Source organism: Mycobacterium sp. MFM001 (assembly GCF_003402475.1).
Lineage (GTDB): Bacteria > Actinomycetota > Actinomycetes > Mycobacteriales > Mycobacteriaceae > Mycobacterium.
This window is the reverse complement of sequence record NZ_BFAB01000009.1, coordinates 56562-112086: the sequence shown is the minus strand read 5'-3', so window position 1 is coordinate 112086 and position 55525 is coordinate 56562. Positions and strand designations below refer to the sequence as shown.

The following is a 55525-nucleotide window of genomic DNA, read 5'->3' as shown; positions in this document are numbered from 1 at the left end:
GTCTGTCTGTGTTCCAGCCATGGCTACTTACCTGTCTTTCCGACCTTGCGGCGGATCTGCTCGCCTTCGTAACGCACGCCCTTGCCCTTGTAGGGGTCGGGACGGCGCAACCGGCGTATATTCGCCGAGATCTGGCCGACCTTTTGCTTGTCGATCCCGGAGATCGAGAACTTAGTCGGCGTTTCCACCGCGAACGTGATGCCTTCCGGCGCCTCGATCACCACGGGATGGCTGTATCCCAGCGCGAATTCCAGCGTGTTGCCCTTGAGCTGCACGCGGTAACCGACGCCGAAGATTTCCATCTTGGTGGTGTAGCCCTGCGTCACGCCGGTGACGAGGTTGGCCACCAGGGTGCGGGACAGCCCATGCAGCGAACGGTTGCGCCGCTCGTCGTTGGGCCGGGTCACCACGATGGCGCCATCGTCGTTGCGCGCCACCGTGATCGGCTCGGCGACCGACAGCTCCAGCGTGCCCTTGGGTCCCTTCACCGAAACGTTCTGGCCGTCGATCGTCACGTCGACGCCCGACGGAACCGGGATCGGCTGCTTACCAATACGCGACATTGTTACCCCTCACCACACGTACGCGAGGACTTCGCCGCCCACGCCCTGTCTGGCTGCCTGACGATCGGTGAGCAAGCCCGAGGACGTCGAAATGATCGCGACGCCAAGGCCGCCGAGCACCCGCGGCAGGTTGGTGGATTTCGCATACACCCGCAGACCTGGCTTGGACACGCGGCGCAGACCCGCGATGCTGCGTTCCCGGCTGGGTCCGTACTTGAGCTGCACCACAAGCGCTTTGCCGACGCGGGCGTCTTCGACGTGGTAGTCGCTGATGTAGCCCTCGCGCTTGAGGATCTCGGCGATGTTGGCCTTGATCTTCGAGTGCGGCAGCGTCACCTCGTCGTGGTACGCCGAATTGGCATTGCGCAGACGCGTCAAAAAGTCTGCGATCGGGTCCGTCATGGTCATTTAGCGCTGCTCCTCTTCATCGCTGCGCTCTGCATCGTCGCCAACGCGGTCATAAGCGGCCGCTCCTCACCAACTGCTCTTCTGCACGCCCGGCAGCTCACCGGCATGCGCCATCTCGCGCAGGCAGATCCGGCACAGCCCGAACTTGCGGTAAACCGCATGCGGGCGGCCGCATTTGCTGCAGCGGGTGTAGGCGCGCACCTTGAACTTCGGCTTACGCTGCGCCTTGTTGACCAGTGCCTTCTTCGCCATCTGTTCAGTTCTCCTTGAACGGAAAGCCGAGGGCCCGCAACAGCGCTCGTCCTTCGTCGTCGGTCGTCGCCGAGGTGACGACGGTGATGTCCATGCCGCGGGGCCGGTCGATCGAGTCCACGTCGATCTCGTGGAACACCGACTGCTCGGCCAGCCCGAACGTGTAGTTGCCGGCGCCGTCGAACTGCTTGGGCGACAGGCCGCGGAAGTCGCGGATACGCGGCAGCGCAATCGAAGTGAGCCGGTCGAGGAACTCCCACATCCGATCGCCGCGCAGCGTCACCCGCGCGCCGATCGGCATGCCCTCGCGCAATTTGAACTGCGCGATGGACTTGCGGGCGCGGCGAATCTCCGGCCGCTGCCCGGTGATCAGCGCCAGGTCATTGACCGCGCCGTTGATCAGCTTGGCGTCGCGGGCGGCGTCGCCGACGCCCATGTTGACGACGACCTTGACCACGGTCGGGATCTGCATGACGTTGCCGTAGCCGAATTCTTTGTTCAGCGCGTCACGGATCTCTTCGCGGTAGCGCACCTTCAGCCGGGGCTGAACCTTTTCTGCCGTCGTCATCGTTAGATGTCCTTGCCGTTGCGCTTGGAGATACGGACCTTCTTGCCGGTTTCCTCGTCTCGGCGGTAGCCGATGCGGGTGGGCTTACCGTCCGAGTCGACGACCATCACGTTGGAGACGTGAATCGAAGCTTCCTGCGTGACGATGCCGCCGGACCGCGCGCCGCGCTGGTTGGTCGAGACCGCGGTGTGCTTCTTGATTCGGTTGACGCCTTCGACCAGCACCTTGTTGCGGGCGGGGTACGCCTGCAGCACCTTGCCCTTGGCGCCCTTGTCCTTGCCGGAGATGACCAGCACGGTGTCGCCCTTGTGGACCTTCATCTACAACACCTCCGGAGCCAGCGAGACGATCTTCATGAAGCGCTTCTCGCGCAGTTCGCGGCCGACCGGCCCGAAGATGCGGGTGCCGCGCGGGTCGTTGTCGGGCTTGATGATGACCGCCGCGTTCTCGTCGAACTTGATGTAGCTGCCGTCGGGGCGGCGGCGCTCCTTGACGGTGCGCACCACCACGGCCTTGACGACGTCACCGCGCTTGACGTTGCCGCCCGGGATGGCGTCCTTGACCGTCGCGACGATGACGTCACCGATGCCCGCGTAGCGCCGCGACGAGCCACCGAGCACACGGATGCACAAGATCTCCTTGGCGCCGGTGTTGTCGGCCACCTTCAACCGCGATTCCTGCTGAATCACCTAGATCTCCTGACCTGGTTAACGTGTGCACGGCAGAGGGTGCCGTCATGGCCTGACGTGCGTGGTCTTCATCACCGAAGGGCACGCGGGGCCGACAAAGTCGCCGGCCGAGGTCTGCCCACGGCAACCCCTAGAGTCTAGGTGACGGCCTGCTCAGCGCCAAATTGTCGCCCGATCCGCCGGCACCAGCCACACAGCGGGAGACCCAGCCGACAATCGCCGTCATTGGTGACGAGCGCCACGGTCTCCCGACTGCGCAGATTGTTAGATTGTTTATTAGATTTGATCCATGGTCGGGATCCGCTGTGCGACAACCTGGTTGCGCCAACAATGAACATCGAGGACTGCTTCGACGTCGCGGGCAACATCGTATTGCCCGACGGGATCACGTTGCCGTCGTGCCTGGAAGAGACCGTCGCCGAAAACGGGGACGCCCCGGCCTACCGGTACATGGACTACAGCCGCGACCGCAACGGTGTGGCCGCCGAGCTGACCTGGAACCAGCTGGACGCCACACTGCGCGCGGTCGGTGCCCGCCTGCAGCAGGTCACCCGGCCCGGTGACCGGGTGGCCATCCTGGCTCCTCAGGGCCTGGACTATGTCGCCGGCTTCTTCGCCGCCATCCACGCCGGCAACATCGCGGTCCCGCTGTTCGCGCCGGAGCTGCCCGGGCACGCCGAGCGGCTGGATGCGGTGCTCGCCGACTGCAGCCCGTCCGCCGTGCTGACCACCACCGGTGCGGCCGAGGCCGTCGGCGCATTCCTGCGCAAGCTTCCGCGGTCGCGCCGGCCGCGGGTGCTCGCCGTCGACGCGGTGCCGGATTCGGTGGGCTCGACGTTCGTCGCCCCGACGCTGGGCACCGACGACATCGCCTACCTGCAGTACACGTCCGGCTCGACCCGGACACCGGCCGGCGTCGAGATCACCCACCGCGCGGTGTGCACCAACGTCTTGCAGATGATCATCGCCGGCGAGTTGGACATGAACATCCGCAGCGTCAGCTGGTTGCCGCTGTATCACGACATGGGCCTGATGATGATCATGTTCCCGGCGCTGTTCGGCAACTACATCACGTTGATGTCGCCGCTGGCGTTCGTCCGGCGACCGCATCGGTGGATCAAGGAGCTGGCCGCAGAATCGGTGCACGGCCGAATCTTTGCTGCCGCACCGAATTTCGCGTACGAACTCGCTGCCAAGCGCGGGTTACCGGCCGACGGTGAAACCCTGGACCTGCGCAATGTGACCGGCCTGCTGAACGGATCCGAACCGGTCACGATGGCCGCCATCGACCAGTTCGTCGCCGCGTTCGCGCCCTACGGGCTGCCGGCCACGGCCGTCAAACCGTCCTACGGCATGGCCGAGGCGACGTTGTCGGTCGCCAGCATCGCCCAGGCGGCGCGCGCGAGCGCAATCCACGTCGACCGCGCACAACTCGGCACCGGCCGGGTGGTGACGGTGGCGCCCGACGCCCCCAACGCCGTCGCGCTGGTGTCCTGCGGGCAGGTGCTGCGCAACCAGTGGGCCGTCATCGCCTGCCCGGACAACGATGCCGAACTGCCCGACGGCACGGTCGGCGAGATCTGGTTGCACGGCGACAACATCGGCCGCGGCTATTGGGGCCGGGACGACGAGACCGAACGGGTCTTCCACAACAAGCTGCAGACCCGCCTCGAGCACGGCAGCCACGCCGAGGGCTCGCCGATGAACGGGCTGTGGCTGCGCACCGGTGACCTGGGCTTCTACCTCGACGGCGAGCTGTACATCGCCGGCCGGATCAAAGACCTGGTGATCGTCGACGGGCGCAACCACTATCCGCAGGACATCGAGGCCACGGTCTCGCAGGCGTCGGCGGCGGTGCGCGCCGGCTATGTCGCGGCATTTTCGGTTATGGGCGACGCCGGTGAACGGCTGGTGGTCATCGCCGAACGCGCCGCGGGGGCGGGCCGGGCCGATCAGGCGCCGGTCGCCGACGCCATCCGGGCCGCGGTCTCGCGAACCCACGGCGTGGCGGTGGCCGATGTGCGCCTGGTCAACGCCGGCGCCATTCCCCGCACCACCAGCGGCAAGCTGGCCCGCGGCGCCTGCCGCGCCGAATACCTCGCCGGCCAGTACGACCGGTGATCACCGATCCGCCACGCAGCGGAACCCGATGTGGGTGGTGGCGGTGTCCTGGGACTGCGGCGAGCGCGCCGCCGGCCGGTAGCGGTGGCAGTACTCCGGCGCGCACAGGTGCGAGCCGCCCTTGAGGGTTTGCGCCACGGTCGGATCGGCGGGGCCAGTTGGCGTGCAGCACGTCTTGGGCGGCTCGTTGGGGCGGTGATGCGCCGAGAATTCGGTGGTGGTCCATTCCCAGACGTTGCCGATCATGTCGAGCAACCCAAACCCGTTGGGCGGGAACGTGCCCACCGGCGAGGTTCCGGCCCAGCCAAGCGCGCCGTCGTTGCGGTACGGGAATTGGCCCTGCCAGGTGTTGGCCATCAACTGCCCGCCGGGTCTTTCCTCCTCGCCCCAGGCGTAGGTCGAAGTGCTTCCGCCGCGCGCGGCGTACTCCCACTCGGCTTCGGTGGGTAGTCGCCGCCCGGCCCACCGCGCGTAAGCCGCGGCGTCGGGATAGGCCACCTGCACGACGGGATGGTCAGCCTTGCCGGAGATGTCGCTGTCCGGGCCGAACGGATGGCGCCAGCTCGCGCCCGGCACCCAGTGCCACCACTGCCGCCAGTCCCGCAGGTCGACCGGGCCCGGCGTCGGCCGGAACACCAGCCCGCCGGGAACCAGGTCAGCCGGGTCGGCACCGGGGTACAACGCGGGGTCGATCTGTTGCTCGGCGATGGTCAGATAGCCTGTCGCGGCAACGAATTCGGCGAATTGGGCGTTGGTCACCGGATGGCGCTCGATCGCAAACGCACCAACCGTGGCGGTATGGATCGGCGCTTCCTCGGGGTAGAAGCTGGTGGACCCCATCCGGAACGATCCCCCCGGAAGGTCGACAAGCTCGGTTAACTCAGTCACGCGAAAAAGCCAGTGCCAGTTTCTTTTCCAGGTCTTCGTACGGTGTGCCGGAGATGTCGACGGTGACCTGCGCGATGGTGCCGCCGGTGAAGGCGAACGGCGCCTTGTAGCGGCTGGACACCGCCGAACCGCTGTTGCGGCCCACACTGATTGTGGCGCCGGCCAATCCGAAGGTTCCCGGCTGGGTGGTCATTTCCGGCAGCGACGCGACGGCTTGGTCGTCGATGTACAGCACGGCCTCACCGAGCGGGGTGTGGCTGCCCGCCACTGTGCCCGACCGGGTGTAGCGGACACCGAACAGGTGCCGGCCCAACGGAACTGCGCCGGGCGAGGAGATCGCATGTTGCCGCTCGCCGAGGAAGTTGTACACGTAGTGCAGCCGGCCGTCCTGGATGAACAGGACGTGGCCGCCATGTGCTCCGCCCTGCTTGAACAGCGCACCTTCCGCGCCGGTGCTGTCCACGGTGACGTCCGCAACCACCGAGAACGACTGGCCGCGGATCTCGACAGAGGCGCCGATGCCGACCTCGGCCGCATCGGGATAGTACGTGTAGGTGGACCGCTCACCGGACAGATACGGCCGCCACCGGGTCACCGTTTCGAAGATGTTCAAGTCGGCCAATGGCAGCCCGTTGTACTTGGCGGCCTCGGAGAACCACAGCGCCTTCAGTTCCTCCAGCTTCTCGGGTTGTTCGGTAGCCAGGTCGTGGCACTGGCTGCGGTCGGCCGCGATGTGGAACAGCTCCCAGCGGTCGGCGTCGAAATGCGACCAGCCCGCCGGGGTGGCGGCGTGCACGGTGTTGGCGAACCAGCCGTCGTGCCAGATCCCACGGGTGCCCAGCATGGTGTAGAACTGGGTGTGTTTACCGGTATCGGCTGTCGGATCCTGTAGCGCCGCTGTGAAACTCACGCCGTCCAGCGGCCGTTGCGGAATACCCTTGACCGTCTCCGGCGGCGTAATACCCAGCAAGTCGTAGACCGTTGGGGTGATATCGCAGACGCTGACATAGTTGTCGCGGACTTCACCATGGGCCGCAATCCCATTGGGCCAGGAGATCATTGCGGTGTCGGCGATGCCGCCCTCGTGCGAGGCGTAGCGCTTGAACAACTTGTACGGGGTGTTGAACGCCATCGCCCAGCCGATCGGGTAATGGTTGTAGGTTTCGGGCCCGCCGAGACGATCGAGGTATGTCATGCTCTCTTCGACGGTGTCGATGTAGCCGTTGAAGAACTTCGACTCGTTGACCGAGCCGTTCGGCCCGCCCTCGCCGCTGGCGCCGTTGTCGGAGATCACCACGACGATGGTGTTGTCCAGCTGGCCGGATTGCTCGAGATAGTCCAGAACCCGGCCTATTTGGGCATCGGTGTAGCTCAGGAAGCCGGCGAATACTTCGGCCATCCGGGAGAACAGCTTCTTCTCGTCGTCGGCGAGTGAATCCCACGGCCGCACCGTGTCCTGCAACGGCCACGGCTCCCCGCCCGGGCCGGTCACGTCGAGATACGGATTGATGGGCGACAGCTCGGTTTCCGGCGGGACGATACCCATCGACTTTTGCCGTTCGAGCACGATCTCGCGGTAGCGCTCGTATCCCATGTCGAAGCGGCCGGCGTATTTGTCGGCCCAGTCTTTGAAGACGTGGTGCGGGGCGTGTCCGGCGCCGGGGCACACGTAGGCGAACCACGGCTTGTCCGGCGCAATCACCTTGGCGTCGCGGATGAATTCGATTGTCTTGTCGGCGATGTCCTTCGACAGGTGATAGCCGTCCTCGGGTGTGCTGGGCGGCGGCACGGGATGGTTGTCGTACACCAGGTCGGGGTACCACTGGTCGGTCTCGCCGCCCATGAAGCCGTAGAACCGTTCGAACCCGCGGGACAGCGGCCAGTGCCGCTTGGTCGACGCGAGGTTGGACTCCTCGAGCGGAGTCAGGTGCCATTTGCCGATGCAGTAGGTGTTGTAGCCGCGTTCGGCAAGCACTTCGGAGAGCAGCGCCGTGTCGGCGGGAATGCGGCCATTGCAGTTGGGGAATCCGTCGGTGAACTCTTCGATGGTGGCCATGCCCACCGTGGTGGCGTTGCGACCGGTCAGCAAGGACGCCCGGGTCGGCGAGCACAGCGCGGTGGTGTGGAACTGCGAGAGCCGCACGCCGCGGTCGGCAATCCGAGTCATCGCCGGCATCTCGACCAATCCGCCGAAGCAGTCCCAGGTCGCGATGCCGACATCGTCCCACACCAGATAGAGGACGTTCGGCGCATTGTCCGGTGCGACGGGCGCGGCGTACGGACCCCAATCCGGTTCGGAGTCCCGAATGTCCAGTTCGATTTTGCCCTGAAACTCCGTGGCCATCACCGGCTCCGTTCGCCTTGTCGGTGCGGCGACTATACCGGCCGGATAGCGTCATCATTGCCGGAACCACAACGCAGCGGCTACACCTGACATGTGACGCCGGGCGAGCTGACGCTTTTCCTGTGCGGCGACGTGATGACCGGCCGCGGCGTCGACCAGATCCTCCGGCATGCCGGCGATCCCACGCTGCGCGAGCCGGCGGTAACCGACGCGAGGAACTACGTGCGGCTGGCCGAGCGCGCCAACGGCCCGATTCCCGCTCCGGTCGACGATGCCTGGCCGTGGGGCGATGCTTTGGCGGTGCTCGACGACGTCGCTCCCGACGTCCGCATTCTCAACCTGGAGACCGCCGTCACCGCCGACGGCGACTTCGCGCAGGACAAGGCGGTGCACTACCGGATGCATCCGGACAATCTCGGGTGCTTGACCGCCGTCCGGCCGGACGTCTGCGCGCTGGCCAACAACCACGTCCTGGATTTCGGCCCGACCGGGCTCGCCGACACGCTGCGCGCGCTCACCGCCGCCGGAATCGCGCCCGTCGGCGCGGGTCTGAACGCCCACGACGCGAAAGAGCCTGCGGTGCTTGGACTTACGGACAACACCCGGATCGTGATCGCCGCTGCCGCTATGACGTCCAGCGGCGTCCCACGAGACTGGGCCGCCACAGCGAGCCGGCCCGGAGTCGTCGTCGCGGACCTGTCCGAACGGGGTGCCGTCGAGCTGGCCGACGGGGTCGTGGCGCTCAAGCGACCGGGCGACATCGGGGTGGTTTCGCTGCACTGGGGCTCCAACTGGGGATACGGCGTCGAGGCGGACCAGGTTCGCTTCGCGCACCGACTAATCGACGCGGGCGTCGACGTCGTGCACGGGCATTCGTCGCACCATCCGCGACCGGTCGAGGTGTACCGCGGCAAGCTGATCCTCTACGGCTGCGGCGACACCGTCGACGACTACGAGGGCATCGGCGGGTACGAACCGTACCGCGACGAGCTGCGCCTGCTGTATTTCGCGACGATCGACCGCGGCAGCGGTGTCCTTACCGCACTGCGCCTGGTTCCGATGCGGGCCCGCCGAATGCGGCTGGAGCTCGCCTCACCCGACGATGCCGAGTGGCTGCGCCGCACCCTCGAAGACGCCAGCCAGCGCTTCGGAACACGGTTTCACGGCAAAGCCGACGGCACCCTGGCCGCCGGCCCGGCGTGAGCGAAACTACTTGGCCTTCTCCAGGATTTCGACCAGACGCCAGCGCTTGGTCGCCGACAGCGGACGGGTCTCCATCAGCGAAACCCGGTCGCCGATACCGGCGATACTGTTCTCGTCGTGCGCCTTCACCTTCTTGGTGGTGCGGATGATCTTGCCGTAGAGCGGGTGCTTCACCCGGTCCTCCAACTCGACCACGATGGTCTTCTGCATCTTGTCGCTGACCACATAACCGATGCGGGTCTTGCGCCGGCCCCGCGGCTTGGGCGTGCGCGGAGTGTGCTTGGGGCCCTTTTCTTTCGGGGCTTCCGCAGCCGCGGCCTTCTTCGGGGCGGCCTTCTTCGGCGCGGCCTTGGCGCCAGTCTTCGCCTCTGCCATTACGATTCCTCACCCTCGGGCCCGGAAGCCAGGCCCAGTTCACGTTCGCGCAGCACGGTGTAGATGCGTGCGATCTCCTGCCGCACCGTGCGGAGTCGACGGTTGTTGTTGAGCTGCCCGGTCGCCATCTGGAAGCGCAGGTTGAACAGCTCTTCCTTGGATTCGCGCAGTTTGTCGACCAGTTCTTCGCCGGTGAGCTCGCGCAGTTCGCCAGCGGAAACGCCCACTGCCATCAGAACTGCTCCTCTCGGGTAACGATGCGTGCCTTGATCGGCAACTTGTGGATTGCTCGGGTCAGCGCGGCCCGGGCGATCGCCTCGTTGGGGTAGCTGAGCTCGAAGAGCACCCGGCCGGGTTTGACGTTGGCCACCCACCATTCCGGCGAACCCTTACCCGAACCCATCCGGGTTTCCGCCGGCTTCTTGGTCAGCGGACGGTCCGGGAAGATGTTGATCCACACCTTGCCGCCACGCTTGATGTGGCGGTTGATGGCGATACGGGCGGATTCGATCTGCCGGTTGGTGATGTAGGCGTGCTCCAGAGCCTGGATGCCGTAGTCGCCGAAGCTCACCGTGGTTCCGCCGCTGGCGATGCCGCGCTGACGCGGATGATGCTGCTTGCGGTGCTTGACCTTGCGGGGAATCAACATGATTCAGCTCTCCGTGCTCTGCGTTTCGACGGCCTGCTCCTCGGCAGGCGGCGCGGCGGGAGCCGCGGCGGGCTCCTCGCTGCTCGATGCGGCCCGTCCGGCGTCGGTGCTGGTGGCCGTGGTGCCCGCGGCGCCACTGCGGCGTGGACGGGTGCCCGACGGCCGCTCGCGGCGCGGACGCTCGGCGCCCCCTGCCGTCGGAGCCGCCAATTCGCGCTTGCCACCGACGATGTCGCCCTTGTAAATCCACACCTTCACGCCAATCCGGCCGAAGGTGGTCTTGGCTTCGTACAGGCCGTAGTCGATGTCGGCGCGCAACGTGTGCAGCGGGACGCGGCCCTCGCGGTAGAACTCCGAACGGCTCATTTCCGCCCCGCCGAGGCGGCCGGAGCACTGCACCCGGATGCCCTTGACGTTGGGCTGGCGCATCGCCGACTGGATGGCCTTGCGCATCGCGCGGCGGAACGCCACCCGGTTGCTCAGCTGCTCGGCGACGCCTTGGGCCACCAATTGTGCTTGTGACTCAGGGTTTTTCACCTCGAGGATGTTGAGCTGGACCTGCTTGCCGGTCAGCTTCTCCAGATCAGCGCGGATGCGGTCGGCTTCGGTGCCGCGGCGGCCGATGACGATGCCGGGCCGCGCGGTGTGGATGTCCACCCGGACCCGGTCGCGGGTGCGCTCGATCTCCACGTCGGCGATCCCCGCGCGCTCCAGGCCGGTGGACAGCAGCCGCCGAATCGCAACGTCTTCCTTGACGTATTCGGCGTATTGCTTGTCGGCGTACCACCGAGACTTCCAGTCGGTGGTGATACCGAGCCGGAAGCCGTGCGGATTGATCTTCTGGCCCACTACTGCGAGCCTCCCTTCGCTTCAGAAGCCTCATCGGTCTTCTTGGCCGCTTCCGCGGACTTGGCGGCGGATGCCTTCTTCGCTGGGGCCTTCTTGGCCGGTGCTTTCTTGGCCGGGGCCTTCTCGGCGGATGCCTTCTTCGCCGGCGCCTTCTTGGCGGCGGCCTTGCTCGCCTGGGCGCGACGGGACCGAGCCGACTGCGACGAGCGTTCGTCTTTCACCGGACGGCTTTCCACCACCACGGTGATATGGCTGGTGCGCCGACGGATCCGGAACGCGCGGCCCTGGGCGCGAGGACGGATCCGCTTGGCGGTGGGGCCGTCGTCGGCGCAGACGCTGGCCACCACCAGCGTCGCCGGGTCGAGCCCGTTGTTGTTCTGCGCGTTGGCCGCAGCGCTCGCGATCACCTTGGCCACCGGCACGCTGGCCGCCTGCGGCGCCCAGCGCAAAATGTCGAGCGCCTCGGACACCGACTTGCCGCGGACCAGGTTGATCACCCGTCGCGCCTTGGTCGGCGACACCCGCACAAAGCGCGCCTTGGCTGTCGCAGAAGGAAATTCAGTCGTGGTAGTCATCGCCGCTTGGCTTTCCGGTCGTCCTTGATGTGTCCCTTGAAGGTGCGCGTCGGCGCGAACTCACCAAGCTTGTGCCCGACCATCGCCTCGGTGATGAACACCGGCACATGCTTGCGTCCGTCGTGGACGGCGAAGGTGTGGCCGATGAAATCGGGGATGATCGTCGACCGCCGCGACCAGGTCTTGATGACCTGCTTGGTGTTCTTCTCGTTCTGCGCGTCGACCTTCTTCAACAGATGGTCGTCGACGAACGGACCCTTCTTCAGGCTGCGTGGCATCGGCTACTCCTCTTAACGCCCGTGCTTCTTGCCGGTGCGCCGGCGGCGGACGATGAGCTTGTCGCTGGGCTTGTGCGGTTTACGGGTGCGGCCCTCGGGCTTACCCCACGGGCTGACCGGGTGACGCCCACCGGACGTCTTGCCCTCACCACCACCATGCGGGTGATCCACCGGGTTCATCACCACACCGCGGACCGACGGGCGCTTGCCCTTCCAGCGCATCCGGCCGGCTTTACCCCAGTTGATGTTGGCCTGCTCGGCGTTGCCCACCTCGCCGACCGTGGCGCGGCAGCGCACGTCGACGCGACGGATCTCACCGCTGGGCATCCGCAGCGACGCGTAAGTGCCTTCCTTACCGAGCAACTGGATGCTCGAGCCCGCGGAACGGGCCAGCTTGGCACCGCCACCCGGGCGCAGCTCCACGGCGTGGATCAACGTACCGGCCGGGATGTTGCGCAGCGGAAGGTTGTTGCCGGGCTTGATGTCGGCGTTCGGACCCGACTCCACAACGTCGCCCTGTGAGAGCCCCTGCGGCGCAATGATGTAGCGCTTCTCGCCGTCCAGGTAGTGCAGCAGTGCGATCCGCGCGGTGCGGTTCGGGTCGTACTCGATGTGCGCGACTTTCGCGTTGACGCCGTCCTTGTCGTTGCGGCGAAAGTCGATCACCCGGTAGGCGCGCTTGTGCCCACCACCCTTGTGGCGGGTGGTGATCCGGCCGTGCGCGTTGCGTCCGCCGCGGCCATGCAGCGGGCGCACCAACGACTTCTCCGGAGTCGAGCGAGTGATCTCGGCGAAATCGGAGACGCTGGCACCGCGACGACCCGGAGTCGTCGGCTTGTACTTGCGAATTCCCATGGCTTGTCTCTCTATTCTCGGCTACGCCGGTGCGCCGAACAGGTCGATCGGCTTGCTGCCCGGCGCCAGCGTGACGATGGCGCGCTTGGTGTTCTTACGCTTGCCGTAACCGGTCCGGGTGCGCTTGCGCTTGCCCTGCCGGTTAGCGGTGTTCACCGCCGCCACCTTGACGGAAAAGATCTTCTCGATGGCGATCTTGATCTGCGTCTTGTTCGAGTCGGGGTGCACCAGGAACGTGTACACGTTGTCGTCGATCAACCCGTAGGACTTCTCCGAGATGACCGGCGCCAAGATGATGTCGCGTGGGTCAGTGACGGTCGCCATCAGGCCGAAACCTCCTCGGAAGTGTTGGCGGCGATGTAGGCGTTCAGCGCCTCGACGGAGAACACCACGTCGTCGGCACGCAGCACGTCGTAGGTGTTGAGCTGATCGGGTGCCAGCACATGCACGCCGGGCAGGTTGCGCACACTCTTGACGCCGGTCTCGTCGCTGCGCTCGGTGACCACCAGCACCTGCTTGCGGTCGGTCAGCGTGGCCAGGAAAGCCTTGGCGCTCTTGGTCGACGGGGTCTGACCCGACACCAGCTCGGTGATCGCGTGGATGCGACCGTTGCGCGCCCGGTCCGACAATGCGCCCCGCAGTGCGGCGGCGATCATCTTCTTCGGCGTGCGCTGGCTGTAGTCGCGCGGCTTGGGGCCGTGCACGACGCCACCGCCGGTGAACTGCGGCGCCCGCACCGAACCCTGCCGGGCACGGCCAGTGCCCTTCTGCCGGTAGGGCTTCCGTCCGCCACCGCGGACCTCGCCGCGAGTCTTGGTCGAATGCGTGCCCTGCCGCGCCGCCGCCCGCTGCGCGGTGACGACCTGGTGCATCAGAGCGATGTTGGCCGGCGCATCGAACAGCTCGGCCGGCAGCTCCACCGAGCCGCTCTTCTTGCCGTCCGGCGCCTTGACGTCAATCTTGATGCCAGCCATTACTTCTCACCTCGTTTGATCGCGCTACGGACCATGACGAGCCCACCGTTACGGCCGGGGACAGCGCCCTTGATCAGCAGCACGCCGTTGTCAGCGTCGACCTTGTGCACCAACAGGTTCTGCGTGGTCACCCGGTCGTTACCCATCCGGCCGGCCATCCGGGTGCCCTTGAACACCCGCGCCGGAGTGGCGCAGCCACCGATGGAGCCGGGGCGGCGGTGCACCGCCTGCGCGCCGTGGCTGGCGCCCTGGCCGCGGAAACCGTGCCGCTTCATCGTGCCGGCAAAGCCTTTGCCCTTGGAGGTGCCGGTCACGTCGACATAGCTTCCGGCGGAAAAGATTTCGGCCGTCAACTCCTGACCGACCTCGTATTCGGCGGCCGCGTCGGCGTCGTCGAGACGCAACTCGGCCAGGTGCCGGCGCGGGTTCACGCCGGCGGCGGCGTACTGACCGGACAGCGGCTTGTTGACCTTGCGGGGGCTGATCTCGCCGTAGGCCAGCTGCACCGCGCTGTAGCCGTCGCGCTCCGGTGTGCGGATTCGGGTCACCACGTTCGGCCCGGCCTTGACCACGGTCACCGGAACAACCCGGTTGTTCTCGTCGAACACCTGCGTCATGCCCAGCTTGGTGCCCAGGATGCCTTTTCGTGCCATCGGTTCTGGTCTCCTACTGGATGTTGACGTCGACGCTGGCCGGCAGATCGATACGCATCAACGCATCGACGGTCTTCGGTGTCGGATCGAGGATGTCGATCAACCGCTTGTGCGTGCGCATTTCGAAGTGCTCCCGCGAGTCCTTGTACTTGTGCGGAGAGCGAATAACGCAGTAGACGTTCTTCTCTGTCGGCAGAGGCACCGGACCCACCACGCTGGCGCCGGTCCGGACGACCGTCTCGACGATTTTGCGCGCCGAGGCGTCAATGGCCTCGTGGTCGTAGGCCTTGAGCCTGATGCGGATCTTTTGTCCCGCCACGCTTCTCCTACCTCACTCTCCAATGTCCGGACCTAGGTCCCACGGCGCGCCGGTTGGTCTGGCGTCGCGCCGGATGTTGCGCCGCTGTTTACCTGTCTTGGTCCACCGGCCCCCGCGGTCGGGTGTGTCGCCCTCACGCAGCCTGGTTCGCGACCGAAATTCGCCACGCTCCAAGGATGGGACCGGACGCGCCCGTCTGGGCGCCGGTCGTATGCCCGGCCAGGCGCTAACCCGGCGCAAGGCAACCTGAACAGTATGCCCCAGATCGGGTTGGCGGCCAAATCCTCCCCCGGGCCCGAAAGGACGGTTGATTCTGCGTCCAGGGCGGAAAAGTACGAGGAGTTGACGCCCTCAGCGCAGACTCAACGCCGGAGCTATCTTACTTTGAAGTAAGATATGTGGACATGACCGGTTCGACCAGCACTTATGCCGCATGGAAACGCCTCTCTGGGCGCCCGGGCGGATCGCGGCTGTTTTCGGCAGCCGCGATGGCCCGAGTCCCCTACTTCGTCTCGGTGCTGCCGCACGTGGTCAGGATGGAACCGGGACTGGCCGAGGTGCGGGTGCCGAAGTGGTTTTTCGTCTACAACCATCTGCACACGGTGCACGCGATCGCGTCCTGCAACGCCGCCGAAGTCGCGATGGGGATGCTGATGGAGGCCACCGTGCCGCGCAGCCACCGCTGGATCCCCAAGGCGATGAACGTGCAGTACCTCGAAAAGGCGACGACGTCGCTGCGGGCGCTGGCCCGAGTGGACCCGCCGGACTTCGAGAAGATCACCGACGGCGTCGAACTGGTGGTGCCGGTCAGCGTCACCGACCGCAACGGCGTCGAGGTCGTGCACGCCGACATCACCACCTGGGTCACACCGGCCGGCTGACCCTGCTCACGACTTACCCTTGAGCGTCGCCCAGAACGGGCATTGGTGCGCCTCCTCGAAGGTTGTCGTGACCCGGCTGCCGTCGGGACGCAACGACATCCAACGCGAGTGGTCCCCGCCCACCGCCGGCCAGGGCGGCTGGCCCGCGACCTTCGGTGCACCGGTTGTCACGAATTGGCTCCAGTAGGCGATCATTTGGTCCGACAGCGCGTGCTGGTCGGGATTCAGTGGTGGCGCTCCGCCGACGTTGAACAGGTAGCGCAGCTCCAGTGAATGACTGGCGCCGACGGGAAAAGGCGCATGGCGCAACGGATCCGGTGCGGGCGCGTGCGGATCGTCGAATTCATAGCCATAGACTGGTGCGCCGCGGCTCAGCGCGACGGCCATGCGGTCGGTGACACAGGAGAACACGCCGTCGGTGACTGCCGCGGAGTAGGCAAGCGAAACGTCGCCGCCGTAGCGCTCGGGTGGATAGTGCGCCAGCACTCCCCGCCCGTCGGCGCCGAAGATGTCGGTCAGCACGGCGGGATACTCGGCGGGCGTAACGCCGTGGCCGCGCTTGAGATAACGCAGCGCCGCGAACATCGTGAACTCGTCGTGGTTGACGCCGATCAGTACCGGCACCCGCGCGGCCCGCCCCGCCGACATCGCCGCGACGGGCCCCATCGGCAAGGCCGCTGTGCCGGTCACCGGGCCGGTGAGCGCGTCGGAGTCGCCGATGAAGGAGTACCAGGGCGGTCGCGTCAACTTGCTCTCAGGCAGCGCGCGCAGGCACTCGGCGGCGTGGGCCGGATCCGGGCAGCCCGCCGCTGCGGCGTAGTTCACGCTGGTGTGCTGCGCGGCCGGCAGCTCGGCCTGCGCCTGACACGGCGCGCTCTGGATGATCGCCGCGCGGAAAAGGCCCGCCGATCCCGGCGCCACCAGGTGATCGCACACCGACATACCGCCCGCGGACTCGCCGGCGATGGTCACCTTGGCCGGGTCGCCGCCGAACGCGGCGATGTTGTCGCGTACCCAGCGCAGCGCGGCCTGCTGGTCGGCCAGCCCGTAGTTGCCGACGTCGTTGCCGGTGCCGAGTGCCGGGTGTGCCAGAAATCCGAGCGCCCCGAGCCGGTAGTTGATCGTGACGACGATGATGTGGCCCTTGGCCGCAAGCCAGCGCGCGTTGTAGATGTCGCCGCTGCCGTTGACGAACCCGCCGCCGTGGATCCACACCATCACCGGGCGCTTGTCGGCCCGTCCCGCGGTGGGAGTCCACACGTTGAGCGTCAGACAGTTCTCGCCGGTCGGCTTGACCGTGCGGGCGTCGCGCGGGGTTTCCTGGACGCATTGTGGTCCCGGCTTGCTGGCCTCCAACGTTCCCGGCCAGCGTGCCGCCGGCCGCGGCGGCTGCCAGCGCAGCGGGCCAACCGGCGGCGCCGCGTACGGAATGCCTTGAAACAGGCGATAATCCGCGGCGACCAGGCCGCGCATCGGCCCCACCGGCGTACGCACCACGGCGGCGTCCAGCGGTCCGGCATACGCCGGCTGGGACTTCTGCGGTGCCGCGCTGCCGCCGTGGCCGCAGCCCACCACCAGCGTCGCCGCCAGCAGCAGGGCGGCCCACGCTCGTCGGCGGTCAGGCAATCGGGTCGGCACGAAACTCCAATTTACGGATCGACCCAAATCGCTTCCCGGATATTCGCGACCGTGCGAGAATGAAAAAGTTGACAGGTGTCAAGTCTAGGAGCCTCATGAGCACACCGATCATCGACGAGGCCGCCAAGGTGTTCGCCGATCCGACGTCTTACACCGACGAGCCGCGGCTGCATGCGGCGCTGACGCACCTGCGGGCCCATGCGCCGGTGTCGTTGGTGGACTGTCCTCCTTATCGGCCGTTTTGGGCGATCACCAAACACGCCGACATCATGGACATCGAGCGCGACAACAACCTGTGGATCAACGAGCCGCGGCCGCTGCTGGCCACCGCCGAGCAAGACGACTTTGCGCGTGCGCAACTGGACTCCGGAATGGGGTTGCGCACGCTGATCCACATGGACGACCCGCAGCACCGGGTGGTCCGCGCGATCGGCGCGGACTGGTTTCGGCCTAAAGCGATGCGCGCGTTGAAGGTTCGCGTCGACGAGCTGGCGAAGATCTACGTCGACAAGATGATGGCGGCCGGCACCGAATGCGACTTCGTGCAAGAAGTCGCCGTGAATTACCCGCTGTACGTGATCATGTCGCTGCTGGGGATCCCCGAGTCGGACTTTCCCCGCATGCTGCGACTCACCCAGGAGCTCTTCGGCGGCGACGACGAGGAATTCAAGCGCGGCAACACCTCCGAAGAGCAGCTTCAGATTCTGCTCGACTTCTTCGGCTACTTCAACGCAATCACCGCGTCCCGGCGGGAGCATCCGACCGAGGACCTCGCATCGGCGATCGCCAACGCCCGCGTCGACGGCGAGCCACTGTCCGACCTCGACACCGCCTCCTATTACGTGATCATCGCCACCGCGGGCCATGACACCACCAGCGCGACGATCTCCGGCGGGCTGCACGCGCTGATCGAAAACCCCGACCAGCGCGCGCGATTGACCGACAACCTCGACTTGATGCCGTTGGCGGTCGAAGAGATGATCCGTTGGGTCACGCCGGTCAAGGAATTCATGCGCACGGCCACCGCAGACACCACCGTGCGCGGCGTGCCGATCGCCGAAGGCGAATCGGTCTACCTGTCCTACGTTTCGGGCAATCGCGACGAAGAGGTGTTCGACGATCCGTTCCGCTTCGACGTGGGCCGAGATCCTAACAAACACTTGGCGTTTGGCTACGGTGTGCACTTCTGCCTGGGGGCTGCGCTGGCCCGCATGGAAGTGAACAGTTTCTTCACCGAACTGCTGCCGCGGCTGAAATCCATTGAGCTGAACGGAGATCCGCAGCTGATCGCGACCGTGTTCGTCGGCGGTCTCAAGCACCTGCCGATTCGCTACGAGCTTCGCTGATCGGCTTGCCCTGGGTGCGCTGCACGTGCAGGAAGCCGTCGACCGCGGCGCGGGCGCACTCGCGGTAGTCGAAATCCGGCAGCGTGCTCAGCCGGCCCACCACCATCGGGCCGATCAGCAGGGCGATCGCTCGGGTGCGGTCGATCTCGCCCAGCTCGGCCGCCTCCGGGCTGTCGAAAATGGCGTCGAAGGGCGCGGCGTACTGCTGCGCGATGCGCTCGCGCAGCGTGCTGATCGCCGCGCTGTCGACGGGCGTGTGACGGGCTTCGGGTAGCTGTTCCAGGTCGCGGCCCAGCGCCAGCCAGGACATCGCGGTCAGCATGCCCGGGGCCTCGGCGATCAATTGCCCTTGGGCCTCCACCAACTCGATGAGCCGGTCGCGCAACGTGCCGTCCTGCGACGGCATGGGCGCCGGTGGGATCAGGCTGTTGAAAGCCGCTGCGAGCAAATCGTTTCCGCTCGGGAAGTGGCGGTACAGGGTAGCGCGGGCCACGTTGGCACCGCGGGTGACCGCATCGACGGTCACCGCGCTGGGGCCCCCTGAGCGCAGCAGCGCGGTAGCGGCTTCGAGCAAGCGAGCCCGCGACCGCGCCGGCCGGGGATCGGTACTGCCGGCGATGGGTACCACCTCCCGTTTAACGACGAGACTATCCGTCTATCTACGAGACTGTTAGTCTCAAAAATCCCTCGCCGCCGAAAGGAGGCGCTCCCCCTATGGTCGACACCTTCGTCCGGCCTGATCAGCGTACCGATCTGATGACCGGGTTCGGTTCTCACCGCGCCCGAATCTGGACTATCGCCGTGGCCTGCATGGGCGTGTCGCTGGTCATCGCGTCGATGGTCGCGCTGAACACGGCGCTGGGCGATCGGCGTGTGGGCGCCGGGTCGTAATGGGCAGCAACTTCGCCCGGTGCGTTGGCTCACCCGACGAATTCGGCGGCCCGGTGGCCGAGCATGACGATGCTGGCGTGAGGTCCGCGGCTGGTGATATTCGGCAGCGCGGAGCCGTCGATCACCCACAGGCCGTCGACGCCACGCACGCGACAGCGCGAGTCCAGCACAGCGGAGTCGTCGGCGTCGTCGCCCATCGGCACCGTCCCACAAAGATGCTGTGACGTCGACCACGCCGGCGCGCCGACTTTGGTTGTCTGGCCGACTAATTCGCGGACCAATTCGCTGCCGCGCTGCAGCAGTGCGACGTCGTGCGGGTCGCTGTCGTAGCGATGTTCGATGAGCGGAGGAACCCGGTAATCGGCCGAGACCACCGTGATGCGGCCCCGAGCCCGTGGTTGCATCAGCGCCACGCCGATGTGCGGCCAGTCCGGATGGCCGGGAGTGCCGTCGCCGACCATCGCGACGAATCCGCCGGTGTAAGGGCGGATCTCGAGATCGTCGGCGGTGCTCAACACCACCTCGAGCACCGGGCGCTTCGGGGCCACCGTCCAGTCGGTTCGCAACACCCATTCGGGGTGGTCTGCGAATCGCTTGCCCACCGGCAGCGACACCTGCACCGCGATGCCCGCGCGGCGCAGATCTGACGCGTCGCCCACGCCCGACAGCATGAGCAGGTGCGCGGTCTCAATCGCTCCGGCGCACAACACGATACGATCGGCGTCCAAACAGACCGGTCCGCCGGCAGCGATCGCATCGACGCCGACCGCCCGCCCCTTGCTGAATCGCACCCGCAGCACCCGGGTGGCCGCGAGCAACGTGAGGTTCGGCCGCTGCAGAGCAGGTTGCAGAAACGCCGCTCCGGGCCCGGTTCGCACACCGTCGACGATGTTGAGCGGCACTGCACCGATTCCGGGCACACTGTCTACCCCGTTGAGGTCGTCGATCCAGGGAAATCCCGCACGTAACGCACCGTCGACGAAATGTGCTGTAGTGTCGCTTATTTGATGAGAGCGACGAACATGAATGGGACCGTTCTTGCCGTGCAGTGGATCGCGAAAGTCAAGGTCGGTTTCGATTGCCCGGAAATGACCGAGCACGTCGGGCCAGGTCCAGCCCGGCAGACCGATGTTGTCGAAGTCGCGGGGCAGCCCGCGGCAGAAGTAGCCGCCGTTGACCGCGCCGGACCCGCCCACCACGGCCCCTCGCACGATGTGCACCCGTCGGACCCACTGCTCGGTCAGCGTCGTCACATAGCGGTGCGCCAGCGGACTGGCCGCGCCGATCGGCAACTGCAGGCCATTGGCGATCTGGGCCTGCACGGCCGGATCAGCGGCGCCCACACCGGCTTCGACCACCGTGACGGTACAGCTGGGATCCGCGGAAAGCCGCTCGGCCACAACCGATCCAGCGCTTCCCGCACCGATGATCAGCACATCGCTGTGCAGGCCGGCCGCGGTCAACTGGGAATCAGACCCGGATCTGTGGCTTGAGCGGTCCGATATTGCGTTCCCGCACGACTCCGCACCACAGTCCGATTCCATACGCCAAGTCGTCGACGCGTTTGAGCAAGAGATAGGTCAGCAGCCCGATCGGTTTGGCGTCGTCGTCGGTGGCTCCTCTGCGGCGAAGCCAGTCCACCACGCCGTCGACGATGGCGGCGATCACCACGACGCGACGGCAGTGCCGCGACACGATGGCGGCCAGCAGCGCGACGGGCCAGTAGTGGCGGCAGATCGCCGATGCCAGTTGCAGCGCCGCCGACCAGAGGCCCCGCGTGGCCACCGCCAGCACGTCCCACACCTGGGTGTCGGGGCCCTCCATCGCCTTGGCGATTTTGCGACCGGTCACCGCAGCGATGAGCACCGACGCCAGGTACCCCAATCCCGAGCCGACGGTCATCAGGATCCAGGCCGCCAGCGCCCAACCGGAGATCACCAACGGCGCCGCCTTGTCCGGGTGGCGCGCCGACAGCGGCGCCGCAGATCCGCCGTAAAAGGCTTTGCGTGCAATCCAATTGCGCAAATCGGTGCGATGATCGTGTGCCACCAACGCAATTGGCTCGTATCGCAGCCGTGCACCTGCTTCCACCAGCCGCCAGCAGAGGTCGACATCCTCACCGGAATAAAGACTTTCGTCGAACCCGCCCACCTCGCGCAGTGTGTTACGCCGGCAGATGATTGCCGCGCTGGGCACGTAGGCGACATGCGTGTAGGGAATGACCGGCGCTTCGTGCTGCCCCAGATCCAGCGACGAACGCACCGCCTCGTAGCGAGCTACCAGATGGTCGCTCTGGGCCAGGCCTATGATGCGCGGGGCAACCAGCGCCACGGTGGGGTCGCAGAAGTGGCCGAGCAGCGCCTCCAGCCAGCCGCGGCGCGGGACCACGTCGGAGTCGAGGAACGCGACGAAGTCGGTGGTGCAGGCCGCCAGCCCGGTGTTGCGCGCCGCCGCGGGGCCTTTGCTCGCGGGGTGCCGCAGCACCTCGATGTCGCAGTGCGCGTCGGCGAAGTCGTCCCGCTGGATCGGCTGGACCGACCCGTCGTCGACGATGATGACCCGCAGTCCGCGTAGCGATGCCAACAAACGGCGCAGTCCAGATACGTTGTCCCGCACCGGAATTACCACGGTGACGTCGCGATGCGATGGCCCGCCGGCGGGCCGGGGATGCGCCACCGTCGCGTCCAACAGGGTGCGGGCCAACTCGGCGCTTACCGCGTCGTGCACCTTCAACCGGCCGTCGGCCAGCATGTCCTGGGCGGCCGGCGCCAGCCGCAGTAGCCGGGTGGGCGACCCGCCCAGCAGAGCAGCGCCGTGGCCAAGCACCCGCACACGTCTGTCGACCTGCACAGCAAACCCGTCGGGCAGCCGGGTCTGGGTCATGTCAGCATCCCGTCGGCGCGCGGCGCCCAACGCACGACCCGGCGCACGCAGCCATCGACCATCTCGGTGAAGATCCGTTCCCCCTCGGCCGCGGTCGCCGTCGTCGGATCCCCCAACACACCCACCTCGCTGACCGCCGCGACTCCCCCAGTTCGCATCGACGGTAGCAGGTCGGCCAGTGGCGCGCCGTTTCCCGCACACCACCGGTCTGTGAGCACGTCACCGGGCGAAATATGCAGCAATACCGATGTTTCGGTGTGGCCGGCGTGCGCGTCGGCACCGCCGGCGGCGCAGGCGCACCAGGCGGCGTCGCGCCCCTCAGATCGCAGCAGGCGCACCGCGCGGTCCAGAGCCGCGACGTTGCCGCCGTGGCCGTTGACGAAGAGCAGCCGCTGCGCCCAGCAGGTCGCCGACCTGCCGAACTCGACGAGCAGGGTGGCCAGCGCATCGGTGCCGATGGAAATCGTTCCGGGGAAGCTCTGGTGCTCGCCGCTGTCTCCGTAGCCGATGGCCGGTGCGACCACCCACTGCAGCCCGTCGGCTGCGTCGAGGAGTCGGGCGGCGACCGCCCGGGCGACGGCACCGGCGATCCGGGTGTCGGTGTCCAGCGGCAGGTGCGGTCCGTGCTGTTCGGTGGATCCCACCGGGATCATCAGCGCCGCCGACATGCCTTGTAGCTGGTTCGACGTCGAGCTGCCAAGTTCGCCGAGGACGGCCACTCGCCGATGGTAGGACGAATTCACCTGTCGTGCACCGGTTGTTGGGTGACTCGACGAATTTTTTCCGGGGTTGCCGATCGATTCGTCCCGACCGGTCACCACAGCCACGCCTGCCACGCGAGTATCAGACTTCTCGACGGGTTCGTCGCGGTGCTGTCAGGCTCCGCCCGCGGCGGGCATTCCGAGCGCTCGGGCAAACTCCGGCGGGACCACGATGTCGTCCGGCTCGAGGTCGTGAACGGAGCCGTGGCCGAGCCCCATCAGCGCACAGTCGATGCCGGCCCGCAAGATGTCGAGCACGTTCTCGACGCCGGGTTGACCGGCGGCGGCGAGGCCCCACAGATAGGCGCGGCCGATCATCACCGCACGCGCGCCCAGCGCCAACGCCTTGACGACGTCGCTGCCGCGCCGGATGCCACCGTCCAGCAACACCTCGATCTGGTCGCCGACCGCATCGGCGACGGCGGGCAGTGCGCGGATGGCCGCCGGCGTTCCGTCCAGGTTGTTGCCGCCGTGGTTGGACACCGAGATCGCCGAAACACCGGCATCCACAGCCCTTTTCGCGTCGTCGACGCGCATCACGCCCTTGAGCATGAACGGTCCGCCCCACAGTTCGCGCAGCCACGCGATGTCATCCCACGTCGGTGGTGGCGTGCCCATCCATTCGCCGTAGGCGGCGAAGAACGGCGGGCCGGGCTCGCCCTTGCGCGCCTGGTTGGGCACGCGCAGGTTCGGCGGGCGCAGCGTCTTGCCCCACTGCCACAGCCAGCCCGGGCGGGTGACGGCCTGCGGGGACAGCCGCAGAATCGTTGCCAGGTTCATCTGCTCGGGGATCTTGGGGCTGCCCCAGTCCCGCCCGTGCGAGAACGTCCAGTCGGTCGTGACGATCAGCCCGACCGCGCCCGCCGCGCGGGCCCGCTCGACGCGCTCCGCGATAGCCTCACGGCCGCCGAGCCAGTACACCTGGAAGAACAACTTGGGGTTGGCGGCGACAACCTCCTCGATCGGCTTGCTGGCAAACGACGACAATCCCATCGCCGTGCCGCGTGCGGCCGCGGCGCGGGCGACCGCCACCTCGCCGTCCGGATGGACCGCCTGCACGCCGGTGGGCGAGATGATCACCGGCAGCGAGATGTCTTGGCCCATAACGGTAGTCGAGAGTTCACGCTTCTCGGCTGCGCCGACCACATGCGGGGCGAAACCTAGCTCGCTGAACGCCTCGACGTTGTCGGCGACCGTGATGCCTTTTTCGCTGGCGGCGATCAGCGCGGCGTAGACCGACTTCGGCAGCCGCCGCTTGGCGCGCTGCTGGGCGACCGCGACGGTCTCGAACCAGGCTGCCATCGGCTACACCGGGCTTTCGTTGCAGATGCGTCGCGGCGGACGCGTGGACAGGGTCAGCGGCACCGGTCCCCGCGAGTGGTCGACGGCGGGCCGGGGCTTGTCGCGTTCGCGAGCCAGCGCCGGCGCGCCATGGCCCTGCACGCATTCCGGGTCCGGTCCGTCCATCGGCAGGCCAGTGAAGAACTTCGCCGCCATGCAGCCGCCTCGGCAGCTGTCGTAATGCCCGCAGCTTCCGCACGCACCGGCGGACTGTGGCTCACGCAGCTCGCGGAACAGCGGCGCGTTCTTCCAGACATTGTCAAACCCGCTGTCGGACAACACGTTTCCGGCGAGGAAGCGATCGTGAATGGCGAAGGGGCAGGCGTAGACGTCGCCGACCGGGTCGATCAAACAGACCACCCGGCCGGCCCCGCACATGTTGAGGCCGGCCAGTGCGCCGGGCTCGCCGAGCGCCGACAGGTGGAAGAACGAGTCGCCGGTCAGCACCCGCTCGCCCTTGGCGACCAGCCAGTCGTACAGCTGGACCTGTTGGTCGGCGGTCGGGTGCAGGTCGTCCCACACGTCGGCGCCGCGGCCCGACGGGCGCAACCGGGTGATGCGCAGCGTGGCGCCGTAACGGCTTGCCAGTGCGGCGAATTCGTCGAGCTGGTCGACGTTGTGGCGGGTGACGACCACCGAGATCTTGGCGTCGGTGAAGCCGGCGGCGGCCAGGTTCTCCAGCGCGCGGACGGCCATCGCGTACGACCCGGGGCCCCGCACCGCGTCGTTGACCTCCGCGGTCGCGCCGTCGAGCGAGATCTGCACGTCGACGTAGTCACTGGCGGCGAGTCGCGCAGCTACCTCGGGGGTGATCCGCACCCCGTTCGTGGAGAACTTCACGCCGACGTGATGCGCGGTGGCGTAGTCGACCAACTCCCAGAAGTCCGGCCGCACAGTGGGTTCCCCGCCGCCGATGTTGACGTAGAACACTTGCATGCGTTCCAGCTCGTCGATGATGTCCTTGCATTGCCGGGTGGACAGCTCGCGCGGATCGCGCTTGCCCGACGACGACAGGCAGTGCACGCACGCCAGATTGCAGGCGTAGGTCAGCTCCCAGGTCAGGCAGATGGGCGCGTCGAGGCCCTGCTCGAACTGCTCGATCAGCCGCGGGACGACTGTTGTCATTGAATCTCCTTGGGCACCAGCATGTTCGAGTCGGCCAGCACACCCAGCGCATGCATATAGGGGCGCTGCTCGCCGTCGGCGACCCCCGCGGCGCGGCATGCGGCCCGGACATCGGCGTGATCGGCCAGCGACTGCACGACGGCCAGGATGGTGCGGTTTTTCAAAAACGACAGCTTGCGGGTGCCGAAGTGGTAGAGCAGTGCGCCGAACGGTTCCGGGCGCACCGCCACTTGCGGGTGCAACCGCCAGCCGGCGTCGGGATTGAACCCGCCCGGCGGGCTGGGCACGGTCAGTAGACCCCGCACATGCCGTCGATGGACACCTCTTCGACCAGGGTCTCGGTGACCAGCTCGGCGTCGGTGTCGATCTGCTGGTTCGGCTCCATAAACTTGCCTTTCGTCGTCAGGGGTTCGACAATCTCGGACAGAATATGGCATCGAGTGCCGAAATGGAAGGGCGGGTCATGTTGACTCAGTCGCGGGTGGGCCGGCGCCGCTCGACGACGCCGCACCACATCACCGATGTCGCCCTCCGCTTGTTCGCCGCCCGCGGTTTCGCCGAGGTCAGTGTCGACGACGTCGCGCAGGCCGCCGGCATCGCCCGCCGAACCCTGTTCCGCTACTACGCTTCCAAGAACGCGATCCCGTGGGGCGACTTCGACGCCCATTTGGAACACCTACGGGAGCTTTTCGACCACGTCGATCCGGACGTGCCGCTCGGCGAGGCGTTGCGTTCAGCGTTGTTGGCGTTCAACACCTTCGACGAGTCGGAGACGGTCCGACACCGGCAGCGGATGCGTGTGATCCTGCAAACCGCTGAGCTGCAGGCCTATTCGATGACGATGTATGCCGGCTGGCGCGCGGTGATCGCCGAGTTCGTCGCTTGCCGCACCGGCGCCGCGCCCGACGACCTGCTGCCGCAGACCATCGCATGGATGATGCTCGGGGTGGCGTTGAGCGCCTACGAGCATTGGCTCGACGACGAATCCGTCTCGCTGCCGCAGGCGCTCGGTGATGCGTTCGACGTCGTCGGCGCCGGGCTGGACCGACTGGACCGGTGAGCACCCGGTTGCAGCGGTCCCTGCGGCTCCAGTCGCAGGCCTGCGCGGAGCTGGGATCCGCGATGTACGGCGAGCTGCTCGAGCGGGTGGCCGCCGACGTCGACGCCGGGGGCGTGTTCGCGGGAATCCTGGCCGGCCACGAACACGATCCGGTGCGGCACGCGTTGCCGCTGCGACTGCTGGGCGGATTGCACCGGCTGGTGCTCGGCGGGCGCGCCCCGGCGCTGCGCCGCTGGTATCCGAGCACCGGTGGTCGCTGGGACGCCGAGGCCGCGTGGCCGGAGATCACGCGGACCGCGGCCCAGAACGCCGAGGTGCTTCGCGCGGCGCTCGACCAGCCACCGCAGACGAACGAGGTGGGCAGGTCCGCGGCGCTGATCGGCGCGCTGCTGATTTTGACCCACCGATTCGCGTTGCCAACAAGGCTTTTCGAGATAGGATGCAGCGCCGGGCTGAACCTGCGCGCCGACCGTTTTTGCTACCGCTATGGCGGCGGGCAGTGGGGTCCGCCCGATTCGCCGGTGAGCATCGACGACGCCTGGCGGGGCAGCGTGCCGCCGGCGGCCGCCCTGCAGATCGTCGAACGGCGCGGCTACGACATCGCGCCCGTCGACGCCACCAGCCGCGACGGGGAGCTGACGCTGCTGAGCTACGTCTGGCCCGACATGACCGCCCGGCTCGACCGGTTGCGCGGCGCAATCAGCATCGCCCGGCGGGTTCCCGCGCAGCTGCTGCGCCGCCGCGCCGCCGACGCCGTCGCCGAGCTCGGCCTTGTTCCCGGCGCGACGACCGTGCTGTGGCACTCGATCATGTGGCAGTACCTTTCCGGCGACGAAAAGCACGCGACGACAACCGCAATCGAGTCCTTGGCGGACCGGGCAACCGCCGAGTCGCCGTTCGTGCACCTCATGTTGGAGCCGCGACGGCGAACACCCGACTCTCCGGTCGAGTTCCTCGTCTGTGCCCGCAGCTGGCCCGGCGGCGCGGACGAGGTGCTGGCCGCGTGCACACCGCACGGCCCGCCAGTCGCCTGGGAATAGCGCGAACAGACGCAGCTACAGCACGTCGGAAATCGGTGCTCCTGCAGCGATTTTGGCCCGCGTCTTCATCACCTTGGCGGGCATCCCGCCACCGACGACGCCGACCACCACACCGTCGCGCTCGTAGTAGGCGAGGAAGCGGCGGCCATCGTCCTCGACGAGGTGCACGATATCGGTGGCGTGCGGTTCGCCCAGGCACTGAATTTTGACGTCGTACTGGTCGCTCCAAAAGTACGGGACGACAACGTTCGACGGCGTCTCCCGGCCCAGCATCGCGGGCACCACCGCCCGTGCCTGTTCGGCGACATTGCTCCAATGTTCAACCCGCACTTGATGTCCCGCGGGGGTGCGCCAGGAGGCGACGTCGCCGAGCGCCCACACGTTGGGTACGTTGGTGCGCCCTGCTGCGTCGCAGAGCACACCGTTGTCCACCTCGATCCCGCTGCCATCCAGCCAGTCGGTCGCCGGCCGCGACCCGATGCCGACCACCACCAGATCGGCGCTCACTTCCGCGCCGTCGGTCAAGATCACCGTCTCGACATGCTCCTGGCCACGGACCTCTGCCACACCAACGCCGGTGCGCACGTCGACTCCCTCGGCCCGATGCAGCCGCGCCACCAACTCGCCGATCTGGGCGCCGAGCACGGCTGCCAGCGGCGCGGGCTGCGGCTCGACGAGCACCACTTCTACGCCCAGGCCGCGCAGGCTGGCCGCCACCTCGCAGCCGATGAAACCGGCACCGACGACGGCGGCACGCTGTGCGGCGGACGCGTGCCTGCGCAGCGCGAGGCTTTCGTCGAACGAACGCAATACCCGGATGCCCTCCAGGTCGGGGAAGGCCGGAATGCGCCGCGGCACAAGGCCCGTCGCGATGACGAGCTCGTCGTAGCCGAGCACCGTTCCGTCGTCGAGGGTCACCGTCTGGGCCGTGGTGTCCAGCGTGGTGGCGGCCGAACCCAATCGCAGCGTGATGTTGTTCTCGTCGTAGAACTCCCGCGGCTTGAGGGTGACGTCGTCGACCTCGCTGCGCAGCACCTCTTTCGAGAGCGGTGGCCGGTCGTAGGGCAGATGCACCTCGTCGCTGACGATCGTCAGCGGGCCGGCGTAGTCCGCCCGTCGCAGTTGTTCAGCGGTCCGCGCGGCGGCGAGCCCCCCGCCGACGATGACTACGCCTTTGTCGCTATTCCCCACGTGGAGTTCATACACGATCGCGGCGACCAGCGGTGCGCCACCCCGCAACCCGCGCAAAAATGACGGGACTAGTTGAACGCGGGTGTAACGAACCGCCTCAGCATGTCTTCTTCACGAAGGCTGTCGCCGATTGGCCAATACGCCAGCGACACGACCACGCGGACGATCCATTGCGCCGCCTGGGGGTCGTCGTCGGCGATGCCGGTGAGCTCGGCGGCGAGATGGGCCAGCATCGGCGACGAGTGCAAATCCCCCAAGTCGAGGGCGGTACTCGCGTCGCGCATCAACCGGCGCATCGGATCGGACCTGATCTCTTCCAACGCCACCATGATCGCGGTCATCACGCGCTGCGACCCGCTAAGACCCTCGACGGCGCGCCGGACGGTGTCGACAATGCGAGCCGCCATGCGCATCAGAACCACGTCGCGTATTTGGGCTTTTCCACCCGCATAGCGATAGATGGTGGCGCGCGAACAGTGGACGTGGGCGGCCAGAGTTTCGATGTCGAAGGCGTCCAGTCCTTTGCGGACAATTAGTTCCGTGGCGGCCGCATAGATGCGCTCCGCGGCAAGCCGGCGACGATCGCCGCCGACGACCCAATCTTCTCGAACCATCGTTACGAGCCCCTCACACCCGAAGGCTTTCATCTTCTCAAATCTGAGACACGAACGGCACTATGTTTCAGGCTTCCCCCTTATAGACAAGCTTCATTGAGACGACAGCCTCCGTCGGCCTCCACCGGCGATTTCAGCTTCGACCGAACCGCTTGACGCTGCAGGGTGGCGCCGAGCATTTTGAAGAAATGACGGCTTTGGATGGTCGCCTCGGTATCGAGCTATTCCACGATCGGTTCGTCCAGGACCCCTACCCGCTTTACGCGCGCATGCTCGCAGAGGGTCCGGTGCACCAGATCGGCGATTCCGGTTTCTATGCGGTGTGCAGTTGGGATGCCATCAACGATGCCATCGCGCGTCCGGAGGATTTCTCCGCAAACCTGACCGCGACGATGATGTATCAGCCCGACGACACAGTGGCCGCTTTCCCGGTGGGAGAACTCGGCGGAGAAACCCAGGCGCTGGCCACGGCCGACGACCCCGCGCATGCCGTCCATCGAAAGTTGCTGACACCGCAATTGGCGGCCAAACGCATTCGCACCTTCGAGCCTTTCATCGTGGAAACTGCCGATCAGTTGTGGAATGCCAACAGCCGCAACGGATCCATCGAATGGATGAGCGCTGTGGCGAATCGGTTGCCGATGATGATTGTCGGGCGAATCATCGGCGTTCCCGACGAGGACATCGACAGGCTCGTCCGATGGGGTTATGCCACAACCCAAGTCGTCGAAGGGCTCGTCAACTCCGAACAGCTCACCGCCTCAGGCATCGCGGTGATGGAACTCGGCGGCTACATCACCGAACAGTTTCAAAAGGCTGCGGCCAACCCGCAGGACAATCTGCTCGGCGACCTCGCCACAGCATGCGCCTCGGGCGAAGTGGCCGAGGTGACGGCTTTGGCGATAATGATCATGCTGTTCAGTGCCGGCGGCGAATCCACGGCCTCGTTAATCGGTTCCGCAGCTTGGATTTTGGCGACGCGCCCAGATATCCAACAGCGGGTGCGCGACCAACCGGACCTCCTCGGTGCATTTCTCGAGGAAGTGTTGCGCTACGAACCACCGTTCCGGGGGCATTACCGCCACGTCGTCCGCGACACCACATTGTGTGGTGTCGACCTCCCCGCGCATTCGCGACTACTCCTGCTGTGGGGAGCGGCCAACCGCGATCCATCGCATTTCGATAACCCGGACGAATTCCGCCTCGACCGTCCCGCCGGGAAGGGGCACATCACGTTCGGCAAGGGCACGCACTTCTGCCCCGGAGCCGCGCTCGCCAGGTTGGAAGCCCGTGTCGTGCTTCGTCAGCTCCTTGATCACACGTCGAAACTCGAAGCGGCTGAAACCGGCCGGTGGCTGCCGAGCCTTCTGGTGCGACGCCTCGAACGTCTGCAACTGGCTTACGAGTAGCGGCCGTGATTGTCAGTACTTGAGCACGCCCTTGTCGACGGGAATCTGCGCACCCGACAAAGTGCCCGAACCGTCACCGGCCAGCCATACCACGACATCGGACACCTCGTCGACCGTCATAAAGCCGTTGGGCTGCAACGGCATTGGCGCGAAGCTGTGGATGTAATGCGGATGCCTGGCGAAAACCTCGGTCATTGCTTCCGGCTCGATCATCGGGGTGTCCACCGAATACGGGTGAATGGAGTTGACCCGGATACCGAATTCGCCGAGCTCGAGTGCCAGCGTGTTGGCCAGCCCGACGAGCCCGTACTTGGACGCCGCGTAGTGACCGTTGCCCGGCGTGGCCTTCAATCCTGCCGACGAGCTGACCACCACGATCGACCCGCCGTTGCCGGCGGCGATCATGGCGGGAACCACCGCGCGAATGGTGCGCCAGGTGCCCGTCAGGTTGACGCCGATGACGGCATCCCACTGGTCGTCGGTGAGTTCCCAAACCCGTCCCCAGCTCAGCACACCGGCATTCGCCACGAGGATGTCGAGCCGGCCGAACTGCTCGACGCCGTCGGCCACCAACTGGCGCAGCGCGGCGTCGTCGCGGATATCGACTTCGCGCGCCAGCACTTTGCGTCCTTCGGCTTCCACGGCGCGGACGGTCTCGGCAAGGTCCTGCGTGGTGGCCGCCGGGTAGGTGATGCTGTCGGACACCGGCGCGCAGATGTCCAGCGCGATGATGTCGGCGCCTTCGCGCGCCAACCGGACAGCGTGGGAGCGTCCCTGACCGCGGGCGGCCCCGGTGACAAATGCCACCCGGCCGTGCAACGAACCTGACAAACGACGCCCCTTCCACCGACTGCAAATCAGGCTAGCAGCAAAATTGAAACGTGTTCTAGTGGGGCCCGATCCGCTGCCTGCTTCGGATTTCGGCAATGATCTGGGCGCGTTTGCTGGCATGCTCCTCGCCGGTGACCGCACCCGACTGGAGCAGCCGCTCCAACTCCTGCAGACGTAAAAGCCCCCGAAATTCGAGATTTCGGGGGCTTATTACGCCTGGCAGAAACTACTTGACGATCTTGGTCACCCGGCCGGCGCCGACGGTGCGGCCACCCTCGCGGATGGCGAACCGCAGACCCTCGTCCATGGCGACGGGCTGGATCAGCTTCACCGAGATGTCGGTGTTGTCACCGGGCATCACCATCTCGGTGCCCTCCGGCAGCGTCACCACACCGGTCACGTCGGTGGTGCGGAAGTAGAACTGCGGACGGTAGTTGTTGAAGAACGGCGTGTGCCGGCCGCCCTCGTCCTTGCTCAGGATGTAGACCTGACCCTCGAACTCGGTGTGCGGCGTGGTGGTGCCGGGCTTGGTGACCACCTGGCCGCGCTCCACGTCCTCACGCTTGACACCGCGCAGCAGCAGACCGACGTTGTCACCGGCCTGGCCCTGGTCGAGCAGCTTGCGGAACATCTCCACACCGGTGACCGTGGTCTTGGTGGTCTCCGGGCGGATACCGACGATCTCGACTTCCTCGTTGACGTTGATCACGCCGCGCTCGACACGACCGGTGACGACGGTGCCGCGACCGGTGATCGTGAACACGTCCTCGACCGGCATCAGGAACGGCTTGTCGGTGTCGCGGACCGGGTCCGGAATCGACTCGTCGACCGCGGCCATCAGCTCCTCGATGCCCTCGACCCACTTCGGGTCGCCCTCGAGTGCCTTGAGCGCCGATACCTTGACCACGGGGGCGTCCTCGTCGAACTCCTGGGCGGCCAGCAGCTCACGGACCTCCATCTCGACGAGCTCGAGCAGCTCCTCGTCGTCGACCATGTCGGCCTTGTTCAGAGCGACCAGGATGTAGGGCACCCCGACCTGACGGGCCAGCAGCACGTGCTCGCGAGTCTGCGGCATCGGGCCGTCCGTGGCGGCGACCACCAGGATCGCGCCGTCCATCTGGGCGGCGCCGGTGATCATGTTCTTGATGTAGTCGGCGTGGCCCGGGGCGTCGACGTGCGCGTAGTGACGCTTCTCGGTCTGGTACTCCACGTGGGAGATGTTGATGGTGATACCGCGCTGACGCTCCTCGGGCGCGTTGTCGATCTGGTCGAATGCCCGCGACTCGTTCAACTCCGGGTACTTGTCGTGCAGGACCTTGGTAATAGCCGCGGTCAGCGTGGTCTTGCCGTGGTCAACGTGACCGATGGTCCCGATGTTGACGTGCGGCTTCGTCCGCTCGAACTTCGCCTTCGCCACTTCTGTGTCCTCCTGGACTTGTTGGTGCTTAAAAAAGCAGTGTTGATGGTTTCAGTTGTGCCCCGGTAGTGACCGGGCAAGGTTACTCCCCGGGCAAGATCACTCGCCCGTCGCCTTCGCGATGATCTCCTTCGACACGTTCGCCGGCACTTCGGCGTAGGAGTCGAACACCATGGAGTAGTTCGCCCGGCCTTGAGTCTTCGACCGCAGGTCGCCGACGTAGCCGAACATCTCCGACAGCGGCACGTGCGCCTTGACGACACGTGCGCCGCCGCGCTCCTCCATGGCCTGGATTTGACCACGGCGGGAGTTCAGGTCGCCGATCACGTCGCCCATGTAGTCCTCGGGCGTGGTGACCTCGACGGCCATGATCGGTTCCAGGATCACCGGCTGCGCTTGTCCGGCAGCCTTTTTCAGTGCCTGCGAACCGGCGATCTTGAACGCCATCTCCGACGAGTCCACCTCGTGGAACGCGCCGTCTTGCAGCGTGACCTTCAAATTCACCAGCGGGTAGCCGGCCAGCACGCCGTACTGCATGGCGTCCTGGGCGCCGGCGTCCACCGATGGGATGTACTCGCGGGGCACCCGGCCACCGGTGACCTTGTTCTCGAACTCGTAGGTGGCGCCGTCCTCGCCGGTGAACGGCTCGACGGTGATGATGACCTTGGCGAACTGCCCCGAGCCGCCGGTCTGCTTCTTGTGGGTGTACTCGACGTTCTCCACCTTGCGGCGGATGGTCTCCTTGTACGCCACCTGCGGCTTGCCGACGTTGGCCTCGACCTTGAATTCGCGGCGCATCCGGTCGACCAGGATGTCGAGGTGCAGCTCCCCCATGCCGCCGATCACGGTCTGGCCGGTCTCCTGATCCAGGTGCACCTTGAAGGTCGGGTCCTCCTCGGCGAGCTTCTGGATCGACAGGCTCAGCTTCTCCTGGTCACTCTTGGTCTTCGGCTCGATGGCCACCTCGATGACCGGGTCCGGGAACGTCATCGACTCCAGCACGACCTGATGGTTCGGGTCGCTCAAGGTGTCGCCGGTGGTGGTGTCCTTGAGGCCGATCACCGCGTAGATGTGGCCCGCGCTCGCCTTCTCGACCGGGTTCTCCTTGTTGGAGTGCATCTGGAACAGCTTGCCCAGCCGCTCCTTTTTGCCCTTGGTGGCGTTGATGACCTGGCTGCCGGAGTCGACGGTGCCGGAGTAGACGCGGATGTAGGTCAGCTTGCCGAAGAACGGGTGCGTGGCGATCTTGAAGGCCAGCGCGGAGAACGGCTCGTCGGTGCTGGCGTGGCGAACGATCTCCTCGTCCTCGTTGCCGGGCGCGTGCCCGGTCGCCGGCGGAACGTCCAGCGGCGACGGCAGGTAGTCGACGACCGCGTCCAGCATTGGCTGCACGCCTTTGTTCTTGAACGCGCTGCCGCACAGCACGGGGTAGATCTCGCTGGCGATCGTCAGCTTGCGGATCGCCGCCTTGATCTCGTCGACGGTGATCTCCTCGCCGCCGACGTACTTCTCCAGCAGCTCTTCGTCGGTCTCGGCAACGATCTCGAGCAGCTTCGTGCGGTACTCCTCGGCGGTCTCGGCCAGCTCGGCCGGGATGTCGACGGTGTCGTAGGTCTCGCCGAGCTTGGTTTCGCCGCGCCAGACCTTGGCGTTCATCTCGACCAGGTCGACGACGCCCTCGAACTCGCTCTCGGAGCCGATCGGCAGCTGGATCGGCACCGCGTTGGCGCCGAGCCGCTCCTCCATAGTCTTGACCGAGAAGTAGAAGTCGGCGCCGATCTTGTCCATCTTGTTGACGAAGCAGATCCGCGGAACGTCGTATTTGTCGGCTTGCCGCCACACCTGCTCGGACTGCGGCTCGACGCCTTCCTTGCCGTCGAACACGGCCACGGCGCCGTCGAGCACCCGCAGGTTGCGCTCCACCTCGACGGTGAAGTCGACGTGCCCGGGCGTGTCGATGATGTTGAGCTGGTTGTCTTTCCAGAACGTGGTGGTGGCGGCGGAGGTGATCGTGATCCCCCGCTCCTGCTCCTGCTCCATCCAGTCCATCGTGGCGGCGCCGTCGTGGACCTCACCGATCTTGTAGTTGATGCCGGTGTAGTAGAGGATGCGTTCCGTCGTCGTCGTCTTGCCGGCATCGATGTGCGCCATGATGCCGAAGTTGCGGACCTTACTCAGGTCGGTTAGCACGTCCTTCTGTGCCACAGAAGTCTTCCCACTCTCATCGTTGCTTGGTTAGCTGTTCGTTTCGCCTCCGGCCGCATCGCCGGGGCGGTCACCAGCGATAGTGCGCGAAGGCGCGGTTTGCCTCGGCCATCTTGTGGGTGTCCTCACGCCGCTTGACGGAAGCCCCGAGGCCATTGCTGGCATCCAGAATCTCGTTTGCCAGACGCTCGACCATGGTCTTCTCCCGACGTTGCCGGGAGAAGCTGACCAGCCAGCGCAGCGCCAGCGTGGTGGACCGGTCGGGACGCACCTCGACGGGCACCTGGTAGGTGGCACCACCGACGCGGCGGCTGCGGACCTCCAGGGCCGGCTTGACGTTGTCGAGAGCCCGCTTGAGCGTAATCACCGGATCGGTGCCGGTCTTCTCGCGGGCCTGTTCGAGCGCACCGTAAACAATGCGTTCGGCGAGGGATTTCTTCCCTTTCAGGAGAACCTTGTTCACCAGCTGGGTAACCAGCTGCGACCCGTAGACCGGGTCGTTGACCAGCGGACGCTTCGGCGCGGGGCCCTTGCGCGGCATCAGCTCTTCTCCTTCTTGGCGCCGTAGCGGCTACGAGCCTGCTTGCGGTTCTTGACACCCTGGGTGTCGAGCGAGCCGCGGATGATCTTGTAGCGCACGCCGGGCAGGTCCTTCACCCGGCCGCCACGCACCAGCACCATCGAGTGCTCCTGCAGGTTGTGGCCCTCGCCGGGGATGTATGCGGTGACTTCAACCTGGCTGGTCAGCTTGACGCGCGCGACCTTCCGAAGCGCCGAGTTCGGCTTCTTCGGAGTCGTGGTGTACACGCGCGTGCACACGCCACGGCGCTGCGGGCTGCCCTTGAGGGCCGCGGTCTTGACCTTGCCGATCTTGTCGCGGCGCCCCTTGCGGACCAGCTGCTGAATGGTTGGCATCTACCGGCTTTCTGTTGTAAGTCCCTGTACTGCAGTTACGCCCCACCGCGGTACCCCGCGACCGGGCGTGTCGCACGCGCCCGCCCCGGATTCATCCGTTGCGTCATGGACATGCGAATTGGCCCGGCGGCACGCCTTTCGTCACCGAAGGCGCCGTACGAGGCCAGGCGCGAGCATCAACAATACCCGCCGCTGGTCGGGCAGGTCAAAGCGGCGATTAACCGCCTACCCCGCGTTGGCTCCGCTGCGACGTTCCAGGCCGGCCGCCAGCCGCAGCACCATGTCGGAGAACACCGCGTCGGTGTCGATCTCGTCCATCACCCCGGTCATCTCGAGCAACACGAACCCGTGCAGCGCCGACCAGAACTCCAGCGCCGCGTAGAAGGCTTCCTCGCCGTCCAGGCCGTAGGAGGTCAGCACCGAGATGACCGGCGCGGCCGCGGCCCGGGTGGCGGCGGTGTATTCGGGGTCGTCGCCACCGAGCGGCATCCGGGTGAACGCGGAATAGCGGCCCGGGTGGTGATGGGCGTAGCTGCGGTAGGCGCCGGCCATGACCAGCACGGCGTCGTCACGAGCCCGGCCCTCTCCGACCCGGTTGAGCATCGTGATGATGTCGTCGATCACCCGCATGCGCACCGTGCGGCGCAGGTCCTCGAGGCTGTGCACGTGGTTGTAGAGCGACGGCCCCTTGGTCCCCAGCTGCGTCGCCAGCGCGTTGATGGTCAGCGCGTCCCAGCCCTCCCGATCCAGGAAGGTGAGCGCCGCGTTGATGATGATGTCGCGGCTCAGCTTCGCCGGGCGGGCCGTCGACTTGGCCCCGGCGCGCGAGCGACCACCCGGTGTTTCCGGCTCTGCTGCCATGGTGATCGCCCTTCGGTTTGCCTCGACCCGCTTTCGCAATTGGATCAGGGTCAGCGAAGAACTCTAGTTGACAAATGCCGGAAGGCGGCCATCGGACAGGGCGATGCACGTAGGCTCTCCTCGAGCAGAGCACCCGCCACGGCGAGAGGAACGCGCGGTGAAATGGACGACCCTTGGTCGCACGTCGGCGGCCTGTGCGATCGCCGTTGGTTTCACATTCTTCGCCGGGGCCCCAACCGCATCCGCCAAGAACGGTGACACCCACATCACCGGCGAAGGCGTCGAGCAGACGGTGGACTGCAACAACGCCACGCTGATCGTCAACGGCACATACAACTCCGTCAACGCGCTGGGAACCTGCTGGGCGGTGACGGTGATGGGTTCGGGTAACACCGTCGTCGCCGACACCGTCGTCAACGACATCACGGTCTATGGCTCCGACGAGACGGTCTACTTCCGAGGCGGCGACCCGGTCATTTGGGACCGCGGCCGCGAACTGGGCATGGTCAACCGCATCAACCGTGCGGCGTGAGTTTCTACACCAGCGACAATCCAGTTACAACGGAGAATCGAGGAAGAATGCGCGCGTACACGATTCTGGCGCTGTCGACGGCAGTGGTGGTTTCAGGTCTGGCCGGCTGCGGATCGCATGAGAAGAATGCGACGCCGTCGACCAGCACCAGTACCACCAGCGGAAGCACCGGCGCACAGTTCGAGGTCGGCAACACGATCAACTACGGATCATTCGGAACCACAACCGATCTCGATTGCGCCGACGGGAAGTCGCTAAATGTCGGCGGCTCCAACAACACGCTGACCGTCAAGGGCACCTGCGGGACGGTGAGCATCGGCGGCGCCGACAACAAGATCACCTTCGACAAGATCGACAAGCAACTCAGCGTCGTCGGACTCAACAACACGATCACCTACAAGAACGGCGACCCCAAAGTCGACAACCTCGGTTCGGGCAACAACATCAGCAAGGGTTAGTGCGTCTGCTCGCGCCGTTAGGCGCTGGCGCCGTGGCGGCCGGCGCCGGCCGCGAAGCGCCCCGCGCCTTCCATCGCCTCGGCGCTGACGCGGGAGATGCTGGCGAATTCGTAGTCCAGCGCGTCCGATTCGGTTGTGCCCCATTGGTGTAGCGCTGAGAGCCGATCCGACCGCATGCATTGCTGCGGCAACGCGGCCAACTGCGCCGCCAACTCCTCGGCGGCCTGACGGGCCTGCCCCTTGGGCACGACCCGGTTGGCCAAGCCGATCGCGTGGGCTTCGGTGGCGTCGACGCCGCGGCCGGTGAGAATCATGTCCATCGCCCGGCTGTGTCCGATCAGTCGCGGCAGCCGGATGGTGCCGCCGTCGATCAGCGGAACTCCCCAGCGCCGGCAGAACACTCCGAACACCGCGTCCTCCTCGGCGACCCGCAGATCGCACCACAACGCCAATTCCAGGCCACCGGCCACCGCGTACCCGCTGACCGCGGCGATCACCGGCTTGGACAACACCATGCGCGTCGGGCCCATCGGACCGGGGCCGGTGCGGTGCACTTGGTTGGTGTCCGGCGTGCCGAAGGCCTTCAAATCGGCTCCGGCGCAGAAGGTTCCGCCGTCACCCCACAGCACGGCCACCGACGCGGCATCGTCGCGGTCGAACTCCTCGAATGCGGCGAACAACGCGGCCGCCGTCGGGCCGTTGACAGCGTTGCGGGCCTCCGGCCGGTTCAGGATCACCGTGGTCACGGGGCCGTTGCGTTCCACCCGTACCGGCTCGCTCATGTCGCCTCCACTAGTTGGGTTTGGTTGCGCCGCTTGGTCAGTTCGGCGGCGAAGTCGTGGTAAGCGGCGCGCACTTGAGCGCCGGGCCAGTCGGCGGGCAGCAGCTCGGTCGGCAGCATCGGGTCGCTCAGCAGGTGGCGAACCATTGCGGCGGCCACCACGAACCTGCCGGGAATGTCGGGGGCGGCGGCCATCTCGTCGAGCAAGTCGTGGCCGGCCTGCGACCACCCCGGGAGGTCCCACAGCCGACCGGCCAGCTCGTCGGGCGCGTCGTCGCGGGCCTTGAGGATGCGCAGCCGGCCACGGATCTCGGCGTCCAGCTCGAGCGGCAGGTTGTCCGGCCGCATCCACACTCCTTCCCGCAGTTCGCCGAAACGCTTGTCGTGCAACGTGGTTCGCAGCGCCGCGCGAGTGCGCGCGTCGGTGCCTATGCTGGTGACGATCAATGTGGTCCAGTAGCCGCGCCAGGGCTTTACCCGCAGGCTGATCGCCTCGTCCTGACGGCGCTGGCGGGCCAGCAGCCGGTCGGAGAGCCGGTAGCCATCGGCAGACCGGATCAGGTCGCCGTTGCTGACCATGCGCGTCAGCGCCACCCTTAGCGTCGGCTCCTTGATGCCGAAATCGGCGGTGAGCCTGACCAATTCGGCGGCGCTGGCCCACGCCGGGTGAGCACCCAGCAGCACCGACAGCACGACCGAGCGCGCGGTCATCTTGCGCATGCCTACACCCCGGACGCTTGGCGACCGTAGTCGCCGAACGGCTCGTCGCGGTGCTTGACCGCGTCCCGGAAGCCGTGTTCGACCGCGTCGGCGACGAACGCGTGGCCCTCGGGCGTGTGCCGCGCGACGCCGTCGAACACGGTGCTGACCATTCTGCTGGTCGCTACACCCTGCTGCAGCAGCGCCGTGTTCAGCGCGAGCTTGACCATGATCAGCTGGTTGACCGGCACGGCGGCGATACGTTGCACCAGTCGCTCGGTGCGCTCGTCGAGATCCTTCGGGTCCGGCGCCTCGACGGCCAGGCCCCACTCGGCGGCTTGCGCGCCGGTGATGCAATCGCCGGTCAGCAGAAGGCGTTTGGCGCGCTGGTCGCCGAGCCGGTGCGCCCACAGTCCCGCCGCAGGGACTCCCCACACCCTGGTCGGCGGGTAGCCGATCTTGGCGTCCGCGGCGGCGATCACCTGGTCGGCGTGCAGCGCAATGTCGGTACCGCCGGCCACGCAGTAGCCGTGAATCTTGACCACCGTCGGCTTGTCGGCGTGCATCAGCGACGAGAACCCGCGCACGAACCGGCTCATCATCTGGTAGTCGATCATCGGGTCCCACGGCCGGTCCGGCAGGTGGTTGACGGCCTGGGTCTTGCCGTCGAGCACGGTGCCCTGGTACGGCCCGGTGCCGCCGGCCGAGGAGGTCCGGTCGGCGTAGGCGCTCAAATCGAAACCGGCACAAAACCCTTCACCGCGCCCAGAGACCAAGATGACGTGCACATTGGGGTCCAGGTCGGCACGCTCAACGAGCGCCGAGAGCTCCAGCGGGGTGTCCGCGATGATCGCGTTGCCCTTTTCGGGGCGGTTGAAGGTGATTCGCGCAACCCGGTCGGTGACCTCGTAGGTCATCGTCTTCAGGTTGTCGAAGTCGACCGGTCGGATCGCGTGCGTCATCCCTTGACCATTGCACGCTCGAGGATCGGCGCCAGGTCCAGCCCCGTGGGCATGGTGCCGTAGGCGCCGCCCCACTGGCCGCCGAGCCGGGTGGCCAGGAACGCCTCGGCGACGGCGGGGTGGCCATGGCGCACCAGCAGCGATCCCTGCAGCGCCAGGCAGATGTCCTCGGCGACCTTGCGGGCCCGGTACTGGATCGTGTCGAAATCGCCGAGTTGCGGCCGCAGGCGCTCGACGTGTGCGTCCAGCCGCGGGTCCTGGCCCGAGCTCTGGGCCAGGTCGGCGAACAGCACCTCGACGCATTCGGGCCGAGTTGCCATGGCGCGCAAGGTATCCAGCGCGCTGACGTTGCCAGAACCCTCCCAGATGCCCATCAGCGGAGCCTCGCGGTAGAGCCGCGGCATGCCGAAGTCCTCGATGTAGCCGTTTCCGCCCAGGCATTCCATCGCCTCGGCGGCGTGCGGGGTGGCCCGCTTGCACACCCAGTACTTGGCGGCGGCCAGCCCGATCCGGCGCAGCATCGCCTCGGTCTCGTCGCCGCGCACCGCGTTGTCGGTGGCGCCGGCCATCCGCATCGCGACCATGGTGGCCGCCTCGGCCTCAACCGCTAAGTCCGCCAGCACATTACGCATCAGCGGCTGGTCGATCAGGTATGCGCCGAACGCCTTGCGGTGCTGGGCGTGGTGCACGGCGCGGGTCAGCCCGCTGCGCATGCTGGTGGCGCTGCCCAGCGCGCAGTCCAGCCGGGTCAGGTTGACCATCTCGATGATGGTCGGCACACCGCGGCCCTCCTCGCCGACCAGCCAGGCGATGGCCCCGTCGTACTCGACTTCGCTGGAGGCGTTGGCGTGGTTGCCGAGCTTGTCCTTGAGACGCTGCAACAACATTCGGTTGCGGCTGCCGTCGGGCAGTACCCGCGGCAGCATGAAGCACGACAACCCGCCCGGCGCCTGGGCCAGCACTAGAAAGATGTCGCACATCGGCGCCGAGGTGAACCACTTGTGCCCGGTCAGGCTGTAGCTGCCGTCGGCGTTGCGGACGGCCTGGGTGGTGCCGGCGCGGACGTCGGAGCCGCCCTGCTTCTCGGTCATCGACATGCCCGCGGTGATCCCGGCCTTCGCCGTAGGCACCTTGAGTTCCGGGTCGTAGACCCGGCTGGTCAGCAGTGGCTCGTAAACCTTTGCCAGCTCCGGGTTGTGCCGCAACGCGGGCACGACGGCGTAGGTCATCGAGATCGGGCACATGTGGCCGGGTTCGGCGGTCCACACGCTGGTCTTGGCGGCCCGCACCACGTGCGCGCCCGGCTTCGCGTCCGCCCACGGGGCCGCGTGCAGACCGTGCGCAATGGCCGTGCGCATCAGCTCGTGATAGGCGGGGTCGTATTCGACCTCGTCGATGCGGTGGCCGTAACGATCGTGCGTGTGCAGGATCGGCCGGTTGCGGTCGGCCAGCTCACCCCAGCGCTGGGTCTGGGCCGAACCGGAGATTGCGCCGAGCTCGGCGACCTCGTCCAGTCCCCACTGGCCGCCCTCGCGGATCAGCGCCTCGACGAGAACCGGCGACGTGGCGGGGTTGTGGTCTTCCAGCGGCGGGACCTGGTTGGTGACGACATGCGTGTCTGGCATGCCCTCAGTGTTACACTTTTTCGACAACCGCACAAGAGACGTAATACTCAGTCGGCGTGGGCGGCGAAAAACCGCCACAGCGTCGGCGTCGCGAATTGCGGCCACTCATGGCCACCGCCGTCGACTGTCATCAGGACGACGCTGCGGTTGTCGGGACACTCGGCCGTCGAGGTGGTAACCCGGCGCTCGGTGCTGCTCGTCGGCGGCGCGCAGTGGTCGACGTTGCGCCAGAAGGCATTCACCTGCGGCACGGGCGGCCCGTCGATGTGCGCGACGCCGGCGCCGCGTCCGCCGCTGTAGCGAATGTTTTGGTCGCCGGTGCCGTGGATGTGCATCACCGAGGTGCGATGCGGCGACGTGCACGGGTCGAGTTGAGTGGCAGCATCGGGGCCGATCGCCGCGAACATGCCGGTATGGCACGCCAGCGTGTAGGCCATGATGCCGCCGTTGCTGATCCCTGCGGCGTAGATCCGCGACGCGTCGACCCCGATCGCGTGGCTGATCTCGGTGACGGTCGCGGTGATGAAGCCGACGTCGTCGACGCCGTCGCGGCTGGGCTGCCCGCAGCATCCACCGCCGGTGTTCCAGGCCCGCCCGACCCCGTCGGGGTAGGCGACCAGAAATTTCATCGAGTCGGCCAATTGGTTCCAGCCGTAAGCCTTTTCGGCTTGCCGCGCGCTGCCGAACCCGCCGTGCAGCATCACCACCAGCGGCGCCGACTCCGGCAGGCCGGCCGGCTTGTACACCCGATAGGTCCGGTCCAGGCCGCCGATACTGATCCTGTGCACGCTGGTGCCGTCCGGCAATTCCGCAGTCGCGGGCGGGGACGCCGCACACGCCGCGACCGTGACGAGCACACCGAGTAGCGCAGCGAGCCGAGCGACCATGGCTTAGCCGACGCGGTCGCGGAGGAAGGCGATGTCGTCCTTGCGGCCCTCGTCGGCGGTTTCGCAAATCACCGGCGCGCCAGCGGCTTTGACGACCGCGACGAGTAACTCCGGGTCGATCTGCCCGGTGCCGAAGTTGGCGTGGCGGTCGCGGCCTGACCCCGGCCCGTCCTTGGAGTCGTTGCAGTGCACCAAGTCGATCCGGCCGGTGATCGCCTTGATGCGATCGACGGCGTCGACCAGCGCTTCGCCCGCCGCCCAGGCGTGGCAGGTGTCCAGGCAGAACCCGATGCCGGTGTCACCGATGTGATCCCAGAGCCGGCCGATGGTGTCGAAGTGGCGGGCCATCGCGTGGTCGCCGCCGGCGGTGTTCTCCAGATAGACCGGGACCTCGGTCTCGAGCCGGTCGAGCGCCTTGCGCCACCGCTCGAAACCGGCGTCGATGTCGTTGTCCTCCGCGACATGCCCGCCGTGCACGATCACCGCCGCGGCCCCGATGTCGGCCGCCGCATTGCAGGTGTCCTGCAAGATCTTGCGCGACGGGATCCGCACCCGGTTGTTCGCCGACGCGACGTTGATCAGGTATGGCGCATGGACGTAGACCGGGATGCTCGACGCCTTGAGCTGGGCGGCGTCGTCGCGCGGCTTGGGCGCCTTCCAGCTCTGCGGATTGCCGAGGAAGATCTGCACCGCCTCGGCGCCTTCGGCCGCGGCGGCGGCCAGTGGATCCTGCGGGCTTACATGCGAACCGATAAGCACGGCGCTCAGTCTAGGCCCCGAGAGTGCGGCTAGCCGCACTGTCGACGTCGAACGTGCGTCCTGCCGCACGTTCGGCGCAGACGAAAAAGCCCCGGGCGGGAAACCCGGGGCCCTTTCCGCGCAAATTACCGGTAGTCGGAGTAGCCGTAGTCGTCCAGCGGCACCGCAGCACCGGTGGCCTGGCCGAAGTCCGGGCTGTAGTACTGATCCTCGTACGACGGGATCGTGTACGCCGCGGCCCGCGCCTCTTCGGTCGGCTGCACCTGGATGTTGCGGTAGCGGTTGATTCCGGTACCGGCCGGGATCAGCTTTCCGATGATCACGTTCTCCTTCAGACCGTTGAGCTTGTCGCTGCGGCAGTTGATCGCCGCATCGGTCAGCACTCGCGTGGTCTCCTGGAACGACGCCGCACTCAGCCACGAGTCGGTGGCCAGCGACGCCTTCGTGATACCCATCAGCACCGGGCGACCGGCGGCGGGCTCGCCACCTTCGGCCACCACCCGACGGTTCTCGGCCTCGAACTCCGCACGGTCGATCAGCGAGCCTGGCAGGAACTCCGTCGCGCCCGAGTCGATGATCGTCACCCGGCGCAGCATCTGCCGGACGATCACCTCGATGTGCTTGTCGTGGATCGACACACCCTGGGCCCGGTAGACCTCCTGGACCTCCTTGACGAGGTGGATCTGCACCTCGCGGGGGCCCTGAACCCGCAGCACCTCGTGCGGGTCGGCGGAGCCTTCCATCAACTGCTGGCCGACCTCGACGTGGTCGCCGTCGGCGAGCAGCCGCTCGGTGCCGTCCTCGTGCTTGAACACCCGCAGGCGTTGCCGCTTGGAGAGCTTGTCGTAGACCACTTCCTCGCCGCCGTCGTCGGGGACAATCGTGATCTTGTAGAACCGCTCGCCCTCCTCCAGACGCACCCGGCCGGTGACGTCGGCGATCGGCGCCTTACCGCGCGGCACCCGGGCCTCGAACAACTCCTGCACGCGGGGCAGACCACCGGTGATGTCCTCACCGACACCACCCTGGTGGAAGGTGCGCATGGTCAGCTGCGTGCCGGGCTCGCCAATCGATTGCGCCGCAACAATACCCACGGCCTCGCCGATGTCGACCAGCTTGCCGGTCGCCATCGAACGCCCGTAGCAGGTGGCGCACACGCCGGTGCCGGTGGCGCAGGTCAGCACCGAGCGCACCTTCACGTGGGTGATACCGGCCGCCAGCAGGGCGTCGATCTCGGGGTCACCGAGGTCGTGTCCACGTGCGACGACGACGTTGCCCTTCTCGTCCACCGCGTCGGTGCCCAAAGTGCGGGCGTACGCGGAGGTTTCGATGAAGGGGTCGCGGATGAGGGTGCCGTCGGGCGCAGCCTCGGCCAGCTCGACGGTGATGCCGCGCTCGGTGCCGCAGTCGGCCTCGCGGACGATCACGTCCTGCGACACGTCCACCAGACGACGGGTCAAATACCCCGAGTCGGCGGTCCGCAACGCGGTGTCCGCCAAGCCCTTTCGGGCGCCGTGGGTGTTGATGAAGTACTCCAACACCGTCAGGCCCTCACGGAACGACGACTTGATCGGCCGCGGGATGAACTCACCCTTCGGGTTGGTCACCAGACCCTTCATGCCGGCCAGCGTCCGGGTCTGGGTGAAGTTACCCGTGGCACCGGAGTCGACGATCGTGATGATCGGGTTGTCGTCGGGGTAGTGCTCACGCAGCGCCTGGCCGACCTCGTCGGTGGCTTCCTTCCAGATCTCCACCAGCGCCTCGTTGCGCTCGTCGTGGTTCAAAGCACCACGCTGGAACTGCTTTTCGACCTTGTCGGCCCGCTCCTCGTAGGAGTCGAGGATCTCCTGCTTGCGCGGCGGCACCAACACGTCGGCCATCGACACCGTCACACCGGAGCGGGTGGCCCAGTAGAAGCCGGCGTCCTTGAGCTTGTCGACGGTCTGCGCGACGACGATCATCGGGTAGCGCTCGGCGAGATCGTTGATGATCGCAGCCTGCACCTTCTTGTGCATCTGCTTGTTCACGAACGGGTAGCCCGTCGGCAGCAGCTCGTTGAACAGCACCCGGCCCAGCGTGGTCTCGGCCATCCAGGAATCCCCTGGCTGCCAACCATTCACGCCGAACAACTCGGCCTCGAGCTCGGTGGGCGGCCGCAACTGCTGCAGGCGCACCTTGATCTTGGCCCGCACGGACAGCACGCCGCGGTCCATCGCCATGATGGCCTCGGCCGGCGAGGCGTACACCCCGGACTCGGGACGGTCCTTGGCCGCAGCCACGTATTCGCCTTTGTCGCCGGGAACTTCGGTGGTCAGGTAGTACAGCCCGGTCACCATGTCCAGACGCGGCATGGCCAACGGACGGCCCGACGCCGGCGACAGGATGTTGTTCGACGACAGCATCAGGATCCGCGCCTCGGCCTGCGCCTCGGCACTCAAAGGCAGGTGCACCGCCATCTGGTCACCGTCGAAGTCGGCGTTGAACGCCTCACACACCAATGGGTGCAGCTGAATAGCCTTGCCTTCCACCAGCATTGGCTCGAAGGCCTGGATGCCCAGCCGGTGCAGGGTGGGCGCGCGGTTCAGCAGCACCGGGTGCTCGGCGATGACCTCTTCGAGCACATCCCACACCTGCGGACGCTGACGCTCCACCATCCGCTTGGCGCTCTTGATGTTCTGTGCGTGGTTGAGGTCGACCAGACGCTTCATCACGAACGGCTTGAACAGCTCGAGCGCCATCAGCTTGGGCAGACCGCACTGGTGCAGCTTGAGCTGCGGGCCGACCACGATCACCGAACGGCCCGAGTAGTCGACGCGCTTACCGAGCAGGTTCTGACGGAACCGGCCCTGCTTACCCTTCAAAAGGTCCGAAAGGGACTTCAGCGGACGGTTGCCCGGCCCGGTGACCGGACGGCCGCGACGGCCGTTGTCGAACAGCGCGTCCACGGACTCCTGTAGCATCCGCTTCTCGTTGTTGACGATGATCTCGGGCGCGCCGAGGTCGATCAGCCTCTTGAGCCGGTTGTTGCGGTTGATCACCCGGCGGTACAGGTCGTTCAGGTCGCTTGTGGCGAACCGGCCACCGTCGAGCTGCACCATCGGACGCAGCTCCGGCGGGATCACGGGGACGGCGTCGAGCACCATGCCCATCGGCGAGTTGCCGGACTGCTGGAACGCGGCCACCACCTTCAGCCGCTTCAGAGCACGAAGCTTCTTCTGCCCCTTGCCGTTTCGGATGACCTCACGCAGCGCCTCGGCCTCGGCGTCGATGTCGAAGTTCTCGATCAGCTTCTGGATCGACTCCGCGCCCATGGCGCCGGTGAAGTACTCGCCGTAGCGGTCGACGAGCTCGCGGTAGAGGTTCTCGTCGACAATCAGCTGCTTGGGGGCCAGCTTGGTGAAGGTGTTCCAGATGTCCTCGAGCCGGTCCAGCTCACGCTGGGCCCGGTCGCGGATCTGGCGCATCTCCCGCTCGCCGCCGTCGCGAACCTTGCGCCGCGCATCGGCTTTCGCGCCCTCGGCCTCCAGCTCGGCCAGGTCGGCTTCGAGCTTTTGAGCCCGTGCCTCCAGGTCGGCGTCACGCTGGTCCTCGACCGCCTTCTTCTCGACGACCATCTCGGCCTCGAGCGTGGACAGCTCGTTGTGCCGCATCTCCTCGTCGACAGACGTGATCACGTACGCCGCGAAGTAGATGATCTTTTCGAGATCCTTGGGCGCCAGGTCCAGCAGGTAGCCCAGCCGCGACGGCACACCCTTGAAGTACCAGATGTGCGTCACCGGAGCGGCCAGTTCGATGTGGCCCATCCGCTCGCGGCGCACCTTGGCACGGGTCACCTCGACGCCACAGCGCTCGCAGATGATGCCCTTGAAGCGGACCCGCTTGTACTTGCCGCAGTAGCACTCCCAGTCGCGAGTCGGTCCGAAGATCTTCTCGCAGAACAGGCCGTCCTTCTCCGGCTTCAATGTGCGGTAGTTGATGGTCTCCGGCTTCTTGACCTCGCCGTAGGACCACTGACGGATGTCGTCGGCGGTGGCCAGGCCGATGCGGAGCTCATCGAAGAAGTTGACGTCTAACACGTAACTCCCTTTCGGGTTTCGGGACTAGAAAACAATTAGGCCAAATCTTCCACACTGGCAGATTCGTTGCGGGACAAGTTGATTCCCAAGTTCGCCGCGGCGCGCTCCAGGTCCTCGTCGTCGCCGTCGCGCATCTCGATGGCGGCACCGTCGCTCGACAGCACCTCCACGTTGAGGCACAGCGACTGCAGTTCCTTGAGCAGCACCTTGAACGACTCCGGGATGCCCGGCTCGGGGATGTTCTCGCCCTTGACGATCGCCTCGTACACCTTGACCCGGCCGACGGTGTCGTCGGACTTGATGGTCAACAGCTCCTGCAGCGTGTACGCCGCGCCGTAGGCCTGCATGGCCCAGCACTCCATCTCACCGAACCGCTGGCCACCGAACTGCGCCTTACCACCGAGCGGCTGCTGGGTGATCATCGAGTACGGACCGGTGGAGCGGGCGTGGATCTTGTCGTCCACCAGGTGGTGCAGCTTCATGATGTACATGTAGCCGGTGGTCACCGGGTACGGGAACGGCTCACCCGAGCGGCCGTCGTACAGGATCGCCTTGCCGTCGCCGTCGACCAGCACCTCGCCGTCGCGGTTGGGCAGCGTCGAGGACAGCAGGCCCTGCAGCTCCTCCTCGCGGGCGCCGTCGAACACCGGCGTCGAGACGATCTTGTTCGGCTCGGCCTCCAGCAGCTCCTCCGGCAGCTTGGCCGCCCAGTCGGGCTTGCCGTCGACCTTCCAGCCGCTGTGCGCACACCAACCCAGGTGGGTCTCCAGGATCTGGCCGATGTTCATCCGTCGCGGCACCCCGTGGGTGTTCAGGATGATGTCCACCGGCGTGCCGTCCGGCAGGAACGGCATGTCCTCGACGGGCAGGATCTTGCCGATCACACCCTTGTTGCCGTGCCGGCCGGCCAGCTTGTCGCCGTCGGAGATCTTGCGCTTCTGTGCGACGTAGACGCGGACCAGCTCGTTGACCCCGGCCGGCAGCTCGTCGTCGTCCTCACGGGAGAACACCCGGATGCCGATCACCTTGCCGGACTCGCCGTGCGGCACCTTCAGCGACGTGTCGCGGACCTCGCGGGCCTTCTCGCCGAAGATCGCCCGCAGCAGCCGCTCCTCCGGAGTCAGCTCGGTCTCACCCTTCGGGGTCACCTTGCCGACCAGGATGTCGCCGTCGCGGACCTCCGCGCCGATGCGGACGATGCCGCGCTCGTCGAGGTCGGCCAGCACCTCATCGGACACGTTCGGGATGTCGCGGGTGATCTCCTCGGCGCCCAGCTTGGTGTCGCGGGCGTCGATCTCGTGCTCCTCGATGTGAATCGAGGTCAGCACGTCCTCTTCCACCAGGCGGTTGGAGAGGATGATCGCGTCCTCGTAGTTGTGGCCCTCCCACGGCATGATCGCCACCAGCAGGTTCTTGCCCAACGCCATCTCGCCGTCGTCGGTACACGGGCCGTCGGCGATCACCTGGCCGGTCTCGACGCGCTGGCCGGCGTCCACGATCGGACGCTGGTTGGCGCAGGTGCCGTGGTTGGACCGGGCGAACTTGCGCAACCGGTAGCTCTGCCGGGTGCCGTCGTCGGCCATCACCGTGATGTAGTCGGCCGACACCTCCTCGACGACGCCGGCCTTGTCGGCGACGACGACGTCACCGGCGTCGATCGCCGCGCGCAACTCCATGCCGGTGCCGACCAGCGGCCGCTCGCTGCGCACCAGCGGAACCGCCTGGCGCTGCATGTTGGCACCCATCAGGGCACGGTTGGCGTCGTCGTGCTCGAGGAACGGGATCATCGCGGTGGCCACCGACACCATCTGGCGCGGCGAGACGTCCATGAACTCGACCTCGGACGAGGACACGTACTCGACCTCGCCACCCTTCCGGCGGACCAGGACGCGGTCCTCGGTGAACCGGCCGTCGTCGTCGATCGGCGAGTTGGCCTGCGCGACGACGTGGCGGTCCTCCTCGTCAGCGGTCAGGTAGACCACCTCGTCGGTCACCCGGCCGTCCACCACCTTGCGGTAGGGGGTCTCGATGAAGCCGAACGGGTTGACCCGGGCGTACACCGCCAGCGAGCCGATCAGACCGATGTTCGGACCCTCCGGGGTCTCGATCGGGCACATCCGGCCGTAGTGGCTCGGGTGCACGTCGCGCACCTCAAGGCCGGCCCGCTCCCGGGACAGACCGCCGGGGCCCAGCGCGTTCAGCCGGCGCTTGTGGGTCAGCCCGGACAGCGGGTTGTTCTGGTCCATGAACTGCGAGAGCTGGCTGGTGCCGAAGAACTCTTTGATCGCGGCCACCACTGGGCGGATGTTGATCAGGGTCTGCGGCGTGATCGCCTCGACGTCCTGGGTGGTCATCCGCTCGCGGACGACGCGCTCCATCCTCGACATGCCGACCCGGATCTGGTTCTGGATCAGCTCGCCGACGGTACGGATGCGTCGGTTGCCGAAGTGGTCGATGTCGTCGGTCTCCACCGGGACCTCGATGCCGCCGGGGACGGTCATCGTGGCGTGGCCCTCGTGCAGGCGCACCAGGTACTCGATGGTGGCGACGACGTCCTCTTCGGTCAGCGTGGTCGTCGTGATCGGAGACTCGGTGTTCAGGCCGAGCTTCTTGTTGACCTTGTAGCGGCCCACCCGGGCCAGGTCGTAGCGCTTCTCCTTGAAGAACAGGTTCTCCAGCAGGGTCTGCGCCGACTCCTTGGTCGGCGGCTCGCCCGGGCGCAGCTTGCGGTAGATGTCCAGCAGCGCCTCGTCGGTGCCGACGGTGTTGTCCTTCTCCAGCGTCGACATCATGATCTCGGAGAAGCCGAACCGCTCGGTGATCTGCTCGCTGGTCCAGCCCAGCGCCTTGAGCAGCACGGTGACGGGCTGGCGGCGCTTGCGGTCGATGCGCACACCCACGGTGTCGCGCTTGTCGACGTCGAACTCCAGCCACGCGCCGCGGCTCGGGATCACCTTGACCGAATGCAGGGTCTTCTCGGTCGACTTGTCGATGGTCTCGTCGAAGTAGACGCCGGGCGAGCGGACCAGCTGGCTGACCACCACGCGCTCGGTCCCGTTGATGATGAACGTGCCCTTCTCGGTCATCATCGGGAAGTCGCCCATGAACACCGTCTGGCTCTTGATCTCGCCGGTGTTGTTGTTGATGAACTCCGCCGTGACGAACAGCGGGGCCGCGTACGTCATGTCCTTGTCTTTGCACTCGTCGACGGGCGCCTTGACCTCGTCGAAGCGCGGGTCGGAGAAGGACAGCGACATCGAGCCGGAGAAGTCCTCGATCGGCGAGAGCTCGTCGAGCACCTCTTCGAGGCCGCCCTTGGGCGCGACGTCGCCGCGCGCGGTCGCCTTCTCACGCCACTCCGGCGTGCCGATCAGCCACTCGAAGGAGTCGGTCTGCACGTCCAGCAGGCCGGGAACCTCGAGCGGTTCACGCAGCTTCGCAAAAGAAATTCGGTTGGGTGCCCCGGGAACGGAGCTATTGGAGGAAGTTTGACGGTTTGTCTTGCTCTGGCGGGAGACTGCCAAGATGCATCCTTCCAGCACCTCGTGCGACTAACGGGGAGCCGGCGGCCACCGGACCTTTCGCCGCGATAACTGTGTCGGTTCGGCTGGCGGACGAACTGTCCAAATCTCACGCACACGGCTAGATCGCTGAGCCGGAAACGGGCTCAGGCTAGGACCACGGTGTCAAGTGGCGGGTGAGATGGGCAGGAGGCAGCCAGCGCAACGTCCAACAATAGCGCAGGACTGCGCATTCCTCAACTACCGTGCTCGGAACCCTCGGCGATCCGGGCGCTGGCCGCCGTCTCGGGATTTCCCTGCACACATGCTGCCCAACAGACTGACCCCTTCCGGCTCGTCCGTCAAGGGTTGACGCGCCAACTTGTCAGCGAGAACTCCTTCCCGGCACTGCCGCGGCGTGGGTCGACTATTGAGTGCGGATTGTCTCGGTGGGCGCGTCATAGTCGCGATGGCGGCCGCGGTCGTCCTCGCCGCCGAAGTCGCGCTCGTGCGCCGGGTAGTCCTGCGCGGTGCCCTCGAAGGACTCGAGGATGGCTTGCTGCGCGTTCTTGGGCAGCAAGTGCAGGTTCTCGCGGACCCTGGCCTGACGACGGCCGACCGCCTTGCGCTCCGGCATGCCCGGCGTGGCGGTGATCTGCGGGGGCACGCCCTCGATCTCCTCGACACCGCCGCCGTGGTGGCCGGCCTCCAAGTGGGCCTGCTCCTCGGCCATGGTGGCCTCGTCCTTTTCCTCCGACATACCGATCGGACCGATCCGCCGGCCGTTGAGGAACTGCTTGACGACGGGCTCGTCGGAAGTCAGCAAAACCTCGCGCGGGCCGAACATGACCAGCTTGCGGCGGAACAGCATGCCCATGTTGTCCGGCACCGTGCGGGCGATGTTGATGTTGTGCGTCACGATCAAGATCGTGGCGTCGATCTGGGCGTTGATGTCGATCAGCAGCTGGGAAAGATACGCGGTACGCACCGGGTCCAGACCGGAGTCCGGCTCGTCACAGAGGATGATCTGCGGGTCGAGCACCAGCGAACGGGCCAGCCCGGCACGCTTTTTCATACCACCCGAGATCTCACCGGGGAACTTCTTCTCATCGCCGGCCAGACCCACGATCGACAGCTTCTCCATGACGATGTCACGGATTTCGCTTTCCTTCTTCTTTGTGTGCTCGCGCAGCGGGAACGCGGTGTTGTCGTAGATGTTCATCGACCCGAACAGCGCGCCGTCCTGGAACATCACCCCGAACAGGGTGCGGATCTCGTAGAGCTCTTTGGCCGAGCACTCGGTGATGTCGGTGTCGTCGATGATGATCGAGCCGCGCTCGGGGCGCAGCAGACCGATCAGCGACTTCAAGAACACCGACTTACCGGTACCCGACGGGCCCAGCAGCACGCTGACCTCGCCCGGCGGGATATCCATCGTGACGTCTTCCCAGATTCGCTGGGATCCGAAGGACTTGGTAAGTCCTTCCACCCGGATTGCCTTGCCCATGCGAATCCTCCCGCTGACGTTGCTGTCTGGCCTGTGGTTTCAGTCACTTTAGCCTACGCGGGCGGCCAGCAACACGCGTATCGCCGGCTACCCGCCGGTAGGCGTGTCACCCGCCGCTAGACACGCGGCGACCAGTTCCCGTGGAAGCCCATCGGCACCCGCTGCGGCAGGTGCACCGTGGCCACCGACTCGAGGGTTTCGGCGTCGAGCAGCAGCAGCTGGCCCTCGTCGCGGCCGCGGTGATGGCCGTAGCCGATCAGGATCCCGTCGTCCTCGGAGCGGCCCGCCGGGTTCGGCACAAAAGACATCTCCCCGATCAAAAGGGCGGGGTCGAGAGCGGCGACGGCGCTGGAGCCGGTCGCGTAGTCGTGCTTGTAGAGCGCCGTGGACATCTCGGATGGCCCATCGGGGACGTACCCGCCCGCGGTGCCGACGGCGTAGCCGAAGCGATGCCGGGTACCCAGCACGCCCTCGTTGATCCGCGGGAACTCCTGCGGCCGGTCGTCGCGGCGTTCGGTGGACACCGTGCCGGTCGCCAGGTTAATCGTCCAGCGGTCCAGGGCCGGCCGGCTATCGCCCGGGCCGCGCCGGTCGCGGTCGAACATCCGCTCGTAGCGCACCACGTCGAGCACCAGCACCTCGGCGCCGTCGCGGGTTTCCGAGTAGGCGTTGAGCGGGTGGTAGACGTAGCACGGCTCGATGTCGAACCACCGCACGTCTTTGTTGTCGCCCTCGCGGGGCATGACGCCGATGCGCGCCGGGTAGCCCGGGTTCCAGCGGTACGGCATCTGGTTGATCGGTTGGCGATTGCGGTTGACCATCGCGGTGATCGGGCTGGGCATCCGGACTCGGCCGAGCAGCGACTGCACCACCAGCCGGGCGGGCAGGCCGAGCCAGCGCGGCACGTTCGTCGGCAGCACCTGCACGGGGTCGAACGTCACCGGCAGGTCATAGATCACGACGTACTTCTCGGTCAGCGAGAAGTCGTGCATCATCGGCGACCCGCTCACCTCGATGTCGACGGTCCGTCGGGCCCGTCCCTGCGCGTCGATCACCGAGTACTGCACGTGGTGCCCGCGCGCGAAAGAGTATGAGACGGCGTGCAATTCGCCGGTTGCCGGGTCGCGGTGCGGGTGGGCGGTGTAGCCGCCGGAAAGCGTGCCGTCGAAGTCGCAGGTCCCCACGGTGTCGAGGTCGTCGGTCAGCCGGTAGTTGGCGCCGCCGCCTTCGACCAGGGCCAGGGTTTGTCCGGCATGGCTGAGCACGTTGGTGTTGGGACCGACGGACAGCATCCCGGCGCGCGGGTCGAGCACTGCGGGCGTGGGCTCGCCGAGGGCCCTGCACACGGCTGCGGTCCGGACCCAGCGGTTGCGGTACCAGCGGGCCTGCCCGTCGCGCAGTGCGACCCCATGCACCATGGCGTCGCCGCTGAACCAGTGGTAGGTGGCCGGGTCGACGTCGGCGACCGGGTTGGGCCCGTTGCGCAGATAGCGGCCGTCGAGGTGTTCGGGAATGTGACCGGTGACTGGCAGATCGGTCGCCGTCACCTCGGCGGGCACCGGGGCCAGGAAGCCGTCGAGATAGGGATTGGTCGACTGCGTGGTGGTGGCGGTGGTCATCTCTAGCTCCTATAACGTTGATATTATGCTGTTATAGGCACCGTACGCTTGCTGTGACAGGATGGCAACGATGAATTTCCCGCAGATGCAACGCAGCGTGCGCGACGAGTTGGTGCACGCCGCAGTCAGGCTGCTCAACGAGGAGGGGCCCGACGCGCTGCAGACCCGCAAGGTCGCCGGCGGGGCGGGGACGTCGACGATGGCGGTGTACACCCATTTCGGCGGGATGCGGGCATTGATCGCCGGGGTGGCCGAAGAGGGCCTGCGGCAATTCGCCGACGCGCTGACCGTCCCGGAGAGCGCCGACCCGGTTGCCGACCTGGTGGCCACCGGGATCGCCTACCGGCGCTATGCCCTTGAGCATCCACACATGTACCGGCTGATGTTCGGCAGCACCAGCGCACACGGCATCAACGCGCCGGCGCACAACGTCGTCAGCCTGAGCGTGGCCGAGATCAGCGAGCACTACCCGAGCTTCGCGCGCGTGGTGCGTCCGGTGCATCGGTCGATGCTGGCGGGCCGGATCACGGCGGGATCCGCGTCCGACGACGCGTCAGTGGTGGCGATCGCCGCCCAGTTCTGGGCGGCAGTACACGGTTTCGTGATGCTGGAACTGGCGGGCTACTACGGCGACGACGGCGCCGCCGTCGGGCCGGTGCTCGCCGCTATGACGACGAATCTGCTTGTCGCGCTGGGTGATTCGCGTGAGCGCGTCGAGCGGTCGCAGCGTTCGGCGGTACACGAAACCCCCGGGGTGTAGGCCCCCGGGGGTTGTCGTGCGTCGAACTACTTGACGGTGACCGTGGCGCCGGCGGCCTCGAGCTTGGTCTTGGCCTCGTCGGCGGCCTCCTTGGTGACCTTCTCCAGCAGCGGCTTGGGCGCACCGTCGACCAGGTCCTTGGCCTCCTTGAGGCCCAGGCCGGAGACGATCTCGCGGACGACCTTGATCACGCCGATCTTCTTGTCGCCGGCGCCCTCGAGAATGACGTCGAACTCGGACTGCTCCTCGGCAGCCTCGGCTGCGGCGGGGGCGGCGCCCGGAGCGGCGGCCGCGACGGCGACCGGCGCGGCGGCGGTGACCTCGAAGGTCTCCTCGAACTTCTTCACGAACTCCGAGAGCTCCAGGAGAGTCAGCTCCTTGAAAGCGT

Annotated in this window: 58 protein-coding genes (1 of these 58 running past the window's edge); 11 read left to right on the top strand and 47 right to left on the bottom strand. The window is 66.7% G+C overall.

Annotated features, from left to right (window positions below; all coding sequences use genetic code 11):
* Nucleotides 1-23: 23 nt before the first annotated feature.
* From rplF to rplN, 6 genes are all read right to left on the bottom strand, one after another.
* Entirely contained in the window at nt 24-563 is a 540-nt protein-coding gene (gene rplF / locus MFM001_RS16715) for a 50S ribosomal protein L6 (protein ID WP_116376391.1), read from the bottom strand.
* A 9-nt stretch (nt 564-572) separates the two neighbouring features.
* Nucleotides 573-971, bottom strand: coding sequence for a 30S ribosomal protein S8 (gene rpsH, locus MFM001_RS16710; RefSeq protein ID WP_045373380.1), 399 nt, complete (start codon nt 969-971; stop codon nt 573-575).
* A 66-nt stretch (nt 972-1037) separates the two neighbouring features.
* On the bottom strand, nt 1038-1223 hold the full coding sequence (locus tag MFM001_RS16705; RefSeq protein ID WP_003920619.1) for a type Z 30S ribosomal protein S14: 186 nt from the start codon (nt 1221-1223) through the stop codon (nt 1038-1040).
* 4 nt (nt 1224-1227) lie between these two features.
* The gene (rplE, locus tag MFM001_RS16700; protein ID WP_116376390.1) at nt 1228-1791 is read right to left on the bottom strand and encodes a 50S ribosomal protein L5; all 564 of its coding nucleotides are present in this window, start codon (nt 1789-1791) and stop codon (nt 1228-1230) included.
* A 2-nt stretch (nt 1792-1793) separates the two neighbouring features.
* Nucleotides 1794-2111, bottom strand: coding sequence for a 50S ribosomal protein L24 (rplX, locus tag MFM001_RS16695; protein WP_116376389.1), 318 nt, complete (start codon nt 2109-2111; stop codon nt 1794-1796).
* Nucleotides 2112-2480, bottom strand: a complete 369-nt coding sequence (gene rplN / locus MFM001_RS16690) for a 50S ribosomal protein L14 (protein ID WP_045373371.1) — start codon at nt 2478-2480, stop codon at nt 2112-2114.
* A gap of 330 nt (nt 2481-2810) precedes the next feature.
* Here rplN and MFM001_RS16685 point away from each other — a divergent pair, with 330 nt between their 5' ends.
* Entirely contained in the window at nt 2811-4601 is a 1791-nt protein-coding gene (locus tag MFM001_RS16685; RefSeq protein WP_116376388.1) for a fatty acyl-AMP ligase, read from the top strand.
* Here the strand turns inward: MFM001_RS16685 and MFM001_RS16680 are convergent, their stop codons facing one another.
* Together MFM001_RS16680 and MFM001_RS16675 are read right to left on the bottom strand one after the other, a co-directional pair.
* Nucleotides 4602-5441 (bottom strand): formylglycine-generating enzyme family protein, encoded by an 840-nt coding sequence (locus MFM001_RS16680; protein ID WP_116376387.1) that lies wholly within the window; start codon nt 5439-5441, stop codon nt 4602-4604.
* 40 nt (nt 5442-5481) lie between these two features.
* A complete protein-coding gene (locus MFM001_RS16675) occupies nt 5482-7833 on the bottom strand; it encodes an arylsulfatase (RefSeq protein WP_116376386.1) in 2352 nt (783 codons plus the stop codon).
* Between the two features lie 93 nt (nt 7834-7926).
* Here MFM001_RS16675 and MFM001_RS16670 point away from each other — a divergent pair, with 93 nt between their 5' ends.
* Nucleotides 7927-9036 carry a CapA family protein gene (locus MFM001_RS16670; RefSeq protein WP_116376385.1) on the top strand — a complete coding sequence of 370 codons (1110 nt, stop codon included), beginning with the start codon at nt 7927-7929 and terminating at the stop codon, nt 9034-9036.
* Nucleotides 9037-9042: 6 nt separating this feature from the next.
* Here the strand turns inward: MFM001_RS16670 and rpsQ are convergent, their stop codons facing one another.
* From rpsQ to rpsJ, 11 genes are read right to left on the bottom strand one after another with little or no spacing between them, the layout of a single operon-like run.
* Complete coding sequence (rpsQ, locus tag MFM001_RS16665; RefSeq protein WP_116376384.1) at nt 9043-9411, bottom strand: 30S ribosomal protein S17; 369 nt, start codon at nt 9409-9411, stop codon at nt 9043-9045.
* Nucleotides 9411-9644, bottom strand: a complete 234-nt coding sequence (gene rpmC / locus MFM001_RS16660; protein ID WP_045373363.1) for a 50S ribosomal protein L29 — start codon at nt 9642-9644, stop codon at nt 9411-9413. Before rpmC ends, rpsQ begins: the two co-directional genes overlap by 1 nt.
* On the bottom strand, nt 9644-10060 hold the full coding sequence (gene rplP, locus MFM001_RS16655) for a 50S ribosomal protein L16 (protein WP_045373361.1): 417 nt from the start codon (nt 10058-10060) through the stop codon (nt 9644-9646). Before rplP ends, rpmC begins: the two co-directional genes overlap by 1 nt.
* Before the next feature lie 3 nt (nt 10061-10063).
* Nucleotides 10064-10909, bottom strand: coding sequence for a 30S ribosomal protein S3 (rpsC, locus tag MFM001_RS16650; protein ID WP_116376383.1), 846 nt, complete (start codon nt 10907-10909; stop codon nt 10064-10066).
* Nucleotides 10909-11484, bottom strand: coding sequence for a 50S ribosomal protein L22 (gene rplV, locus MFM001_RS16645; RefSeq protein WP_116376382.1), 576 nt, complete (start codon nt 11482-11484; stop codon nt 10909-10911). Before rplV ends, rpsC begins: the two co-directional genes overlap by 1 nt.
* Entirely contained in the window at nt 11481-11762 is a 282-nt protein-coding gene (rpsS, locus tag MFM001_RS16640) for a 30S ribosomal protein S19 (RefSeq protein WP_045373356.1), read from the bottom strand. Before rpsS ends, rplV begins: the two co-directional genes overlap by 4 nt.
* 12 nt (nt 11763-11774) lie before the next feature.
* The gene (gene rplB / locus MFM001_RS16635; protein ID WP_062540362.1) at nt 11775-12617 is read right to left on the bottom strand and encodes a 50S ribosomal protein L2; all 843 of its coding nucleotides are present in this window, start codon (nt 12615-12617) and stop codon (nt 11775-11777) included.
* 21 nt (nt 12618-12638) lie between these two features.
* Nucleotides 12639-12941 (bottom strand): 50S ribosomal protein L23, encoded by a 303-nt coding sequence (rplW, locus tag MFM001_RS16630; RefSeq protein WP_045373352.1) that lies wholly within the window; start codon nt 12939-12941, stop codon nt 12639-12641.
* The gene (gene rplD / locus MFM001_RS16625; RefSeq protein WP_116376381.1) at nt 12941-13591 is read right to left on the bottom strand and encodes a 50S ribosomal protein L4; all 651 of its coding nucleotides are present in this window, start codon (nt 13589-13591) and stop codon (nt 12941-12943) included. Before rplD ends, rplW begins: the two co-directional genes overlap by 1 nt.
* The gene (rplC, locus tag MFM001_RS16620) at nt 13591-14244 is read right to left on the bottom strand and encodes a 50S ribosomal protein L3 (protein WP_116376380.1); all 654 of its coding nucleotides are present in this window, start codon (nt 14242-14244) and stop codon (nt 13591-13593) included. Before rplC ends, rplD begins: the two co-directional genes overlap by 1 nt.
* A gap of 13 nt (nt 14245-14257) precedes the next feature.
* Nucleotides 14258-14563 (bottom strand): 30S ribosomal protein S10, encoded by a 306-nt coding sequence (gene rpsJ / locus MFM001_RS16615; protein WP_003873519.1) that lies wholly within the window; start codon nt 14561-14563, stop codon nt 14258-14260.
* Between the two features lie 404 nt (nt 14564-14967).
* On the opposite strand from rpsJ, the gene MFM001_RS16605 reads away from it, so the two are divergent.
* Nucleotides 14968-15444 (top strand): hotdog fold domain-containing protein, encoded by a 477-nt coding sequence (locus MFM001_RS16605; RefSeq protein WP_116376379.1) that lies wholly within the window; start codon nt 14968-14970, stop codon nt 15442-15444.
* Nucleotides 15445-15450: 6 nt separating this feature from the next.
* On the opposite strand, the gene MFM001_RS16600 is transcribed toward MFM001_RS16605, so the two are convergent.
* The gene (locus MFM001_RS16600) at nt 15451-17082 is read right to left on the bottom strand and encodes a carboxylesterase/lipase family protein (protein ID WP_116376378.1); all 1632 of its coding nucleotides are present in this window, start codon (nt 17080-17082) and stop codon (nt 15451-15453) included.
* A gap of 95 nt (nt 17083-17177) precedes the next feature.
* Here MFM001_RS16600 and MFM001_RS16595 point away from each other — a divergent pair, with 95 nt between their 5' ends.
* Nucleotides 17178-18428, top strand: a complete 1251-nt coding sequence (locus tag MFM001_RS16595; protein WP_116376377.1) for a cytochrome P450 — start codon at nt 17178-17180, stop codon at nt 18426-18428.
* Here the strand turns inward: MFM001_RS16595 and MFM001_RS16590 are convergent.
* On the bottom strand, nt 18394-19002 hold the full coding sequence (locus MFM001_RS16590; RefSeq protein ID WP_255422414.1) for a TetR/AcrR family transcriptional regulator: 609 nt from the start codon (nt 19000-19002) through the stop codon (nt 18394-18396). The two genes, MFM001_RS16595 and MFM001_RS16590, sit on opposite strands and share 35 nt — an antisense overlap.
* A gap of 140 nt (nt 19003-19142) precedes the next feature.
* On the opposite strand from MFM001_RS16590, the gene MFM001_RS24505 reads away from it, so the two are divergent.
* Nucleotides 19143-19319: a hypothetical protein gene (locus tag MFM001_RS24505; protein ID WP_160118022.1), complete on the top strand. Its 177-nt coding sequence runs from the start codon at nt 19143-19145 to the stop codon at nt 19317-19319.
* A gap of 29 nt (nt 19320-19348) precedes the next feature.
* Here MFM001_RS24505 and mftG read toward each other — a convergent pair whose 3' ends face one another.
* The 7 genes from mftG to mftA all read right to left on the bottom strand — a co-directional run bounded on the left by mftG (nt 19349) and on the right by mftA (nt 25814).
* Nucleotides 19349-20782, bottom strand: a complete 1434-nt coding sequence (gene mftG, locus MFM001_RS16585; protein WP_116376376.1) for a mycofactocin system GMC family oxidoreductase MftG — start codon at nt 20780-20782, stop codon at nt 19349-19351.
* Nucleotides 20783-20789: 7 nt separating this feature from the next.
* A complete protein-coding gene (gene mftF / locus MFM001_RS16580) occupies nt 20790-22202 on the bottom strand; it encodes a mycofactocin biosynthesis glycosyltransferase MftF (RefSeq protein ID WP_116376375.1) in 1413 nt (470 codons plus the stop codon).
* Nucleotides 22199-22945, bottom strand: a complete 747-nt coding sequence (mftE, locus tag MFM001_RS16575) for a mycofactocin biosynthesis peptidyl-dipeptidase MftE (protein WP_116376456.1) — start codon at nt 22943-22945, stop codon at nt 22199-22201. The genes mftF and mftE overlap by 4 nt, the downstream gene beginning before the upstream one ends.
* A 132-nt stretch (nt 22946-23077) precedes the next feature.
* The gene (gene mftD, locus MFM001_RS16570; RefSeq protein ID WP_116376374.1) at nt 23078-24265 is read right to left on the bottom strand and encodes a pre-mycofactocin synthase MftD; all 1188 of its coding nucleotides are present in this window, start codon (nt 24263-24265) and stop codon (nt 23078-23080) included.
* A 3-nt stretch (nt 24266-24268) separates the two neighbouring features.
* Nucleotides 24269-25429, bottom strand: coding sequence for a mycofactocin radical SAM maturase (gene mftC / locus MFM001_RS16565; RefSeq protein WP_116376373.1), 1161 nt, complete (start codon nt 25427-25429; stop codon nt 24269-24271).
* Nucleotides 25426-25734, bottom strand: coding sequence for a mycofactocin biosynthesis chaperone MftB (gene mftB / locus MFM001_RS16560; RefSeq protein ID WP_116376372.1), 309 nt, complete (start codon nt 25732-25734; stop codon nt 25426-25428). Before mftB ends, mftC begins: the two co-directional genes overlap by 4 nt.
* On the bottom strand, nt 25719-25814 hold the full coding sequence (mftA, locus tag MFM001_RS16555) for a mycofactocin precursor MftA (protein ID WP_116376371.1): 96 nt from the start codon (nt 25812-25814) through the stop codon (nt 25719-25721). The genes mftB and mftA overlap by 16 nt, the downstream gene beginning before the upstream one ends.
* Nucleotides 25815-25892: 78 nt before the next feature.
* Here mftA and mftR point away from each other — a divergent pair, with 78 nt between their 5' ends.
* Both mftR and MFM001_RS16545 read left to right on the top strand, forming a co-directional pair.
* Nucleotides 25893-26489 (top strand): mycofactocin system transcriptional regulator, encoded by a 597-nt coding sequence (gene mftR / locus MFM001_RS16550; protein ID WP_192886968.1) that lies wholly within the window; start codon nt 25893-25895, stop codon nt 26487-26489.
* Nucleotides 26486-27529 carry a DUF2332 domain-containing protein gene (locus MFM001_RS16545; protein WP_238159242.1) on the top strand — a complete coding sequence of 348 codons (1044 nt, stop codon included), beginning with the start codon at nt 26486-26488 and terminating at the stop codon, nt 27527-27529. Before mftR ends, MFM001_RS16545 begins: the two co-directional genes overlap by 4 nt.
* Nucleotides 27530-27544: 15 nt before the next feature.
* Here MFM001_RS16545 and MFM001_RS16540 read toward each other — a convergent pair whose 3' ends face one another.
* A complete protein-coding gene (locus MFM001_RS16540; protein ID WP_116376454.1) occupies nt 27545-28750 on the bottom strand; it encodes an FAD-dependent oxidoreductase in 1206 nt (401 codons plus the stop codon).
* A gap of 38 nt (nt 28751-28788) precedes the next feature.
* Nucleotides 28789-29334 (bottom strand): TetR/AcrR family transcriptional regulator, encoded by a 546-nt coding sequence (locus tag MFM001_RS16535; protein WP_116376369.1) that lies wholly within the window; start codon nt 29332-29334, stop codon nt 28789-28791.
* Between the two features lie 188 nt (nt 29335-29522).
* Between MFM001_RS16535 and MFM001_RS16530 the strand changes: the two genes are divergently transcribed.
* Nucleotides 29523-30743, top strand: coding sequence for a cytochrome P450 (locus tag MFM001_RS16530; RefSeq protein WP_116376453.1), 1221 nt, complete (start codon nt 29523-29525; stop codon nt 30741-30743).
* A 12-nt stretch (nt 30744-30755) separates the two neighbouring features.
* Here the strand turns inward: MFM001_RS16530 and MFM001_RS16525 are convergent, their stop codons facing one another.
* The 6 genes from MFM001_RS16525 to MFM001_RS16500 all read right to left on the bottom strand — a co-directional run bounded on the left by MFM001_RS16525 (nt 30756) and on the right by MFM001_RS16500 (nt 36972).
* Nucleotides 30756-31574 (bottom strand): mycofactocin-coupled SDR family oxidoreductase, encoded by an 819-nt coding sequence (locus tag MFM001_RS16525; protein ID WP_238159240.1) that lies wholly within the window; start codon nt 31572-31574, stop codon nt 30756-30758.
* 226 nt (nt 31575-31800) lie between these two features.
* Complete coding sequence (gene tuf / locus MFM001_RS16520; RefSeq protein ID WP_116376367.1) at nt 31801-32991, bottom strand: elongation factor Tu; 1191 nt, start codon at nt 32989-32991, stop codon at nt 31801-31803.
* Nucleotides 32992-33090: 99 nt separating this feature from the next.
* Nucleotides 33091-35196 (bottom strand): elongation factor G, encoded by a 2106-nt coding sequence (gene fusA, locus MFM001_RS16515; RefSeq protein WP_116376366.1) that lies wholly within the window; start codon nt 35194-35196, stop codon nt 33091-33093.
* 70 nt (nt 35197-35266) lie between these two features.
* The gene (gene rpsG, locus MFM001_RS16510) at nt 35267-35737 is read right to left on the bottom strand and encodes a 30S ribosomal protein S7 (protein WP_045382601.1); all 471 of its coding nucleotides are present in this window, start codon (nt 35735-35737) and stop codon (nt 35267-35269) included.
* Entirely contained in the window at nt 35737-36111 is a 375-nt protein-coding gene (rpsL, locus tag MFM001_RS16505; RefSeq protein WP_003879423.1) for a 30S ribosomal protein S12, read from the bottom strand. Before rpsL ends, rpsG begins: the two co-directional genes overlap by 1 nt.
* A 225-nt stretch (nt 36112-36336) precedes the next feature.
* A complete protein-coding gene (locus MFM001_RS16500) occupies nt 36337-36972 on the bottom strand; it encodes a TetR/AcrR family transcriptional regulator (RefSeq protein ID WP_116376365.1) in 636 nt (211 codons plus the stop codon).
* A 199-nt stretch (nt 36973-37171) separates the two neighbouring features.
* Here MFM001_RS16500 and MFM001_RS16495 point away from each other — a divergent pair, with 199 nt between their 5' ends.
* Nucleotides 37172-37504, top strand: coding sequence for a DUF3060 domain-containing protein (locus tag MFM001_RS16495; RefSeq protein ID WP_238159247.1), 333 nt, complete (start codon nt 37172-37174; stop codon nt 37502-37504).
* A 47-nt stretch (nt 37505-37551) separates the two neighbouring features.
* Nucleotides 37552-37962: a DUF3060 domain-containing protein gene (locus MFM001_RS16490; RefSeq protein ID WP_116376363.1), complete on the top strand. Its 411-nt coding sequence runs from the start codon at nt 37552-37554 to the stop codon at nt 37960-37962.
* A 17-nt stretch (nt 37963-37979) separates the two neighbouring features.
* Here the strand turns inward: MFM001_RS16490 and MFM001_RS16485 are convergent, their stop codons facing one another.
* From MFM001_RS16485 to MFM001_RS16440, 10 genes are all read right to left on the bottom strand, one after another.
* Nucleotides 37980-38744, bottom strand: a complete 765-nt coding sequence (locus tag MFM001_RS16485; protein ID WP_116376362.1) for a crotonase/enoyl-CoA hydratase family protein — start codon at nt 38742-38744, stop codon at nt 37980-37982.
* Nucleotides 38741-39463, bottom strand: coding sequence for a PaaX family transcriptional regulator C-terminal domain-containing protein (locus tag MFM001_RS16480; protein ID WP_116376361.1), 723 nt, complete (start codon nt 39461-39463; stop codon nt 38741-38743). Before MFM001_RS16480 ends, MFM001_RS16485 begins: the two co-directional genes overlap by 4 nt.
* 2 nt (nt 39464-39465) lie before the next feature.
* Nucleotides 39466-40404: a crotonase/enoyl-CoA hydratase family protein gene (locus MFM001_RS16475; protein WP_116376360.1), complete on the bottom strand. Its 939-nt coding sequence runs from the start codon at nt 40402-40404 to the stop codon at nt 39466-39468.
* Nucleotides 40401-42029 (bottom strand): acyl-CoA dehydrogenase family protein, encoded by a 1629-nt coding sequence (locus MFM001_RS16470; RefSeq protein WP_116376359.1) that lies wholly within the window; start codon nt 42027-42029, stop codon nt 40401-40403. The genes MFM001_RS16475 and MFM001_RS16470 overlap by 4 nt, the downstream gene beginning before the upstream one ends.
* Nucleotides 42030-42076: 47 nt before the next feature.
* On the bottom strand, nt 42077-42916 hold the full coding sequence (locus MFM001_RS16465; protein ID WP_116376358.1) for a PHB depolymerase family esterase: 840 nt from the start codon (nt 42914-42916) through the stop codon (nt 42077-42079).
* A gap of 3 nt (nt 42917-42919) precedes the next feature.
* Nucleotides 42920-43675, bottom strand: a complete 756-nt coding sequence (locus tag MFM001_RS16460; protein WP_116376357.1) for a deoxyribonuclease IV — start codon at nt 43673-43675, stop codon at nt 42920-42922.
* Nucleotides 43676-43800: 125 nt separating this feature from the next.
* Nucleotides 43801-47751 (bottom strand): DNA-directed RNA polymerase subunit beta', encoded by a 3951-nt coding sequence (locus MFM001_RS16455; RefSeq protein ID WP_116376356.1) that lies wholly within the window; start codon nt 47749-47751, stop codon nt 43801-43803.
* Nucleotides 47752-47786: 35 nt separating this feature from the next.
* Nucleotides 47787-51275 (bottom strand): DNA-directed RNA polymerase subunit beta, encoded by a 3489-nt coding sequence (locus tag MFM001_RS16450; RefSeq protein ID WP_371685554.1) that lies wholly within the window; start codon nt 51273-51275, stop codon nt 47787-47789.
* Between the two features lie 403 nt (nt 51276-51678).
* Nucleotides 51679-52758 (bottom strand): ABC transporter ATP-binding protein, encoded by a 1080-nt coding sequence (locus tag MFM001_RS16445; protein WP_116376354.1) that lies wholly within the window; start codon nt 52756-52758, stop codon nt 51679-51681.
* Between the two features lie 116 nt (nt 52759-52874).
* Nucleotides 52875-54377, bottom strand: a complete 1503-nt coding sequence (locus tag MFM001_RS16440) for a carotenoid oxygenase family protein (RefSeq protein ID WP_116376353.1) — start codon at nt 54375-54377, stop codon at nt 52875-52877.
* 61 nt (nt 54378-54438) lie between these two features.
* On the opposite strand from MFM001_RS16440, the gene MFM001_RS16435 reads away from it, so the two are divergent.
* Entirely contained in the window at nt 54439-55137 is a 699-nt protein-coding gene (locus tag MFM001_RS16435) for a TetR/AcrR family transcriptional regulator (RefSeq protein ID WP_116376352.1), read from the top strand.
* A gap of 26 nt (nt 55138-55163) precedes the next feature.
* Here MFM001_RS16435 and rplL read toward each other — a convergent pair whose 3' ends face one another.
* Nucleotides 55164-55525 carry the 3' portion of a 50S ribosomal protein L7/L12 gene (gene rplL, locus MFM001_RS16430; protein ID WP_045385028.1) on the bottom strand. It continues 31 nt past the right edge of the window, so only the last 362 of its 393 coding nucleotides appear in the window; its start codon lies off the right edge, out of view — the gene reads right to left on this strand; the stop codon is at nt 55164-55166.

What these genes read in the sequence shown, in the direction of transcription:
- rplF (WP_116376391.1), bottom strand. Translation starts at nt 563, where the DNA reads ATGTCGCGTATTGGTAAGCAGCCGATCCCGGTTCCGTCGGGCGTCGAC.
- rpsH (WP_045373380.1), bottom strand. Translation starts at nt 971, where the DNA reads ATGACCATGACGGACCCGATCGCAGACTTTTTGACGCGTCTGCGCAAT.
- MFM001_RS16705 (WP_003920619.1), bottom strand. Translation starts at nt 1,223, where the DNA reads ATGGCGAAGAAGGCACTGGTCAACAAGGCGCAGCGTAAGCCGAAGTTC.
- rplE (WP_116376390.1), bottom strand. Translation starts at nt 1,791, where the DNA reads ATGACGACGGCAGAAAAGGTTCAGCCCCGGCTGAAGGTGCGCTACCGC.
- rplX (WP_116376389.1), bottom strand. Translation starts at nt 2,111, where the DNA reads ATGAAGGTCCACAAGGGCGACACCGTGCTGGTCATCTCCGGCAAGGAC.
- MFM001_RS16685 (WP_116376388.1), top strand. Translation starts at nt 2,811, where the DNA reads ATGAACATCGAGGACTGCTTCGACGTCGCGGGCAACATCGTATTGCCC.
- MFM001_RS16680 (WP_116376387.1), bottom strand. Translation starts at nt 5,441, where the DNA reads ATGGGGTCCACCAGCTTCTACCCCGAGGAAGCGCCGATCCATACCGCC.
- MFM001_RS16675 (WP_116376386.1), bottom strand. Translation starts at nt 7,833, where the DNA reads ATGGCCACGGAGTTTCAGGGCAAAATCGAACTGGACATTCGGGACTCC.
- rpsQ (WP_116376384.1), bottom strand. Translation starts at nt 9,411, where the DNA reads ATGGCAGAGGCGAAGACTGGCGCCAAGGCCGCGCCGAAGAAGGCCGCC.
- rpmC (WP_045373363.1), bottom strand. Translation starts at nt 9,644, where the DNA reads ATGGCAGTGGGCGTTTCCGCTGGCGAACTGCGCGAGCTCACCGGCGAA.
- rplP (WP_045373361.1), bottom strand. Translation starts at nt 10,060, where the DNA reads ATGTTGATTCCCCGCAAGGTCAAGCACCGCAAGCAGCATCATCCGCGT.
- rplV (WP_116376382.1), bottom strand. Translation starts at nt 11,484, where the DNA reads ATGACTACCACGACTGAATTTCCTTCTGCGACAGCCAAGGCGCGCTTT.
- rpsS (WP_045373356.1), bottom strand. Translation starts at nt 11,762, where the DNA reads ATGCCACGCAGCCTGAAGAAGGGTCCGTTCGTCGACGACCATCTGTTG.
- rplB (WP_062540362.1), bottom strand. Translation starts at nt 12,617, where the DNA reads ATGGGAATTCGCAAGTACAAGCCGACGACTCCGGGTCGTCGCGGTGCC.
- rplW (WP_045373352.1), bottom strand. Translation starts at nt 12,941, where the DNA reads ATGGCGACCGTCACTGACCCACGCGACATCATCTTGGCGCCGGTCATC.
- rplD (WP_116376381.1), bottom strand. Translation starts at nt 13,591, where the DNA reads ATGGCTGGCATCAAGATTGACGTCAAGGCGCCGGACGGCAAGAAGAGC.
- rplC (WP_116376380.1), bottom strand. Translation starts at nt 14,244, where the DNA reads ATGGCACGAAAAGGCATCCTGGGCACCAAGCTGGGCATGACGCAGGTG.
- MFM001_RS16605 (WP_116376379.1), top strand. Translation starts at nt 14,968, where the DNA reads ATGACCGGTTCGACCAGCACTTATGCCGCATGGAAACGCCTCTCTGGG.
- MFM001_RS16595 (WP_116376377.1), top strand. Translation starts at nt 17,178, where the DNA reads ATGAGCACACCGATCATCGACGAGGCCGCCAAGGTGTTCGCCGATCCG.
- MFM001_RS24505 (WP_160118022.1), top strand. Translation starts at nt 19,143, where the DNA reads ATGGTCGACACCTTCGTCCGGCCTGATCAGCGTACCGATCTGATGACC.
- mftF (WP_116376375.1), bottom strand. Translation starts at nt 22,202, where the DNA reads ATGACCCAGACCCGGCTGCCCGACGGGTTTGCTGTGCAGGTCGACAGA.
- mftD (WP_116376374.1), bottom strand. Translation starts at nt 24,265, where the DNA reads ATGGCAGCCTGGTTCGAGACCGTCGCGGTCGCCCAGCAGCGCGCCAAG.
- mftC (WP_116376373.1), bottom strand. Translation starts at nt 25,429, where the DNA reads ATGACAACAGTCGTCCCGCGGCTGATCGAGCAGTTCGAGCAGGGCCTC.
- mftA (WP_116376371.1), bottom strand. Translation starts at nt 25,814, where the DNA reads ATGGAGCCGAACCAGCAGATCGACACCGACGCCGAGCTGGTCACCGAG.
- mftR (WP_192886968.1), top strand. Translation starts at nt 25,893, where the DNA reads ATGTTGACTCAGTCGCGGGTGGGCCGGCGCCGCTCGACGACGCCGCAC.
- MFM001_RS16535 (WP_116376369.1), bottom strand. Translation starts at nt 29,334, where the DNA reads ATGGTTCGAGAAGATTGGGTCGTCGGCGGCGATCGTCGCCGGCTTGCC.
- MFM001_RS16530 (WP_116376453.1), top strand. Translation starts at nt 29,523, where the DNA reads ATGACGGCTTTGGATGGTCGCCTCGGTATCGAGCTATTCCACGATCGG.
- rpsG (WP_045382601.1), bottom strand. Translation starts at nt 35,737, where the DNA reads ATGCCGCGCAAGGGCCCCGCGCCGAAGCGTCCGCTGGTCAACGACCCG.
- rpsL (WP_003879423.1), bottom strand. Translation starts at nt 36,111, where the DNA reads ATGCCAACCATTCAGCAGCTGGTCCGCAAGGGGCGCCGCGACAAGATC.
- MFM001_RS16500 (WP_116376365.1), bottom strand. Translation starts at nt 36,972, where the DNA reads ATGGCAGCAGAGCCGGAAACACCGGGTGGTCGCTCGCGCGCCGGGGCC.
- MFM001_RS16490 (WP_116376363.1), top strand. Translation starts at nt 37,552, where the DNA reads ATGCGCGCGTACACGATTCTGGCGCTGTCGACGGCAGTGGTGGTTTCA.
- MFM001_RS16485 (WP_116376362.1), bottom strand. Translation starts at nt 38,744, where the DNA reads ATGAGCGAGCCGGTACGGGTGGAACGCAACGGCCCCGTGACCACGGTG.
- MFM001_RS16480 (WP_116376361.1), bottom strand. Translation starts at nt 39,463, where the DNA reads ATGCGCAAGATGACCGCGCGCTCGGTCGTGCTGTCGGTGCTGCTGGGT.
- MFM001_RS16475 (WP_116376360.1), bottom strand. Translation starts at nt 40,404, where the DNA reads ATGACGCACGCGATCCGACCGGTCGACTTCGACAACCTGAAGACGATG.
- MFM001_RS16470 (WP_116376359.1), bottom strand. Translation starts at nt 42,029, where the DNA reads ATGCCAGACACGCATGTCGTCACCAACCAGGTCCCGCCGCTGGAAGAC.
- MFM001_RS16465 (WP_116376358.1), bottom strand. Translation starts at nt 42,916, where the DNA reads ATGGTCGCTCGGCTCGCTGCGCTACTCGGTGTGCTCGTCACGGTCGCG.
- MFM001_RS16445 (WP_116376354.1), bottom strand. Translation starts at nt 52,758, where the DNA reads ATGGGCAAGGCAATCCGGGTGGAAGGACTTACCAAGTCCTTCGGATCC.
- MFM001_RS16440 (WP_116376353.1), bottom strand. Translation starts at nt 54,377, where the DNA reads ATGACCACCGCCACCACCACGCAGTCGACCAATCCCTATCTCGACGGC.
- MFM001_RS16435 (WP_116376352.1), top strand. Translation starts at nt 54,439, where the DNA reads ATGGCAACGATGAATTTCCCGCAGATGCAACGCAGCGTGCGCGACGAG.